The sequence below is a fragment of the Pseudomonas sp. Ag1 genome (genome assembly GCF_000278565.1).
Taxonomy (GTDB): Bacteria; Pseudomonadota; Gammaproteobacteria; order Pseudomonadales; family Pseudomonadaceae; genus Aquipseudomonas.
Genome location: NZ_AKVH01000074.1, coordinates 1 through 53,111, shown reverse-complemented (window position 1 = coordinate 53,111; position 53,111 = coordinate 1). Strand labels below are relative to the sequence as shown.

Here is a 53,111-nt window from a genome sequence, read left to right as displayed (position 1 = left end):
CCCCGCCGCACCCTGCACCGCCTGAACGTGCCGGTGGCCTTGAAGGATGCGAAGAACAACGTGCAGGATCGCCAGACCCTGCTGGAGCAAGGCGGCAAGATCAAGGTGCCATGCCTGCGCATCGAAGAGAACGGCCAGACCACCTGGATGTACGACTCCAAGGTGATCATCGATTACCTCGACAAGCGGTTTGCGGCGGTCTGACAAACAGCGAGGATCCAGTGTGGGAGCGGGCTTGCTCGCGAAGGCGGAGTATCAGTCACAGATGTAGTGGCTGACACTCCGCCTTCGCGAGCAAGCCCGCTCCCACATTAGTTTGGTATTGCCAATTCAAGATCCAGCAATGCTGAGCCCAGGCACTTGCCATGGGCGTCCAGCGCCAGCGACCGCGTCACCCCGCCTCGCAGGATCCCCGGCAACACGAAGTTCAGTGCCTGCACATTGGGCAGTTCATAACGCTGCACCGGTGCGGCACCCGCCTCCAGCAACGGCGCAAAAAACGCCGCTACCACCTCAGCCGTGAGTTGCTCGCAGAGCAGCGGATAGTCCTCGGCCCGATACGCAATGATCGAGACGTTCGAGGTGTCGCCCTTGTCTCCCGTTCGGGAGTGGGCCAGGGTGTGCAGCTTCATGCTTCGATCCTCGGGTTGACCGCGTGACGAGGCAGCAGCAACGATGCCACCGCCACCACCTGGCGCAGGCTCTTGCTGGCGCCACCGCCGCCGGACGGGCCGTTGGTGTAGAGAGTTTCAACTTCATTGCCGACACGCACCGCCTCGCTGCGTTCTGCGCAGCGGGCGGCGATGCGCAGGCGCACTTCCCACGGTTCAACCGTGCTGCGCGGGCCGTGCAGGGAGTCGACGCCGATCAATTCGGCACGCACGTCCTGCATGCGCACGCCGGTCAACTCCAAGCGTTTCAGGACCACATCGCGAGCCAGTTGCGCACGAGCGACCGCGCCCGGGCCACCGTAGGAAATCTGCCCCTCACCGATCCAGCCGTCCAGATAACCGACGCTGACTTTCAACGCTTCGGGACGTGGCCGTCCGCTCGCGCCGTGGGCACGCACCCGGTCCACGGCTTCTTCGGTAAACGCCACCTGGGAAAAATCCGCGCACACGTCCGGTGTGAGGTAGGCCGCCGGGTCGTGCACTTCGTAGATCAATTGTTCGGTGCACGTGGCACGGCTGACCCGCCCACCGGAACCTGCGACCTTGGTGATCAAGGCCTCGCCGTCTGCGTCAATCTCGGCCAGTGGAAAGCCAAGGCGTGCCAGATCGTCCACGTCCTTGAAACCCGGATCGGCAAAGTAGCCACCGCTGACCTGCCCCGCACATTCCAGTAAATGCCCCACCAGCGTGCCGCGCCCCAGCCGTTGCCAATCATCCGCAGCCCAGCCGAATTCGAACATCTGCGGCGCCAGGAACAGCGAAGGGTCTGCCACCCGGCCGGTGATCACCACGTCGGCCTCGGCGCGCAAGGCGTCGATAATGCCGTCGGCGCCCAAATAGGCGTTCGCGGAAATCAATCGCTCGCCCAACGAGCCAAGGGTCTGGCCGTTGTCGAGCAACTGCTCCGGCTGGGCACGCAAGGTCTCAAGCACGTCGTCGCCAACCACCGCCAGCACCTTGAGGTTAAGCCCCAGTTCACTGGCAATCCGCCGCACTTCAACCGCCGCCGCCACCGGATTGGCCGCGCCCATATTGGTGATTACCCGCAGGCGTCGGCGCCCTTCGGGCCGGCCGACAAAGGGCAGCACGCGGCGCATGCGCTCACTCAACAGCGGGTCGTAACCGCCTTGTGGATCGCTGATCCGCGCCTGTTGCGCCAGGGCGATGGTGCGTTCGGCCAGGCATTCGAAGACCAGGTAATCCAGGTCGCCCTGTTCGGCCAATTCCACCGCAGGTTCGATACGGTCGCCGGAGTAGCCGGCACCGGAACCGATGCGCAAGGTTTTCATTTCAAATCACTCCCAGGAGCAAAGCCGTCAGGGTCATCAACACCGACGCGGCAAACAGAAAGGGGATGGTGAAGCGCTGGTGATCGGCCAATTCGATCTTGCACAGGCCCACCAACAGGAAGGTCGCAGGCGTCAACGGGCTGACCGGAAAGCCGGTGGTGTGCACGCCCAGCAACGAGGCCTGGGCCACTTGCAGCGGGTCGACGCCCAAGGCCTTGCCGACTTCGGCGATCACCGGCATCACGCCGAAATAGTAGGAGTCGGGGTCAAACAGCATGCTCAGCGGCATCGACAGGAAGCCCACCACCGCCGGGATCAACTTGCCGTGGCCCGCCGGAATCTGCGCCACCGCCACTTCGGCGATGGCCTTGAGCATGCCGGTGCCTTGCATGATGCCGGTGAACACACCGGCGGCGAGCAGGATGCTGGCCATGGTCAGGGCGGTTTTTGCGTGGGCGTCGATCCGCGCGCGTTGGGCGTCGACGTTCGGGTAGTTGATGCACAGCGCCACCACGGTGCCGAGCATGAACATCACCACCGGGTCGACCCAACCGGCGATCATCACCACCATCACCAGTACCGTCAGGACCAGGTTGACCCAGAACAGCCGCGGGCGACGCAGGGCAATGTCATCGTCGCTGAGCACCCGTTGCGGCACGGCGTCCACGCTGGAACCAGCGCCCAGGCCCAGGCGTTTTTCTTCCCGGTGGCCCAGCCACCAGGCGCAGGCGAATACAAAGACCAGGCCGACGATCTGCACCGGGATCAGCGGCTGGAACAAGTCCGCCACCGGCACGTGCAGCGCCGCCGAGGAACGCAGTACCGGGCCGGTCCACGGCAGGAAGTTGACCCCGGCCGCCATCGCCGCCACACACGCGAGGATGCGTTTATCAATTCCCAGCCGCGTGTACAGCGGCAGCATCGCCGGCACCGTCACCAGGAAGGTCACCGCGCCGGAGCCGTCGAGGTGCACCAGCAGGGCCAGGGTCGCGGTACCGACGACAATCCTTGTAGGACGCGTCCCTACCGTGCGCAGGATGCGATCAATGATTGGATCCAGCATGCCGGCATCGGTCATGATCCCGAAGAACAGGATCGCGAACACAAACATCCCCACCACGGGGGCGACGTTCTTGATGCCGGTGATGATGAAGGCGCTGGTTTGCAGGCCGAAACCGCCCAGCAGCGCGGCGATGATCGGCAAGGCGATCAGGGCCACCAGTGGCGACAGGCGTTTGCTCATGACGGCAGTGAGCAGGCACAGGATGGTGATGACACCCAGGGTAGCGAGCATGGGGTAGCTCCAGAACGGCGTTTTCGGCCGGTTATTGTTTTCCCTGGAGTATTGGAATCGCGTTAGGCTTTGTAAATTGGAATATTCGGCACCCCACATTCGAAAAAACAAAACGCCCGAGCAAAATAAAAATGAAAAATTCGATCCAGCATATCCAGGCGTTTCTCGCCGTTGCCCGCACGGGCAGTTTTACCAAGGCTGCCAACGAACTGCATTTGTCGCCCTCGGCGCTGACCGTGCAGGTGCAGCAACTGGAAGAGTGGCTAGGGGTTGCCCTGCTCGACCGCAGCCCGCGCCACGTCAGCATCACCGCCGCCGGCCTGGATGCTCGCGGGCCGATGGAGAAGCTGTTGCTGGACCTGGACAACATCGTCACCGGCTCCCGTGACCTGGCAGCGCTACGACGAGGCGTGGTGACCATCGCCGCCCTGCCCTCCGTGTGCGCCGGCGCGTTACCTCCCGCCCTGCGCCTGTTTCGCGAACGTTTTGCCGGGATCGAGGTGCGCTTGCATGACCTGGTTGCTCACCGCATTCATGCGCAAGTGCGTTCGGGCGAGGTGGATTTCGGTATTGGTGTGCGGGCGCGGCTGAGCCACGGGTTGGCGTTTGTGCCGGTGCTGAATGATCGGTTATGTGCGTTCGTGCCGCTGGCTCATCCGCTGACTCGTTTTGCAAAGTTGAGCCTGGAGCAACTGGCCGACCAGCCGATCATCCTCACCGGCCGCGACAGCAGCGTGCGGGAACAGGTGGACGCGTTGTTCGATGAAACACGCCTGACGATGCTCGCGGGGATGGAGGCCAACTACATGTCGACCGTGTTGGCGTTGGTGCGGCAGGGCTTGGGGATCAGTGTGTTGCCGGAATCGGCGGCGGACAGTCTGGAGGGGTTGAAGCGGATTACCATTGATCATCCGGGGGTGAACCGGGAGATCGGGTTGATCAGTCGCAGTGGACAGCCGTTGAGCCCAGCGGCGCAGCGCTGTTTTGAGTTGCTCAGTGAAGAATTACCTGGCGCACCGCAAAACTAAATGTGGGAGCGGGCTTGCTCGCGAAGGCGGTGGGTCAGCCAATACATGTGCTGACTGGTACACCGCCTTCGCGAGCAAGCCCGCTCCCACATTTTTGAGCGCATTTCAGCCCAGCATCGGCACATGCTTGGGATGGCTGGCCACGCGCTTCAACCACGCCTGCACGCCTGGATAGGCGCTCAGGTCAAAGCCACCTTCATCCGCCACATGGGTGTAGGCATACAGCGCCACGTCGGCAATCGAGAATTGGTCGCCCACCAGATACGGCGTCAATTGCAACTGGCGCTCCATCACCTTCAGGGCCTTGTATCCGCCCTTGTGCAGCTTCTTGTATTCCTCCAGGCGATCTTCCGGCAGCCCCAGGTAAAACTGGATAAACCGCGCCACCGCGATGTACGGCTCGTGGCTGTACTGCTCGAAAAACTGCCACTGCAGAACCTGGGTGCGCAGGCGCGGTTCGCTGGGCAGGAACTCGCTGCCATCGGCCAGGAAGTTGAGAATCGCATTGGACTCCCACAGGCAGGTGCCGTCTTCCAGCTCCAGCACCGGGATCTTGCCGTTGGGGTTCTTGGCCAGGAACTCCGCGGTCTGGGTGTCGCCCTTCAGGATGTCGACATCGATCCACTCATAGTCGATGCCCAACAGGCTGAGCATGAGTTTGACTTTGTAGCAGTTGCCCGATTTGTAATCGCCGTAGACCTTGTACATGGAGGCTCCCCTATGCCGCTTGCGCGTGCTGTGCTTGACGGACCACCGCAGCGAGACGCTTGAGACCTTCGTCCAAGCGCGCCGGGTCGATATGGCTGAAATTGAGCCGCAGGTGACCGTGATGATTGTCCGGCTCGGAGAAGAACGGTTCACCGGGCATGAACGCGATGTCCTGGTCGAGCGCAGGTGCCAACAAGGTGCGGGTATCGAGCGGCTGTTTCAAGGTCAGCCAGAAGAATAATCCGCCCTGGGGTATTTGCCAGTCGGCCAGGTCGCTGAAATGCCGCGCCAGTGCAGCCTGGAACGCGTCGCGCCGGCCCCGGTAAAAGCTGCGCAACTCTACCAGGTGATGCTGGTATTTCTCGGTGCCGATCCATTGCATCGCCTGCCACTGGCCAACGCGGTTGGTATGCAGGTCGGCTGACTGCTTGAGTTTGAGCAAGTGCGGGAACAGGTCCGGACTGGCGATCAGGTAGCCGACCCGCAGGCCGGGCAACAAGGTCTTGGATACGGTGCCGGTGTAGATCCAGCTGGCCTTTTTCAGCCGGCTGACGATGGGTTGCGCGCTGCCGCCGTCGAAGGTCAGTTCGCGGTAGGGTTCGTCTTCGATCAGGGTTACGCCAAACTCGTCCAGCAACGCGGCGACGGCCTCGCGCTTGGCATCGCTGTAGCGCACCGCCGAAGGGTTCTGGAACGTCGGGATCAGGTAGACGAAGGACGGGCGATGCTGCTCAAGGCTGCTGCGCAAGGCTCTGAGGTCCGGACCGTCCGCCTCAAGCTGTACGGTCAGGCAATCGGCGCCGAACAATTGGAAAATCTGCAATGCCGCAAGGTAAGTCGGGCCTTCCAGGAGGATTTTGGTGCCCTTGTCGATGTACAGCTTGGCCGCCAGGTCCAGGGTTTGCTGGGAGCCGCTGACCACCATGACCTGGCGCGCATCGCAGGCAATACCCAGCACCCGCGCCTCGGCCGCCAGCAATTCACGCAACTGTGGCTCGCCTTCGCTCATGCCGTATTGGCCGATATTCAGCGGCATGCCTTCCCAATCCAGCGTGGGCAGCATCACTTCGGCCGGCAGGCCACCGGCGAAGGACATCACCTGCGGCTTTTGCGCCGCCGCGAGGATCTCACGGATCAGGGAGCTTTTAAGACGCGAAACACGTTCTGAGAAGGCCATAAGGGTCACCGGTAGCAAAGCCTGGGGAAAATACGTCAAACTGCTTGACCGAAATTACGACGACTTGGGCAGATACGTCAATATGCTTGACCTTAAAAACCAGACCAGCCAGCAAACCGCCATGGAAGCCTTCTTCTTCGGCTACCAGGCGTTCACCGCCAAGGCTGACGAAATGCTGGAGCGCCGCGGCTTGAGCCGGGTGCATCAACGCATCGTGTTTTTTATCGCGCGCTACCCGGCCTTGAGCGTCAAGGAGCTGCTGGAACTGCTCGGCGTGAGCAAACAGGCGCTGAACATGCCGTTGCGCCAACTGCAGGAGATGCACCTGGTGGACAGCGTGGCGTCCGAGACCGACAAGCGTAAGCGCCTGCTGGAGTTGACCGAGGAAGGCCGGCGTTTCGAACAATCGCTGCGGCGCGAACAGGTAAAGCTGCTGCAACGGGCGTTTGCCGAGGCAGGCGAGACGGCGGTAGAAGGCTGGCTGGCGGTAAACAAGGCACTCAGTGGCCAATCCTGAATTGCCTTTCATCCCCTTTCGCACACAAAATAGAAAACATTATTTGCTTTATTTGTATACAAAAGCATAATTCGCTTCGTGCGAGTTCCTGACCTATTGGTCAACAAAACCCGCTGGTACCTCAAAGCGCTGCTGCCCACTCATGTGTCCGGCGCTGGAAATAACAATAAAACTCTTGAGGAGTACTTGCTGTGGAAAGCCGCAAATCCGAAGCCCCTACGCTCGACCTCTCGCCAACCCACAACGGTTGGCTGGAACGCCTGTTCAAACTCCGCTTGCATGGCACCACAGTGAAGACCGAGCTGATCGCTGGCCTCACGACCTTTATCACCATGGCCTACATCATCTTCGTCAACCCCAACATCATGGCCGACGCCGGCATCGATCACGGCGCGGCGTTTGTCGCCACCTGCATCTCCGCCGCGCTGGGTTGCCTGCTGATGGGCCTGTACGCCAACTGGCCAGTAGGCCTGGCGCCGGGCATGGGCCTGAACGCGTTTTTCACCTACACCGTGGTCGGGACCATGGGCTACAACTGGGAGACGGCACTGGGTGCGGTGTTTATCTCCGGTGTGTTGTTCATGATCCTGACGCTCTCACGCATTCGCGAGTGGCTGCTCAACAGCATTCCGGTGAGCCTGCGCCATGCCATGGGCGCCGGCGTCGGATTGTTTCTCGGGGTGATCGGCCTGAAAACCGCCGGCATCATCGTGCAAAGCCCGGCCACCCTGATCAAGCTCGGCTCCCTGCATGAACCCGCCCCATTGCTGGCGGCCATCTGCTTCCTGTTGATTGCGATCCTCAGCTACCACCGGGTATTCGGCGCGATCCTGATCAGCATCATCGCCGTGACCCTCGCCGGTTGGGGCCTGGGCCTGGTGGAGTACCACGGCATCCTGGCCACCCCGCCAAGCCTGGCGCCGACCTGGATGGCCATGGACGTGATGGGCGTGTTCAACGTCAGTATGATCAGCGTGGTGTTCGCCTTCCTGTTTGTGCACATGTTCGACACCGCCGGCACCCTGATGGGCGTGGCCCAGCGCGCAGGCCTGGTGAATGCCGACGGCAAGATCGAAAACCTCTCCCGCGCCCTGAAAGCCGACAGCGCCTCCAGCGTGTTCGGCGCCATGGTCGGCGTGCCGCCAGTCACCAGTTACGTGGAAAGCGCTGCCGGGGTTGCCGCCGGTGGCCGCACCGGGCTGACGGCGGTTACGGTTGGCGTGTTGTTTATCGCAGCGATGTTTTTTGCCCCGCTGGCTGGCATGATTCCGGCCTATGCCACCGCCGGCGCGTTGATCTATGTGGCGATGCTGATGATGAGCGGCATGGCCCATATCAATTGGGACGACGCCACCGACAGCATTCCGGCGATCGTCACGGCGATCATGATGCCCCTGACCTTCTCGGTGGCCGACGGCATCGCCCTGGGTTTCATCACCTACGTGGCGCTGAAGGCCGGTACGGGTAAACACAAGGAAATTTCCATCAGCCTGTGGGTGCTTTGCGCGATCTTCATCGCCAAGTTCGCGTTCCTGTAGGCCAACCCGCTTGACCCTGCCTCACCCCGTCGGGTGGGGCTTTTGTACGAATGGAGGAATGCAATGAGTCTGGAAACCTGGCTGCTGTTCAGCGGCGCTGCGCTGGTGGTGATCCTGATCCCCGGCCCCCTGTCCTTGCTGATGATCAGCAACAGCCTGAACTACGGCCTGCGCCGTTCGTACCCGGCCTTTCTCGGCGGGGTGATTGCTTCCATCTGCCTGCTGAGCGCCTCGGCGCTGGGTTTGGGTGCGTTGTTGCTGGCCTCGGAACAGTTGTTCAGCGCCCTGAAGATCGTCGGTGCGCTGTACCTGTTCTACCTCGCCTGGCAGAGCTGGCAGCAATCCCGGCAACCGGCCCACGTCGCCGACGTACCGCAAGTGGCCGCCACCCCGCGTTTTCGTGCGCTGTTTGGCCGGGCCTTTGTGCTGGGCGCCAGCAACCCGAAGGACATCCTGTTTTTCGCCGCCTTCCTGCCGCAATTCCTCAGTGCCCAGCAGGCCTTTTTGCCGCAGTTGCTGATCATGATCGCCACCTGGACCGTGCTCGACCTGCTGTGCAAACTGGCCTACGGCCTCGGCGCCCATGGCGCCGCGCGCTACCTGCGCAGCGGCAGGGGCCAGAGCTGGTTCAACCGGATCAGCGCGGGCTTGTTCACAGGCGCCGGCGCTGCGTCGCTATTGAGCCGCTGAAGATCCAGCCCCGATCGCACTGACGATCGGGGCCGCCTTTATGGTGCAATCAGCAGGCGAAAAAAAGCCCGCAGTGTGAGCGGGCGAAAAACCAACGAAGAGCTTTGGGGGTGTGAAGCGCGGTGACGACTCAGCTACCGCGATAGGTGGAGTAGCTGTAAGGCGAAATCAGCAAAGGCACGTGGTAGTGATCCTGTTCGGCGCTGATGCCGAAGCGCAGCACCACCACATCGAGAAACGCAGGTTCGGGCAGTTGCACACCGCGGGCGCGGTAGTAATCACCGGCGCTGAACTGCAACTGATAGACGCCGCTGCGGTAGTCATCGCCTTGCAGCAGGGGTGCATCGCAGCGGCCGTCGCTGTTGGTCAGGGTGCTGGCGACCAGCTCAAGCTGTGCGCCCTCGACACGGTACAACTCAACCTTGATCGCGCTGCCAGGGCAGCCATGCGCGGCGTCCAATACGTGTGTGGTCAAACGTCCCATAGCGTCTGCGCGCCTCCCGAAGTCAGTAAAAGTGAAAGACCGCACCTTTTCAGGTCACTGAAAAAGCCGGCGATGGCTGATTAAGACACTTTTCAAAAAAATTGTACACAATAAATTCAACAAGCCTGCGTTCCGTTGCTGACGCCGATACTGTAGGAGCGAGCTTGCTCGCGAAGATCGTTAACGATAACGCAGCGCTTCAGGGTTAACGAGGCGCTCTCAGGTTTTTCGCGAGCAAGCTCGCTCCTACAGTGAATGAGGTTTTTTTCAATTTAGCTGACCAGTCAGGCAGGTTTATTGCAGTGCTATTCTGCAAAGACCCTGCGGAAAAAATGCAGAAATACAGGCTTACAAAGTGCACACTAAGTTGTATACAATCAGTCATCGTTGTGACGCCACCCAGTATTTCCGCTGCCCGGCCGCCACACACACCGCTACCACGAACAAGAAGGAAGACTGCAGTGAGCGCTGACTACCCACGCGACCTGATCGGTTACGGCAGTAACCCTCCTCACCCACACTGGCCGGGCAAGGCCCGTATCGCCCTGTCGTTCGTACTCAACTACGAAGAAGGTGGTGAGCGCAACATCCTGCACGGCGACAAAGAGTCGGAAGCCTTCCTGTCCGAGATGGTCTCGGCGCAACCGCTGCAAGGCGAGCGCAACATGAGCATGGAGTCGCTGTACGAATACGGCAGCCGTGCCGGCGTGTGGCGCATCCTCAAGTTGTTCAAGGAATTCGATATCCCGCTGACCATCTTCGCCGTGGCCATGGCCGCCCAGCGCCACCCGGATGTGATCCGCGCGATGGTCGCCGCCGGCCACGAGATCTGCAGCCACGGCTACCGCTGGATCGACTACCAATACATGGATGAGGCCCAGGAACGCGAGCACATGCTCGAAGCGATCCGCATCCTCACCGAACTCACCGGCGAGCGCCCACTGGGCTGGTACACCGGCCGCACCGGCCCCAACACCCGGCGGCTGGTGATGGAGGAAGGCGGCTTCCTCTATGACTGCGACACCTATGACGACGACCTGCCCTACTGGGAACCCAACAACCCGACCGGCAAGCCGCACCTGGTGATCCCCTACACCCTGGACACCAATGACATGCGCTTCACCCAGGTCCAGGGTTTCAACAAGGGCGACGACTTTTTCGAATACCTGAAAGACGCCTTCGACGTGCTGTATGCCGAAGGCGCGGACGCACCGAAAATGCTCTCCATCGGCTTGCACTGCCGCCTGATCGGCCGCCCGGCACGCCTGGCCGCCCTCAAGCGGTTTATCGAATACGCCAAGGGCCATGACCAGGTGTGGTTTACCCGCCGCGTCGACATCGCCCGTCACTGGCATGACGTACACCCTTTCCAGGGAGCCGCCAAATGACCGCGTTCCAAACCCTGAAACCGTCGAGCCTGAGCCGCGACGAATTCGTCGCAGCCTTCGCCGACATCTACGAACATTCGCCATGGGTGGCCGAAAAGGCCTTCGACCTGGGCCAGGACGCTTCGATCGACGAGATCGAAACCCTGCACCAGCGCATGAGCGACATCCTGTTGAGCGCCGATCACACCAGTCAACTGGCCCTGATCAACGCTCACCCGGACCTGGCGGGCAAAGCGGCCGTCCAGGGCCAGTTGACCGAAGCCAGCACTAATGAACAGGCTGGCGCCGGTATTCACCAATGCTCGAGCGACGAGTTTTCGCGCTTCACCGAGCTGAACGATGGCTACAAGGCCAAGTTCAAGTTTCCCTTCATCATGGCGGTAAAAGGCAGCAACCGGCACCAGATCCTTGCCGCGTTTGAAACGCGTATTCACAACTCGGTGGAAGCCGAGTTCAAATGTGCGCTGGCCGAGATCAATAAAATCGCGTTGTTCCGATTACTGACCCTTTAGCAGACCTGGCCCGAGCGGTTCATGAACGCCCAGGGCCTGGCGAGCATCCCAAGCCACTTACTTTAAGGCAGACAAGAAGAATGAAAGCGCAACCCGTACCTTTCGAAAAGTTCGTCAACCTGGCCGACGCCCGCCTGGGCACCAAGATCATCTCTGTCACCGATGACTGGTTCGCCGACGCCAACCGCCTGTTCCAGCCGACCCCGGCCGTGTGGAAGGAGGGCGTTTTCGATGACAACGGCAAGTGGATGGACGGCTGGGAGTCGCGCCGCAAGCGCTTCGAAGGCTACGACAGCGCAGTTATCCGCCTGGGCGTACCGGGCTCGATCAAAGGCGTGGACATCGACACTTCATTCTTCACCGGCAACTTCCCGCCATCGGCGTCCCTGGAAGCCTGCTTCCTCGCGAGCGGCGAGCCGGATGACAACACCCAGTGGGTTGAAGTGCTGTCGGCTGTGGAGCTGCAAGGCAACAGCCATCACTTCCACGAGATCAACAACGACCAGGCCTTCAGCCACCTGCGTTTCAACATCTACCCGGATGGTGGCGTGGCCCGTCTGCGTGTGTACGGCATTCCATTCCGCGACTGGTCGGCGGTGGGCGACAACGAACAGGTGGACCTGGCTGCTGCATTGAACGGCGGCCGCGCACTGGCCTGCTCCGATGAACACTTCGGGCGCATGAGCAACATCCTCAACCCGGGCCGTGGCATCAACATGGGCGACGGCTGGGAAACCGCACGTCGTCGTACGCCGGGCAATGACTGGGTGATCGTCGCACTGGGCCACCCGGGCGAGATCGAGAAGATCGTGGTCGACACCCTGCACTTCAAGGGCAACTACCCGGACACTTGCTCGATCCAGGGCGCGTTCGTGAAGGGCGGCACCGACAGCCAGATCGAAACCCAATCGCTGTTCTGGCGCGAACTGCTGCCGGCGCAGAAACTGGAAATGCACGCTGAACACACGTTTGCCGAGCAGATCAAGGCGCTGGGCCCGATCACCCACATTCGTCTGAATGTGTTCCCGGATGGTGGTGTGAGCCGCCTGCGGGTTCTCGGTAAGGTCTCGAAGTAACACCCGATCATTCCCACGCTCTGCGTGGGAATGCATACCGTGACGCTCTGCGTCACAAGAGCGGACGCAGAGCGTCCAGGGCGGCGTTCCCACGCAGAGCGTGGGAACGATCCATACACAAGATTAAGAAGACAGCCATGCGCACACTGATGATCGAACCCCTGACCAAAGAAGCCTTCGCCCCTTTCGGAGACGTTATCGAAACCGATGGCAGCGATCACTTCATGATCAACAACGGGTCGACCATGCGCTTTCATAAACTGGCGACGGTTGAAACCGCCACGCCAGAAGATAACGCGATCATCAGCATCTTCCGCGCCGACGCGCAGGACATGCCGCTGACCGTGTGCATGCTGGAACGACACCCGCTGGGCAGCCAGGCTTTCATCCCGCTGCTCGGCAACCCCTTTCTGATCGTGGTCGCGCCACTTGGCGATGAACCTGTATCGGGCTTGGTCCGCGCCTTCGTTACCAACGGCAGGCAGGGCATTAATTACCATCGCGGCGTCTGGCACCACCCGGTGCTGACGATCGAAAAGCGGGATGACTTCCTGGTGGTTGATCGCAGTGGCACAGGCAATAACTGCGATGAGCATTTTTTCAAAGAGGATGAGCGGTTGATCCTCGCCCCCCACCAATAAGAGAAGGTCTGATCACTCGACGACAGAGTGACAGGCGAGAGGTAAAGACTGTGGAAGCACATTTGATGGAATGGCTGAACCTGAGCGTGCGCTGGGTTCACATGATCACTGGCGTCGCCTGGATCGGCGCTTCGTTCTACTTCGTCTGGCTGGAAAACAACCTCAACCGCGTGAACCCCAAGGACGGCCTCGCCGGTGACTTGTGGGCGATCCACGGTGGCGGTATCTACCACCTGGAAAAATACAAACTGGCCCCGCCGACCATGCCGGACAACCTGCACTGGTTCAAATGGGAAGCCTACTTCACCTGGATGTCCGGCATCGCGCTGCTGTGCGTGGTGTTCTACGCCAACCCGACCTTGTACCTGCTGGCCCCGGGCAGCAGCCTCAGCGGTCCGGAAGGTGTGTTGCTGGGCCTCGGCTCGCTGCTGGCCGGCTGGTTCATCTACTCCTTTCTCTGCGACTCGGCACTGGGCAAGCGCCCCGCCCTGCTCGGCCTGATCCTGTTCGTGCTGTTGATTGCCGCCGCGTACGGCTTCAGCAAGGTGTTCAGCGGTCGTGGTGCGTACCTGCATGTGGGCGCCGTGATCGGCACCATCATGGTGGGCAACGTGTTCCGCATCATCATGCCGGCCCAACGTGCGCTGGTGGCGGCCATCGCCGAAAACCGCACGCCCGACCCGGCACTGCCGGCCAAGGGTTTGCTGCGTTCGCGCCACAACAACTACTTCACCTTGCCGGTGCTGTTCATCATGATCAGCAACCACTTCCCGAGCACCTACGGCAGCCAATACAACTGGCTGATCCTCGCAGGTATCGCGGTGGCGGCGGTGTTGGTGCGTCACTACTTCAACACCCGTCACAACAGCCAGAAATACGCCTGGACCTTGCCGGTGGGCGCACTGGCAATGATTTGCCTGGCCTACGTGACCGGCCCAAAACCGGTGGCGACTGCACCGGAAGTGGCCAAGGCGCCAGCGGCCATCGAGTACCAGCCGCTGCCGGAAACGGCGTTGGGTGGCGGGCTTAAACCGGCTGCTCCAGCGGCACCTGCACCGGCACCTGCCGAAGCAGCACCGGCCCAGGCCTCGATTGATTTTGACAAGGTCCACGGGGTGATCCAGGAGCGCTGCGCGGTGTGCCATTCGGCCAAGCCGACAAGCCCGCTGTTCAGCACCGCGCCGGCCGGGGTGATGTTTGATACGCCGCAGCAGATCCAGCAAATGGCCCCGCGCATCCAGGCACAGGCCGTGGCCAGCCAGATCATGCCGCTGGGCAATATCACCCAGATGACCCAGCAGGAACGGGACTTGATTGGCACCTGGATCACTCAGGGGGCGCGTACCAACTGACTGATTAACGCAGGACTAGTGTGGGAGCGGGCTTGCTCGCGAATGCGGTGTGTCATTCAACACTTCAGGTGACTGAACCACCGCGTTCGCGAGCAAGCCCGCTCCCACATGGGATCTGCGGTGTGCTTTGACGAATGAGTTCCACCCGGCAATTGAATGCCGAACAACACAACAATAAAAAGATCCGAGGTGTTGCATGTCCCAGCTAGAAACGCAGACTCCTGCCGCGCCCGCCATGGTGCGGCTGCCCCTCTTGCAACTGATTCTGGTAGGCCTGCAACACGTCTTGCTGATGTACGGTGGCGCCGTCGCCGTGCCTTTGATCATCGGCCAGGCCGCGGGCCTGAGCCGTGAAGAAATCGCCTTCCTGATCAACGCCGACCTGCTGGTGGCGGGCATCGCAACCATGGTCCAGTCCTTCGGTATCGGCCCGGTAGGCATTCGTATGCCGGTGATGATGGGCGCCAGTTTCGCCGCTGTCGGCAGCATGGTGGCCATGGCCGGCATGCCCGGCATCGGTCTGCAGGGGATCTTCGGTGCGACCATCGCCGCCGGTTTTTTCGGCATGGTGATCGCGCCGTTCATGTCCAAGGTCGTGCGCTTCTTTCCACCGCTGGTGACCGGTACCGTGATCACCGCCATTGGTCTTTCGCTGTTTCCCGTCGCGGTCAATTGGGCCGGCGGTGGCGCAGCGGCGTCCACGTTTGGCTCACCGATTTACCTGGCGATTGCCGCGCTGGTGCTGGCCACCATCCTGCTGATCAACCGTTTCATGCGCGGCTTCTGGGTGAATATCTCGGTGCTGATCGGCATGGCCCTCGGCTACGGGCTGTGCGGGATGATCGGCATGGTCGACCTCAGCGGCCTGGCGCGCGCCCCGTGGGTGCAAGTGGTGACGCCACTGCATTTCGGCATGCCCAAGTTCGAGTTGGCGCCGATCCTGTCGATGTGCCTGGTGGTGGTGATCATCTTCGTCGAGTCCACCGGGATGTTCCTCGCCCTGGGCAAGATCACCGGCCAGGACGTCACGCCGAAAATGCTCCGCCGTGGCCTGTTGTGTGACGCCGGCGCATCGTTTTTTGCCGGGTTCTTCAACACCTTCACCCACTCCTCGTTCGCGCAGAACATCGGCCTGGTGCAGATGACCGGCGTGCGCTGCCGTTCGGTGACGATCGTGGCCGGCGCGTTCCTGATTGTGCTGAGCCTGCTGCCCAAGGCCGCCTTTTTGGTAGCGTCGATTCCACCCGCAGTGCTGGGCGGCGCGGCGATTGCCATGTTCGGCATGGTGGCAGCCACCGGGATCAAGATCCTCCAGGAAGCCGACATTGCCGACCGTCGTAACCAGTTGCTGGTGGCGGTGAGTATCGGCATGGGATTGATCCCGGTGGTACGTCCCGAATTCTTTGCACAGCTGCCGCTATGGATGAGCCCGATCACTCACAGCGGCATCGCCATGGCCACGATCAGCGCGCTGTCGCTGAACCTGTTATTCAACATCCTGGGTGGCGCCGAACGCGCTGCCCCTAGCGCTCACGCACACCCACATTGATTCCTGCGTCACAACAAAAACAATAACGATCAGGGAACACACCATGTACGCCATTCACCCGGGGCCGGCCACGCGCCGTGCCCCATTCTCGCCCCGCGCGCTCTTTAACGGCGCACTTGAGCACAGGCCTGGGAGTCAGTATTCTCGGCGCCCGCTCAAATCGACTCAAAAAAAAACAGCGAATGTAAAAGCTGACTGCAAGGCCAACTTATCCCGGCCCCACGTCCGCAGCCAATGTGTGCAAAAACTCTCCGAATTCGACTGTGTTCATCACAGCCGACGGGGATTTTTTGGCTTTTTAAACACCTTGGCGCAGCTCTTGCTAAAAGCATCAAAGCTGACCGAACAGACGATTTTTGCGGCAAGCCAAAAGACGCCACACCAGAGCGTCCGCTTAGAAAAAAAACCAGAAACCTTTACCTCGGGAGCAACCGAATGAAACGTACCGTGAACAGCCTGATGCTGGCAGGATCCCTGCTGGCCGGGGGCCAGGCCATGGCCGGTGATCTGCTGCAGTGGCAGAACAACAGCCTGACTTATCTGTGGGGCAAGAACTTCACTGTTAACCCGCAGATCCAGCAAACCGTGACCTTCGAACACGCCGATGCGTGGAAGTACGGCGACAACTTCTTCTTCCTCGACCGCATCTTTTACAACGGCAAGGAAGACGGCAATGTCGGCCCGAGTACTTACTACGGTGAGTTCAGCCCACGCTTGTCGTTCGGCAAGATTTTCGACAAGGACTTGTCGTTCGGTCCGATCAAGGACGTGCTGCTGGCGTTCACTTACGAGTTCGGCGAAGGCGACAACGAGTCGTACTTGCTCGGCCCGGGCTTCGACCTGGCAATCCCTGGTTTCGACTACTTCCAGCTGAACTTCTACCAGCGCCAGACCGAAGGCAATCGCCCGGGTGACGGCGTATGGCAGATCACACCGGTGTGGTCGTACACGATCCCGGTGGGCAACTCCAATGTGCTGATCGACGGCTTCATGGACTGGGTGGTGGATAACGACAAGAACGCCCGCGGCACTTACCACGCCAACCTGCACTTCAACCCGCAGATCAAATATGACCTGGGCAAGGCGTTGCATTGGGGCGAGAAGCAGTTGTATGTCGGTATCGAATACGACTACTGGAAGAACAAGTACGGGATCCAGGACAGCGGCGCGTTCGAGACCAACCAGGACACTGCGAGCCTGTTGGTGAAGTACCACTTCTAACCAACACCGCGCCTCCATATGGGAGCTGGCTTGCCTGCGATAGCATCACTGCGGTGTAACTGAAACTGCGAGGTGCCTGCATCGCAGGCAAGCCCGCTCCCACACAAGCCCGCTCCCACATTCAGTCCGGTGTCAGGCCTAGAAACCGCTGCAACTCTTCGCGCTTGGCCAGCGCATCCCGCCTTCCCAGCTCGATCAATTCGCTGCAATACCCCGCCTCGAACAGCAGGTAGCTGAGCACACCCGCGCCACTGGTTTTGGTCGCCCCCGGCCCGCGCAGAAACAGGCGCAATGCCGCCGGCAATTCCTGGCGGTGACGTGCCGCGATTTCGTCGATTGGCTGACTGGGAGCGATCACCAATACTTCCACTGGTGCCAAACCTTGTATCGCCGCGTTGGCCGGCAACACGTGGCTGAACTGGTTCAGGCGCTCGAGCAATTCGATATCGCTTTCCAGGCTGTCGATGAACGTACTGTTGAGCATGTGCCCGCCGATCTGCGCCAACGTCGGCTCCTGGCCGGTGAAGGTGCGCGCCGGGTTCGATGGATCGTTGCCACGCGGGTTGCCACTGACCCCCACCACCAGCACGCGGCTGGCGCCCAGGTGCAACGCAGGACTGATCGGCGCCGACTGGCGCACCGCTCCGTCACCAAAATATTCCTGGCCGAGTTTGACCGGCGCAAACAGCAACGGAATCGCCGAGCTGGCCAGCAAGTGTTCAACGGTCAATTGGGTGGGAATGCCGATGCGCCGATGCCGCAACCAGGCATCGATGGTGCCGCCGCCCTGATAGAAGGTCACGGCTTGCCCGGACTCGTATCCGAACGCGGTCACCGCCACAGCATGAAGGTGTTTCTCGCGGATCGACTGCGCGATGCCTTCCAGGTGCAGTTTGTCGCGCAACAAGTCCCGCAGCGGCGAACTGTTGAGCAGCGCCACTGGCACCTGCGCCCCCATCCCCAGCAGGCTGTGGACAAGGAATCGACTGGCCTGGCTGATCACCCCGGGCCAGTCGCTGCGCAGCACCAGGTGGCTGCGAAAGCCCTGCCAGAAGGCGGTCAGGCGCTGGATGGCGGCGGTAAAGTCCATGGCGCCACTGGCCAGGCTCACTGCATTGATCGCCCCGGCCGAGGTGCCGACGATCACCGGAAACGGATTGGCCGCGCCCGGCGGCAACAGCTCGGCTATCGCCGCCAGTACCCCCACCTGATAGGCGGCCCGCGCCCCGCCGCCGGAAAGAATCAAGCCTGTGACCGGTTCAGCTGGGCGCATTGCATCACTCCATGGTGCTTGGGGACTTCAGATCAACGGCGGCGTTTTTCATACAGTTTAGGTTCACCTGGCGGCCGGCTCTTGAAGCGGCGGTGCGTCCACAGGTATTGCTCGGGGCATTCGCGCACGGAGGCTTCGACCCACTGGTTGATGCGCAGGCAATCGATCTCGTCGGTTTCACCGGGAAAGTCGGTCAGCGGCGGATGGATCACCAGGCGATAACCGCTGCCGTCGGCCAGGCGTTCCTGGGTGAACGGCACCACCAGAGCCTTGCCCAGGCGGGCGAACTTGCTGGTGGCGGTCACGGTGGCGGCCTGAATGCCGAACAATGGCACGAAGATACTTTGCTTGGCGCCGTAGTCCTGGTCCGGTGCGTACCAGATCGCACGACCGGCCCGCAGCAGCTTGAGCATGCCGCGCACGTCTTCGCGCTCTACGGCCAGGGAGTCGAGGTTGTGCCGCTCGCGGCCACGGCGCTGGACGAAATCGAACAAGGGGTTGCCGTGCTCGCGGTACATGCCGTCGATGGTGTGCTTCTGCCCGAGCAAGGCGGCGCCGATTTCCAGGGTGGTGAAATGCAGGGCCATGAGGATCACGCCCTTGCCTTCCAGTTGCGCCTGCTTGAGGTGCTCCAGCCCTTCGACATGGGCCAGGCGCGCCAGGCGCGGCTTGGACCACCACCAGCTCATGGCCATCTCGAAGAACGCGATGCCGGTGGAGGCAAAGTTTTCCTTGAGCAAATGTTTACGCTCTTTAGCGGACTTTTCCGGGAAGCACAGTTCCAGGTTTCGTGCGGCGATACGTCGACGTTCACCGGCCACCCGGTACATTCCCGCCCCCAAGGCACGGCCAATCCCCAGTAAAGCCCGGTACGGCAACTGCACAATCAGCCACAGCAAACCGAGCCCCAGCCATAACAGCCAGAAGCGCGGATGAAAAAATACAGCTCGAAAACGCGGGCGATCCATTAAAGATTCCGGTAAAGACAACGGCCGAGCATTCTACAACGGTTCGACCCGGCTTGCGGCTAGCGGATGTTCTCGTTATAAGTCTCGACACTTTTCGTGACAAGCCGCTTTGCCGACCATGAGCCAAACCGAACCGCTAGACCAAGATCCCGTGTTCCAGTTGAAAGGCAGCATGCTCGCCATTACCGTGCTGGAACTGGCCCGCAACGACCTTGATGCCCTGGACCGCCAGCTCGCCGCCAAGGTCGCCCTGGCGCCGAACTTCTTCAACAATGCACCGCTGGTGCTGGCCCTGGACAAGCTCCCGGCCGGCCAGGGCGCGGTCGACCTGCCCGGGCTGATGCGCGTGTGCCGCCAGCATGGCCTGCGCACCCTGGCGATCCGTGCCAGCCGGATCGAAGACATCGCCGCGGCAATCGCTATTGAACTGCCAGTACTGCCGCCGTCGGGTGCCCGCGAGCGTCCGCTCGACCCGTTGGTCGGCGAAGAGAAGAAAAAACCGGAGAAACCGCCGGAGCCGACGATCAAGCCGACAAAGATCATCACCTCTCCCGTACGGGGCGGGCAGCAGATTTACGCCCAGGGTGGCGACCTTGTCGTCATCGCCCCGGTCAGCCCGGGGGCGGAACTTCTCGCCGATGGAAACATCCATGTATACGGCCCCATGCGTGGTCGTGCCCTGGCCGGCATAAAAGGTGACACCAAGGCCCGTATTTTTTGCCAGCAGTTGACCGCTGAGCTAGTGTCCATCGCAGGCCAGTACAAGGTTTCGGAAGATTTGCGCCGCGATCCGCTGTGGGGGGCCGGGGTACAAGTCAGCCTGTCGGGCGATGTGTTGAACATCGTTCGTCTTTAACGGATACTGCCGCATTTTCCAAGCATCTCTGGACTCTGATAGCACAGCGAAAACGGCAAAACTTGTGTAGGAATAATTTTAAGGTGGGGTTTGCCCAGGCAAACCGTGCTTTCTCCTACAAGAGCTGCCCGCCTGCAGCGAGTGACAAGAGATGTTTTTCAGGGACTAAAAAGTCCTTTTTCCTTAGGGGTGAAACACCTTGGCCAAGATTCTCGTGGTTACATCCGGCAAGGGTGGTGTGGGTAAGACCACCACCAGCGCCGCTATCGGTACCGGCCTCGCTCTGCGCGGCCACAAGACAGTTATCGTCGACTTCGACGTCGGCTTGCGTAACCTCGACCTGATCATGGGCTGTGAACGCCGCGTGGTTTACGACTTCGTCAACGTCGTCAATGGCGAAGCCAACCTGCAACAGGCACTGATCAAGGACAAGCGCCTTGAGAACCTGTATGTACTGGCCGCCAGCCAGACCCGCGACAAAGACGCGCTGACCAAGGAAGGCGTGGGCAAGGTCCTCGCCGAACTGAAGGAAACCTTCGAATACGTGGTGTGCGATTCCCCGGCGGGTATCGAGACCGGCGCTCACCTGGCGATGTACTTCGCCGACGAAGCCATCGTCGTGACCAACCCTGAAGTCTCCTCGGTACGTGACTCGGACCGCATGCTCGGCCTGCTGGCCAGCAAGTCCCAGCGCGCCGAGAAAGGTGAAGATCCGATCAAGGAACACCTGCTGCTGACCCGCTACAACCCTGAGCGCGTCAGCAATGGCGAAATGCTCGGCGTTGAAGACGTGAAGGAAATCCTCGCCGTGACCCTGCTGGGTGTGATCCCGGAATCCCAGGCCGTCCTGAAGGCATCCAACCAAGGTGTGCCGGTGATTCTTGACGACCAGAGCGACGCCGGCCAGGCGTACAGCGATGCGGTAGATCGCTTGCTGGGCAAGACCGTGGAACATCGCTTCCTCGATGTTAAGAAGAAGGGATTCTTCGAGCGTATCTTTGGAGGCAACTAAACAATGAAATTTCTCGACTTCTTTCGCGCCAACAAAAAGCCAAGTACCGCGTCGGTAGCGAAAGAGCGTCTACAGATCATCGTGGCGCACGAACGCGGCCAACGCAGCACCCCGGATTACCTGCCAGCCCTGCAGAAGGAACTGGTGGAAGTGATCCGCAAGTACGTCAACATCGGTAACGATGACGTGCATGTCGCCCTGGAAAATGACGGCAGCTGCTCGATTCTGGAACTCAATATCACCCTGCCTGATCGTTGATCGAAAAGGCGGTCGCCACGGCGGCTCGGTTACCTGGCTCCCCTCACGGGGCCGGGTGAGCGAGCCGCCGTTGGCGTTTGTTACGAGGCTGTTTTAATGCCGTTGTCCAATGTCCATATCCTTCATCAGGACGCTGCTGTCCTGGTGGTGAACAAGCCTACCCTGCTGCTCTCGGTGCCCGGTCGCGCCGACGACAACAAGGACTGCCTGATCACCCGCCTGCAGGAAAACGGCTACCCCGAAGCCCGCATCGTCCATCGCCTGGACTGGGAAACGTCCGGGATCATCCTGCTGGCCCGAGACGCGGATACCCACCGTGAACTGTCCCGCCAGTTTCATGACCGGGAAACCGAAAAGGCCTACACCGCACTCTGCTGGGGCCAACCGGAACTGGACAGCGGCAGCATCGACTTGCCCTTGCGCTACGACCCGCCGACCAAGCCACGGCACGTGGTGGACCACGAGTTCGGCAAGAACGCGCTGACCTTCTGGAAAGTCCTGGAGCGTTGCGGCGACTGGTGCCGGGTTGAGCTGACGCCGATCACCGGCCGCTCCCATCAACTGCGCGTGCATATGCTGTCCATCGGGCATCCGTTGCTGGGCGATGGCTTGTATGCCCACGAACAGGCCTTGGCTGCCTGGCCACGGCTGTGTCTGCACGCCAGCATGCTGAGCTTCACCCATCCCCAGAGCGGCGAGCGTCTGCGCTTCGAGTGCCCCGCGCCGTTTTAAGCTGTAAACGCAATTAAAATGTGGGAGCGGGCTTGCTCGCGAATGCGGTGGATCAGTTAGCTCATTCGGCGACTGACACACCGCATTCGCGAGCAAGCCCGCTCCCACATTTGTTCTGTGCACTTATCCCGTCGGACGGTAAACTCGCGCCATTGCTGTCTGGAGCTACTTATGCGCGAAGAGTTGAACCAAGGCCTGATCGACTTCCTCAAGGCCTCCCCTACCCCGTTCCATGCCACCGCCGCCCTTGCACAGCGCCTGGAAGCGGCCGGTTTCCAGCGTCTTGACGAGCGCGAGACCTGGACCACCGAGGCCAACGGGCGCTACTACGTGACCCGCAACGACTCCTCGATCATCGCCTTCAAGCTCGGCCGCCACTCGCCCCTGCAAGGCGGCATCCGCCTGGTCGGCGCCCACACCGACAGCCCGTGCCTGCGGGTCAAGCCACAGCCTGAACTGCAACGCCAGGGCTTCTGGCAACTGGGTGTGGAAGTGTACGGCGGCGCGCTGCTGGCGCCGTGGTTCGACCGCGATCTGTCCCTGGCCGGCCGCGTCACTTTCCGCCGCGACGGCAAGGTCGAAAGCCAGCTGATCGACTTCAAGCTGCCCATCGCGATCATCCCCAACCTGGCCATTCACCTGAACCGTGAAGCCAACCAGGGTTGGGCGATCAATGCCCAGACCGAACTGCCGCCGATCCTTGCGCAGTTCGCCGGTGACGAGCGCGTAGACTTCCGCGCAGTGCTGACCGAGCAACTGGCTCGTGAACACGGGTTGAACGCTGACGTGGTGCTCGACTATGAGCTGAGCTTCTACGATACCCAGAGCGCGGCCGTGATCGGCCTCAATGGCGACTTTATCGCCGGTGCCCGCCTCGACAACCTGCTGTCGTGCTACGCCGGCCTGCAAGCCCTGCTCACCGCCGAAACCGATGAAACCTGCGTGCTGGTCTGCAACGACCACGAAGAAGTCGGCTCGTGCTCCGCCTGCGGTGCCGACGGCCCGATGCTGGAGCAGACCCTGCGTCGCCTGCTGCCCGAGGGTGATGAATTCGTACGCACTATCCAGAAGTCGCTGTTGGTGTCTGCCGACAACGCCCACGGCGTGCACCCCAACTACGCCGAGAAGCACGACGCCAACCACGGCCCGAAACTCAATGCCGGCCCGGTGATCAAGGTCAACAGCAACCAGCGCTACGCCACCAACAGCGAAACCGCCGGGTTCTTCCGCCACCTGTGCATGGCCGAAGAAGTGCCGGTGCAAAGCTTTGTGGTACGCAGCGACATGGGTTGCGGCTCGACCATCGGCCCGATCACCGCCAGCCACCTGGGCGTGCGCACCGTGGATATCGGCTTGCCGACGTTTGCGATGCACTCGATTCGCGAGCTGTGCGGCAGCCACGACCTGGCGCACCTGGTGAAGGTGTTGAGTGCGTTTTACGCGAGTCGCGACTTGCCGTAATTGCAGGATGAACACAAATCAAATGTGGGAGCGGGCTTGCTCGCGAATGCAGAGGGTCAGTCAATACATCGGGTGACTGATCCACCGCTTTCGCGAGCAAGCCCGCTCCCACATTTTGATCTTCATTGTTTGATAGATCGGGCTCAGTTCAACACTTCACTCAGCGGAATGAAGTTGACCCGGTCACCGATCTCCAGCGTCGTCCCCTCCAGCACTTCTACCAAACCTTCGGCCCACGCCGCGCTACGCAGCACACCCGAGCTCTGGTTGCGGTAGATGATCGCCTTGCCCTGCTCCAGCCGCCCGCGCAAATACTCGCGGCGATTCCCCGGCTTGGGCCAGACAAACCCCACTGGCACTTCAATGCGCAGCGGCTGCACGTCTTCCACGCCCTGGCGACGCAACAGGTAAGGCCGCGCCAGCAAGGCAAAGGTCACCAGCGTCGACGCCGGATTGCCCGGCAAACCGATCACCGGTACACCACGGAAATGCCCGAACGTCAGCGGCTTGCCCGGCTTGATTGCCAGCTTCCACAGCGCCAGCTTCCCTTCTTCCCGCAGCGCAATCCCGAGAAAATCCGCCTCCCCCACCGACACACCGCCGGTGGACAGAATCAGGTCTACCGAGCCCAATGCGCCCAGGCGTTCGCGGGTTTGTTCCAGGTCGTCCGGCAGGATCCCGGCATCCACCACTTCGCAGCCCAGGCGCTCCAGCCAGCTGCACAGCACCCGGCGATTACTGTTGTAGATCTGCCCGGGGCCCAGCGGCAGACCCGGCTCGATCAACTCGTCGCCGGTGGACAGCACAGCCACGCGGGCGCGTCGTACCACCTCCAGCCGATCACGACCCAGCGAAGCCGCCAGGCCCAACTCGATCGGGCCCAGGCGTGTACCTGCTGGCAACACCCACTCGCCCACCGTGGTTTCCTGGCCTTGGGGACGGATGTTTTGATCCACCTGCAACGCTTCGGTGAAGCTCACCCGCTGATCGGCATGGACCACGGCGTTTTCCTGCATCTCGACGCAGTCCGCGCCCTCCGGTACCGGGGCTCCGGTGAAGATCCGCGCGCAGGTACCGGCAGCCAAGGGCTCGGGTGCCGTGCCCGCAAAAATGCGCTGGCTGACTGCCAGTGGCTCACCGGTCCAGTCCGCCAGGCGCAGGGCGTATCCGTCCATGGCGCTGTTGGGCCAGGGCGGCAAGTCCAGCGTGGAGATCAACGCCTGGGCCAGCACCCGACCATCACACTCGGCCAGCGGCAACGTTTCCGGCTCGCGGATCGGCGCTGCCTCGGCCATCGCCAGCAATTGTTCGAGGGCGTCTTCCACCGGCATCAACGCGCCGGTCTTGCCCGGCTTACCCACGGGATTCACAGGGCTCGGCCTGTTTCAAATGCGGGACGAAGTTGCACGGGCGGTGACGGTTATCCAGTTGCTCGGCGAGAATCCCGTCCCAACCGGTGCGCACCGCGTTGGTGGAGCCCGGCAGGCAGCACACCAGTGTGCCGTTGGCCAGGCCGGCCAGGGCACGGGATTGCACGGTGGAGGTGCCGATATCGGCCACGGAGATTTGCCGGAACAGTTCGCCGAAACCATCCACCTGCTTATCCAGCAGGCAGCTCACCGCTTCCGGGGTGCTGTCGCGGCCGGTGAAGCCGGTGCCGCCGGTGATCAACACCACCTGCACCACGTCTTCGGCAATCCAGTGCGCCACTTGCGCACGGATTTTGTACAGATCATCTTTAAGCAAAACTCGCTCGGCCAGCAGGTGACCGGCGGCGGTCAGGCGGTCGACGAAGACCTGGCCCGAGGTGTCGGTTTCCAGGGTGCGGGTGTCGCTGACCGTCAATACAGCGATATTCAGGGGTACAAAGGGCGCATCAGCCTTGGCTTTCATGGCTCGGTCCGGTTGTCGAAGGAACAGCCCGATGTTATATCACAGCCCCCCATTTCACTGCCCGCAGGAGCCGTCATGCCAAGCCATTCTTCCCCACTGCCCTGCTCGATCCTTTTGCTGGCCGGCGGTCGTGGCCAGCGCATGGGCGGCCTCGACAAGGGCCTGCTGGACTGGCACGGGCAGCCGCTGATCGCGCACCTGCATCGCCTGGTGCGGCCGTTGACCGACGACCTGATCATCTCCTGCAATCGCAACCAGGCGCAGTACGCGGCCTACGCCGATCAATTGGTCGGCGATGACAGCCCCGACTTTCCCGGGCCACTGGCCGGCATTCGCGCAGGACTGGCGGTGGCGCAGCATGGGCATCTGCTGGTATTGCCGTGCGATGTGCCGCAGATCGATGCACGATTGCTCGCCGACCTGCGCAGTACGGCGCAGCAAAGCCCGTTGCTGCCGGTGATGGTGCGCCACGGCGATTTCTGGGAACCGCTGCTCTGCGTGATCCCCACTTCGCTGCGCGAGCCCTTCGAACGGGCCTGGGCAGCCGGCGAGCGCAGCCCGCGCCAGATCATGCAGGCGCTGGGGGCCAAGGCCCTGGATTGCCCCGCCGACGATCCGCGCCTGGCCAACCTCAATACACCGGAGTTGTTGCACCGCCCGCCCAGCGTGTCAGAATGAGCGTCGAACAAGGAACTTTGCCGACGTTGCACACGTCACAAGGTCAGTACTCAACAAAGCATTCTCTCGGAGACAAACTCATGACTCAACGGACCATCGCCGCTCTCATGCTTGCACTGGGCCTCGCTACCCTTGCCGGTTGCGCCTCGCCGACAGTGATCACCCTGAATGACGGTCGCGAAATCCAGGCCGTCGACACTCCTAAATTCGACAAGTCCACCGGCTTCTACGAATTCGAACAGCTGGATGGCAAGCGCACCCAGATCAACAAGGATCAGGTTCGCACCGTTAAAGACCTGTAAGTCTTAACGCCAGATACAAAAAAGCCCGCGTAATGCGGGCTTTTTCGTTGCTGGGGTTTACCAGTCCAGGCTGATCTCGCTGCGAAAGTCGCGCTCAAGGCCGGTGACCGGGTCGATGAAACGCACCCCCTGGGCCAGCAGCTTGAGCGGGTTGGCGTAGTCGTCCTCGGCATCCTTGATAACGTCGGGGTAGAACGGATCGTTGCAGATACTCGCGCCCAGGGCCGTCATGTGCACCCGCAACTGATGCTTCTTGCCGGTCACCGGAAACAGGCCATAGCGCCACAGGTCGCCATTTTTTTCCCGCACCTCGACCGCCGTCTCGGTGTTGCTCGCCCCCGCGCCTTCCTGCATGCGAAAGAACGGCTCGCCATCCACCAGCCGGCTTTTGTGCACCAGCGGAAAGGTCAGCCCAGGCAATGCAGGGGCAATGGCTTCGTAGAACTTGTCGATCTTGCGCGTGGGAAACAGCTGTTGATACGCCGAGCGCGTCTGGGGGTTGGCCGAAAACAGCACCAGCCCCGCGGTATGCCGATCAATGCGATGCAGCGGCACCAGCGCCGGGTTGTCGAGGCGACGGATCAAACGCCGCAACAGGGTCTGCTCGACGTATTCACCGGCAGGCGTGACCGGCAGGAAGTGCGGCTTGTCGGCTACCACCAGGTGTTCATCGGCGTACAGGATCGTCTCCTGCACCGGGATTACTTTCTCGTTCGGTACTTCGCGAAAGTAGTAGATGCACAGGCCTTCGCGGTAGGCGAGGTCCTGATTGATGGGGGTGCCATTGATGTCCAGTACCCGGCCTCGGGCGATGCGGTCCAGCCATTGCTCACGGCTGATGGCCTGGAAGTGCTCACACAGGCAATCCAGCACGGTGGCCCAGGCGCCTGGCGGCAGGTACAAGGTGCTGGCTTGGTGCTGGGCAGCGGAAAAAACGGACATGGGCAGGCTCAAGACGTGGACATACAGGCGCACATTATCCCGCATGCAGCCGGATCAGGCCCAGCACAGATTCAGGCCTTGGCCAATTCCGCGCGCAACACCGGTGACGCACTGGCCGCCTCGGTGAATTCCTTGAGCCAGCGCAGCACATCCACCGCTTCCCAGCGGCCCGGGTCGTAAAGCGCATACAGCAAGCCCTGATAACCCACCACATCCAGCTGCTTGTGATAACCCGCGCGCTGGAACAGCGCCTCGATCTCGGCAAAGCAGGTGTTGAAATGCACTTTGTTAAACGGCGTCTTGCCTTCCGTGACCAGGCCATCGAGGCGCAGCTCGTTCACCGCGTCGCGCACGACGTCGGCGGACATGCGATTGACGCTGCTTTTCAGTTGTTCAACATTCACCACGGGCGTTCCCTCTCATTCAATCGCTGTACAAACATACAGTAACCGAATAATCGGGAACTCGCCATCGCCGAGTGCTAGCTAAGAAAGTTCACTACCTGCGCTTCGTCGAACGGCCACTCCAGCTCCGCGCCCGTGTCTACCCGGCGCAGCACCGGAATCCGCAGGCCGTAGGCTTCATACAGGGCCTCGGAATCGGCGATATCCACCAACTCCACCAGCAGGCCGTGTTCGACCAACGGCATGATTTCGGCTTCGGCAATCTCACACAGATGGCAGCCCAGGGTGCCGAACAACTGACATTCAGGAAGCATGGCAAAGGGTCCGAGAAGAATCAGGCACCTATTCTAACAGCGTCGGGACACTGCAAAAGCCTGACCCAGATCAGCATGGCGTATAACTGATTCAGCGACTCTCGCGACTTTTTTCCCGTAATACCTGCAATGGAGCTGCATGTGTTTGCCAACCTGCTGATTATCCTGGCCTCCTCCCTGGTGGTGATTGCGCTGTTTCGTCGCCTGCAACTGCCGCCGGTGCTGGGCTATCTGTGTGTTGGCCTGGCCGTGGGCCCCACCGCCCTCGACTGGGTCAATGACAGCGAAGAGTTGCCAGATCTTGCCGAACTGGGTGTGGTGTTCCTGCTGTTTTCCCTGGGCCTGGAGTTTTCTCTCAACAAAATGCTCAGCCTGCGCCGGGTGGTGTTTGGCTTGGGCAGCCTGCAGGTACTGTGCTGCGGGTTGCTGCTGGGCGGTTTGCTGGCACTGTTCGGCCTGTCGCCGACGACCGCGCTGTTGCTCGGTGCTGGACTGGCACTGTCGTCCACCGCCATCGTCAGCAAGGAGCTGACCAGCCTCGGCGAAATCTTCAGCAGCCATGGCCAGAATGCGATTGGGGTATTGCTGTTCCAGGATGTAGTGGCCGTATTGCTGCTGACCCTCGTGCCAGTGTTCGCCGGTAACAGCGAGCAAGCCTGGTACTGGGCATTGCCACTGACCCTGGGCAAAACCGTGGTGCTGTTCCTTGGCCTGCTGTTGGCCAGCCGCTGGTTGCTGCCGCGTTTGTTCCGTGAGGTGGCGGCGTCCCATTCGGCCGAATTGTTCGTGCTGCTGGCACTGGTGATCGTACTGCTCACCGCCTGGCTGACCCACTTGCTGGGCCTGTCCCCGGCACTCGGTGCGTTTCTCGCCGGCATGCTGCTGGGGGAAAGCCATTACCGCCATCAGATCGAAGCCGATATCCGGCCGTTTCGCGACATCCTGCTGGGACTGTTTTTTGTCAGCATCGGCATGCTGATCGACCTGCAACTGTTCGTCAGTCATAGCCTGTTGATTCTCGGCCTGACCCTCACGCTGATGTTGATCAAAGGCTGTGTGGTCGCGCTATTGGTGCAACTGCGCGGCAGCGACGGTGAAACCGCCTGGCGCAGCGGGCTGGCGCTGGCCCAGGGCGGCGAGTTCTGTTTCGCCTTGATGGCGCAAATGCAGCAAAGCCGCCTGATGCCCGCCGACATCAGCGGCCTGCTGCTGGCTGCCACCTTCTGCTCGATGCTATTGACTCCGCTGTTGCTCAGGGCTGCACCCGCGATTGCCCTGCGCCTGCACCGCAAGCCCAACCAGCAAGTACAGCTTGAAGAGATTACGGCCCTGAATGCCGAGCTGCGCGACCACGCGGTGATCTGCGGCTACGGCCGGGTTGGCCAGTCCATCGGGCGCTTCCTGCACCGTGAACAACAGGCGTTCATTGCCCTTGATGACGACCCGGAGCGGGTCCAGGAAGCTTCTACCGAAGACAGCGCCGTGCATTACGGCGACTGCCGCCGTGGCGCCCTGCTCAGCGCGGTCGGCCTGGAACGTGCGCGCCTGGTGGTGATCGCGGTGGACAACAGCGACGTCGCCCTGACCGTGCTCAACGAAGCGCGGCGGATCAACCTGACCGTACCGATCCTGGTACGCACCCGCGACGACAGTCAGCTGGCCGAACTGAAAGCCGCCGGCGCCACTGAAGTGGTGCCCGAGTTGCTGGAGTCGAGCCTGATGCTCGCCTCCCATGCGTTGATCCTGCTGGGGTTGTCGGAGCAGCAGGTGCAAGGCCGTGTCGATGAAGTGCGCCAGAGCCGGTACCGCCTGTTACATGGCTGCAACCAGAACGAAGGGGACGCGCCCCTCAATCCTGACTGACCGCGCCAATCTTGTGGATCGACAAATCCGCGCCGTAATACTCCTCTTCCTGGCTCAAGCGCAGCCCGTAAACGCGCTTGATCACCCCATACACCAGGAACCCACCGGCCAGCGCCACCATCACACCCAGTGCGGTGCCGATCAACTGGCTGATCAGACTGACGCCGCCCAAACCGCCCAGGGCGGTCTGGCCGAAGATCCCGCAGGCAATCCCGCCCCACACGCCGCAGAGGCCGTGCAACGGCCATACACCCAGCACATCGTCGATCTTCCAGCGATCCTGGGCGGCAATGAAGAACCAGACGAACAAGCCGCCCGCCACCACGCCGGTCACCAACGCGCCCACCGGGTGCATAAGGTCGGAACCGGCACAGATCGCCACCAACCCGGCCAATGGACCGTTGTGCAAGAAGCCTGGGTCGTTACGGCCGATCACCAATGCCGCTACCGTGCCACCGACCATCGCCATCAACGAATTGACCGCCACCAACCCGCTGACCCCGGACAGGGTTTGCGCACTCATGACGTTGAAGCCGAACCAGCCGACGATCAAGATCCACGAGCCCAACGCGAGGAATGGAATGCTCGACGGCGCGAACGCCACCAGGCGCCCTTCCCGATAACGCCCCTGCCTTGGCCCCAGCAACAACACCGCCGCCAGCGCCAGCCAGCCGCCCATGGCGTGCACCACGACGCTGCCGGCAAAGTCATGGAAGCTGGCGCCGAAGGTGGCCAGCAACCAGGCTTGCAGGCCGTAGTTGCCGTTCCACACCATGCCTTCGAAAAACGGGTAGATGAAGGCTACGATCAACGCAGTGGCACACAGTTGCGGAACAAACCGTGCACGCTCGGCGATTCCCCCGGAAATGATCGCCGGGATCGCCGCCGCGAAGGTCAGCAGGAAGAAGAACTTCACCAGGCCGTAGCCGTGGTCGGCGCTGATCACCGCCGCCGGTTGCATGAAGGTCACCCCGTAGGAGATCCAATAGCCTATAAAGAAATAGGCCAGTGTGGAAATCGCGAAGTCACTGAGGATTTTCGACAGGGCATTGACCTGGTTCTTCTGGCGCACCGTGCCGACTTCCAGGAAGGCAAAGCCGGCGTGCATGGCCAGGACCATGACCGCACCAATCAGAATAAACAGCGTGTTGGAGCTGTGGACGAGGGTGTCCACCGCGCTTTGCAAATTTTCCATGGAGGATGGCAGGCCTGCACATGCAGGAAAAAGCACCAAAGCAGTTCATGACCTTCATGATGCGCACTAAATTGGCACCAGCGGTCCGACCCTCGTTTGAGGCCGTGAACCGCTTTGGCGCAGCGATCATTGAAAAAGGCAGAATCCGACAGGGTTTTTCCGCGAGTTTTAGTTATTTAGGGTAAGGTTTTTCAGGGTTTGAGCCCCAACCGCCCGGATTCAGCGCAAGGCCCCGGGCCCGCGCACCAAGGCAAAGCAAAAGCTGTACCAGACAATTGCAGTGAACCTTCACCGACACCGGTGACTCGAAACCAGAAGTAAACAGACCAGCCACTCACGGAGATAACCATGGCCAGAAAAACGGCAAAGACTGCTCAAGAAATACTGATGGCGGATTTTCAAACCCTGGTCAGCGATACCGAGAAGCTGCTGGACGACACTGCGATCCTCGCCGGTGACCAGGCTGACGAGCTTCGCAGCAAGATTCACGAAAGCCTGCTCAAGGCCCGTGAAACCCTGCAACTGACCGAGGACTCCCTGCGCGAACGCGGCCAGGCGGCGGTCACGGCCACTGAAGACTATGTGCAGGCCAACCCCTGGCAGTCCGTCGGCATTGCGGCCGGCGTGGGCTTTTTGATCGGCCTGCTGGCTACAAGGCGCTAATCATGTCTATCGGCGAATCCGGCTCGTCCACGGGCCCAAGTTCTACTTCACGGCGCCTGGGCGCGGCTGTCCTGGGTTTGCTGCACAGCCATGTCGAGCTGTTCGGCATCGAGTTGCAGGAGCAGAAAGCCCGCACCGTCAGCCTGTTGCTGTTCGCCGGCCTGGCGCTGGTGTTTGCCTTGCTGTTGCTGGTGGGTTTGTCGGCGCTGGTGATGATTCTGGTGTGGGATACCTACCGCCTGACCGGGATTATCAGCCTGTGTGTGTTCTACATACTGGCCGCAGCATTCTGCGGGTTGCGCCTGAAGGCGGCGGTGTTCGATGAGTCCACGCCGTTCCACGCCACCCTCGAAGAGCTGGCCAACGACCGGGAGCGCCTGCTGCCATGAGCATGACTGAATTGCCGCAAAACACTTCCCGGCGAGAAATGCGCAAGGCGTTGATCCGCCTGCGCATGGAAATGCACCGCCAGGAAATCCGTCACGAGTCCCAGCAACTGATGCTGCCGCTGCAAAAGGTCCGCAACATGGGCCAGAGCTGGCAGGACGGTTTTGGCATCAAGCACGCGCCGCTGTGGGGCGTGGGCGTGGTGACGCTGCTGGGGTTTCTCACCGGCAAAGGCGCCAAGGGCGGCGGAATCGGCACCATGACCCGCCTGGTGCGGCTGGGTGCCGGCCTGATCCCGCTGATCAAACTGGCCATGCAAGGTGCTTCGCGCAAAAGTTGAGCGTGCTGGCTGCATTCTTGCAAACAGATCAGGCCCGGCCCTCTCCATTGAGGGCCGGGCCTTTTTTATTTCCGGTCTTTTAAGGAGGCCCCGTGATCGACGGGCAACCGCTCGCCTGCTTCCAGCCATTCATCGACACCGCCACCGGCCGCATCGCCGGCGTAGAAGCCCTGGGCCGCCTACGCCAGGCGAATGGCCAACTGCGCTCGGTGGGTCCGCTGTTCGCCGACCCGCGCACGCCCTCGGTGGCCTTGCGCCGCCTGGACCGGCAGATCCGTGACAATGCCCTGAGCCGCCTGCATGAAGCCCCGCAGGAGTGGTTCCTCAGCCTGAATATCTCGCCACGCTGGATCACCCGCCTGCGCCCGGGCCAGGCGCTGCCGAGCCTGAAGCAATTGCAACTGCATAACGTCGACCCGCGCCGCATCGTGTTCGAGATCACTGAACTGGGCGGCGATATCCTGCGCCTGGCCGAAGTCGTCGAGCGCTACCGCGAGGCCGGCGCGCGGATTGCCATTGATGACTTCGGCGCCGGCTATTCGCAGCTGGACCGGGTGCTGGCCTTGCAGCCGGACATTCTCAAGCTGGACATGCGCCTGTTCCAGGCCGCGGCCCGCGGTGGCCCGAGCGGTGAGGTGGTACGGGCACTGGCGCAAATGGCGGAAAAAACCGGCTGCTGGATCATCGCCGAAGGGGTGGAAACCGAGGCCCAACTGAATTTCGCCCTGGAATGCGGTTCGCGTTATGTCCAGGGCTACCTGTTCGCCCAGGCCCAACTGGACTGGTTCGACACCGACGCATTCGTGCCGCGCTTCGCCCAGTTGCGCACCGGCTATGTCCAACAGAAGCTCGCCGAACGTGGCCGGATCATGCAACTGCGCCAGCAACTGGCGGAGCTGATGCAGATCCTGCAAACCTGGGCCCACACCCGCGCACCGCTGAGCCACCTGCCGCAATTGCCGGCGTTTCCCTGGCTGCTGCGTTTTTACCAGTGCGACCGGCATGGCACGCAACTGACACCCAACTTCGAATGGCACCAGGGCGCCTGGCAAGCCGACAGCCGCTACCTGGGCCACAACTGGTCATGGCGTCCGTATTTTTATCATTTGCTGGCCGAAGGTTGGGAGGAGCGGCGGCTGACCCTCTCCTCAACCTATCGCGATGCCACGACCAACCAGTACTGCCTGACTGCCGGACAATTCTTTGATAATGGTCAGCGCCTGCTGTTAATCGATATCGACGCCGCCGGCCTGTAGTTTTTCGCTTGCGAAGGCCTGGCTGAACCGGGAAGCTGGGAGCCGTCATTCACCGCACGGAGAGTACCCGCCTTGGATTGGCCCACCCTGCTTACCCGCGAACGCCTTGGAAAACCCCTGCACAGCCCGGAAGAACTGGGGCGCAGTCCGTTTCACAAAGACCATGACCGCATCATCTTTTCCGGTGCGTTTCGCCGCCTGGGCCGCAAGACGCAAGTGCACCCGGTGACCAGCAACGATCACATCCACACCCGGCTGACCCACTCCCTGGAAGTCAGTTGCGTGGGACGATCCCTGGGCATGCGCGTAGGCGAGACCATCCGCAGTGCCCTGCCCGACTGGTGCGACCCGAGCGACCTGGGGATGGTGGTGCAGTCGGCCTGCCTGGCCCATGACATCGGCAACCCACCCTTCGGCCATTCCGGCGAGGACGCGATCCGGCACTGGTTCCAGCAAGCTTCAGGCCGTGGCTGGCTGGATGACATGAGCAGCGCCGAACGCAATGACTTCCTCAATTTCGAAGGCAATGCCCAGGGCTTCCGGGTACTCACGCAACTGGAATACCACCAGTTTGATGGTGGCACCCGCCTGACCTACGCCACCTTGGGCACCTACCTGAAATACCCCTGGACCGCCCGCCACGCCGACTCCCTGGGCTACAAGAAACACAAGTTCGGCTGCTACCAGAGCGAACTGCCGATCCTGGAGCAGATCGCCCAGAAGCTCGGCTTGCCGCAGTTGGAAGAACAACGCTGGGCCCGGCACCCGCTGGTGTACCTGATGGAGGCGGCTGACGATATCTGCTACGCGTTGATCGACCTCGAAGACGGCCTGGAAATGGAGCTGCTGGAATACGCCGAGGTCGAGTCACTGCTGCTGGACCTGGTGGGCGACGACTTGCCGCAAACCTATCGGCAACTCGGCCCGCTGGATTCCCGGCGACGCAAGCTGGCGATCCTGCGAGGCAAGGCCATCGAACACCTGACCAACGCCGCGGCCCGGGCGTTCGTCGAACAACAGGACGCGCTGCTGGCCGGCACCCTGCCGGGGGACCTGGTGGAACATATGCACGGCCCGGCCAAGCGCTGCGTGCTGGATGCCAAGGACATGGCCCGCAAGAAGATTTTCCAGGACAAGCGCAAGACCCTGCATGAGATCGGCGCCTACACCACCCTGGAAATCCTCTTGAATGCCTTCTGCGGCGCGGCCCTGGAACAACATGGCGGTCGCACCCCGTCGTTCAAGAACCGACGCATCCTCGACCTGTTGGGCAATAGCGCCCCGGATCCCTCCTGGTCATTGCACGCGTCCTTCCTGCGCATGATCGACTTTATCGCCGGCATGACTGACAGCTACGCCAGCGAGATGGCCCGCGAGATGACCGGCCGCTCCAGCCCGCAATAAATCGGAGCCCTGGCTGATGGCCAGGGCGACTTTTCAAAGAATCGCCCTACGCACGGAACAGAGCGGCCTGATCGAAGTTCTTCCCCGCCGCGATGAATAATCGCGCGCCCTGACCGCAGTCTTTCGACCTGCTCCTGCGCCCGATAGCTGGCGGGCCCATTAACTTCTTACTACACGCCCTGGTGGAGCGTCTTCAGGGCTCTTGTCCATTCCATGGAAAAAACCATGCTCGAACAACTTCGCATCCTGTTGGTGGAGGATCACCCCTTTCAATTGCTGGCCACCCAATGCCTGCTACGAAACTATGGCTACCACGACCTGGCACTGGCCGAGAATGCAGAACAGGCAATGCGGCTGATGACACAAACCGACGTGCCATTCGATATTCTGCTCTGTGATCAATGTTTGCCCGACTTGCCTGGGCTGGAGTTGATTGAAATTGCCAACCGCAGAGGCTTTATAAGGTCCGCGATATTGCTCAGCGGCCTGCCCGTCAATGAACTGGAACACCTGATGGCCCAGGCATCCCGACGCAACTTTCCATTACTTGGCTATTTGTCGAAGCCGTTAAGCCACCTTGAGCTGAATGAACTCATACGCCAATCACGCCTTACTCGCTCAACAGAAAAGTAGGAAGTTAAACACCCGGGCAATCCGAAAACGCCTCTTTATAACGCTGCCCTCTCACGACCAGTTACTTTTAAATTCCACCCACGCAAAACTCTTACACCCAAACAACAAACACCTCACAGAGCGTAATCCCTTGCTTTTTTTGATGTAGGATTATTCTTGTTTTACGTTTGTTCCACATCAAGTTCATCCTCCTTCATTGCCATGTGAGCTAATGTGCCGACTTTATTTGCGCCTGTATGGAATTTGATCATGAACTCAGTTTTTATTATTGACGACCACCCCGTCATCCGACTTGCCATTCGGATGTTGTTAGAACACGAAGGCTATAAAGTAGTGGGAGAAGCCGATAACGGTTGTGATGCGATACAAATGGTCAAGGAGTGTCAGCCTGACCTGATTATCCTTGATATCGGCATTCCGAAACTCGATGGCCTGGAAGTGCTGTGCCGGTTCAACGCAATGAGTACGCCGACCAAGACGTTAATACTCACTGCCCAGACCCCCAAGCTCTTTGCTACCCGGTGCATGCGCTCCGGCGCGGATGGCTATGTGTGCAAGGAAGGTGACTTGAGCGAACTGCTCAGTGCCATCAGGGCGGTCTTGTCAGGTTACAACTACTTCCCGAGCCAGGCCCTTAACGGCAGCACTAACGAAACGGATAACAATGAAGAGCTTGAACTGTTCAAAGTCGTCAACGATCGTGAACTCATGGTATTACAACTTTTTGCCCAAGGCCGGACAAACAAGGAAATCGCCAAGGGCATGTTTCTCAGCAACAAGACCGTCAGCACTTACAAAAAAAGGCTCATGCAAAAACTGAAAGCCAAATCCTTGGTAGAACTTATCGAGATGGCAAAACGTAACGCGCTAGTGTGAGAAATCGGATGCCCAGGCGATTAAAGGACTATCTAATCATATTGAGTATCGGGGTGTGCCTCAGCACTTCCGTGCCTGCCGAACAAACTGTTCCCGAGCAATATGCCCTGCTGGGGCGTGCCGGTGCCGTTCAACTGGACACCCCCCTGAACAAGACACAGCGCCAGTGGCTGCAGAACAAACGGGAACTGATACTGGGCACCTCTGCACCCGACTATCCGCCCTTCGACATCACCTCCAGCGGGCGTGATTATGAAGGGCTGACTGCCGATTACGCCGGGCTGCTGGCCAGGACACTGGCGATACCGCTCACCGTGTTGCGCTACTCCTCCCGTGAAGCCGCGATCCAGGCGCTGGCAAACGGCGAAATCGATTTTCTGGGGTCTGCCAACGGTTTTGAAGCGGCGAATCCCGACATCGTCCTGTCACTGCCCTACGCAGTGGATCAGCCGGTACTGGTGACCCGTGAAGGTGAGAACCGCGACCTTGGCGACGGCCTGGCCGGCCTGCGCCTGAGTCTTGTCTACCATTACCTGCCCATGGACGAAGTGCAGGCGCTGTACCCCAAGGCGACCATCCACGCCTACCCGTCCTATCAAAATGCCTTGAATGCCGTGGCATTCGACCAGGCTGACGTATTCCTGGGCGACACCATTTCCACTCACTACATGATCAACAAGGGCTACCTGAAAAATATCCGCATGGCCAACTTCGGCAAGCACGAGGCCCACGGGTTCAGCTTCGCCTTGCGCAAGGATCAACCCATTCTCCTGAGTATCATCGACTCAGTGCTCGATGGCGTATCAACCTATGAACGTGACAGCATCGCCAAGCGCTGGAGTGCGGGCAGCGACATTCTGCTGACCGACCGCAAGCTGCAACTGAGCCTGCGCGAAGAGCGCTGGCTCAAGGACAACCCCGTGGTGAAGGTGGTGGTCAATGAAACCCTCGCCCCCCTGACGTTCTTTGATACCGACGGCAAGTTCCGGGGCGTCACCGCCGACGTGCTGGAGCTGATCCGCCTGCGAACCGGCCTGCGCTTCGAGATTCAACACGTGCGTGACGTCGCCAACATGATGGAACTGGTGCAGACCGGCGCAGCCGACATCATCGGCGCAATTACTCCCAGTACCGGGCGCGAGTCCCAGTTGAACTTCAGCCGCCCCTACCTGGAAAACTCCTACGTATTACTGACCCGTAAAGAGCCGGGCGCGCCCACAAGCCTTCAAGAACTGGCCGGCAAGCGCCTGGCGATTACCCAGGGCAATCAGCTGGAAAAATTCCTGCAGCAGGCATTTGCCCAGATAAACCTGGTGGAAACCGGGGATACCTTCAAGGCATCGGAATTGCTGGCACAGGGGCAAGTCGACGGCGCAGTGAACCCTTTGGTGATCGCCAACTACCTGCTTTCTTCTCCGGCATTCCAGGACAAACTGCAGATCAGTTCCAGCATCGGCACGTTGCCTGCGACGTTTGCCCTGGCGACGTCCCGACACGCCACGGAGCTGAGTTCGATCCTGGACAAGGCACTGCTGAGTATCGCCCCGGATGAGATGGCGGCGATCAACAGCCGCTGGCGCGGCTACAACGCAGCGTCCGATGGCTACTGGCGCAATTACCATCGCCTGATTGCCCAGATCATCATCGGCACTGGGCTGCTGCTGTTGATTTCCCTGGCCTGGAACGGCTACCTGCAGCGCCAGATCAAGCACCGAAAACTGGCCGAGCGCGCCCTTAACGACCAGTTCGAGTTCATGCGGGCGCTGGTCAATGAAACGCCCCATCCGATCTACGTACGCGACCACAACGGCTATCTGCAGACCTGCAACGACAGCTACCTGCAGACGTTCGACATCAAGCGTGAAGACGTCATCGGCAAAAGCATCACGCAGATGAGCATGGCCCTTGAGACGGAGGCGGCGCAGTACCATGCCGACTACCAGCGGGTAGTGGCCGAGGGTAAACCGTTGATCCTTGATCGCACCCTGCACGTGCACGGGAAGAAACTCACGATCTACCACTGGATCCTCCCCTACCGCGACTCCGTGGGCGAGGTCCAGGGCATCATTGGCGGCTGGATCGATATCAGCGAACGGCGCCAGTTGTTCGACGAACTGCGCGCCGCCAAGGAACGCGCCGACGAGGCCAATCGCGCGAAAAGCACGTTCCTGGCCACCATGAGCCACGAAATCCGCACGCCGATGAACGCCGTCATTGGCATGCTGGAATTGACACTCAAGCGCGCCGATCAGGGTCATCTCGATCGCCCTGCGATCGAGGTCGCCTACAACTCGGCCAAGGACCTGCTGGAGTTGATTGGCGACATTCTGGACATTGCACGTATCGAGTCCGGTCGATTGAGCCTGGCCCCGGAGCGGGTCAACCTGCGCGAAGTCATCGAGTCGGTGGTCCGCGTGTTCGATGGCCTGGCGCGCCAGAAAACCCTGAGCCTGGTGCTGGAGTTCACCCCCGATGTCGAGGATACCGACGTACTGATCGACCCTCTGCGGTTCAAGCAGGTGCTCTCGAACCTGGTGAGCAATGCGATCAAGTTCACTGAACGCGGGCAGGTGAAGATCAAGGTGCAGCTGAAGGCGACCGGACAACCTCAACAGATCGAGATGAAACTGGTAGTGGAGGACACCGGCATCGGGATCAATCGCGAAGACCAGCTACGCCTGTTCGAGCCGTTCGCCCAGGCCGACAACTCCGGGCACCTGGCCAGGAGCGGCGCCGGCCTGGGCCTGGTGATCTGTCGCAGCCTGTGCGCCATGATGGGCGGGCAATTGAGCCTGAGCAGCGTGCCCATGGTAGGCACCCAGGTCCACGTCAGCCTGAAGATGACCAGCCTGCCGCCGGTCAAGGCCGTAGACAAGCTCGAACCGGCCGCAGCCACGCCGGCGCCAGTACTCAACGTGCTGGTGGTGGATGACCATCCGGCCAACCGCTTGCTGATGTGCCAGCAACTGGGTTTCCTGGGGCATCAGTTCACCGCGGCCCATCATGGTGCTGCGGGGTTCCAGGCCTGGCGCCAGGAACACTTCGACCTGGTCATTGCCGACTGCAATATGCCGATCATGAACGGCTACGAATTGAGTCACTCCATTCGCGAGTATGAGGAGCGCGAACAGAAAACCCCGTGCGTGATACTCGGCTTCACCGCCAACGCGCAGCCCGAGGAGAAACAACGCTGCTTTGACGCCGGCATGAATGACTGCCTGTTCAAACCCATCAGTCTTACTGCGCTGGAACAGCACCTGGCGCAGGTCGATCCGCTGCCCACCCGCAACGTGTTTACCCTGCAAAGCCTGGACGCGATGACGGGCGGTGACCCACAGTTGAGCCGGCGTTTGCTCGAGGAGTTGCTCAGCAGCAGCCGGAATGATCGGGTCGAGCTGATGGCCATGCTGGCACGGCAAGCCGCGCCCGGCGACCTGATCGACCAGGCCCACAAGATCAAAGGCGCCGCCCGGATCATCCAGGCCGATACCTTGTCCGGACAATGCGAAGCGTTGGAGCAGGCGTGTGGCGAACGCGAGACACCACACGTTATCGAGGCGGGCATCAAGGCAATAGAGAAATCCATGCTTGAGCTGGAAAGGATGCTGCAGATGCAACTGGACGTGCTGGACTGTCGATAGTCTGCAGGAGCGAGCTTGCTCGCTCCTGCAGGAGACTCACCCCATCAACAATCGGTCAACCGCAGGAAAATCGCCGCCAACTGCTCGATGCCGGCCTGATCCTGCGGGGTAAACCGCGACAGCGATGGGCTGTCCAAATCCAGCACACCAATCAAGCGCCCGTCCTTGACCAACGGGACGACCAACTCGCTGTTGGACGCACTGTCACAGGCGATATGCCCCGGGAATGCATGCACGTCTTCCACCCGCTGGGTTTGCCGCGAGGCCGCTGCCGCGCCGCACACACCGCGACCGAACGGAATGCGCACACAGGCGATCTGCCCCTGGAACGGCCCGAGCACCAGCTCTTCATTGCGGTTGAGGTAGAAGCCTGCCCAGTTCAAATCATCCAGCTGGTTGAACAGGAACGCAGAAAACTGCGCGGCATTGGCAATGAAATCCCGCTCATCCGCCAACAGCGATTCCAGCTGCGCATGCAGCATGGCGTAGCCATCGAGGCCGGTTCCAGCCTGTTGCAAATCAATCATGGTTGACGCTCCAACAACTTGAGGCCCACCCAGTAGCGGGCGAACTGATAGGCACAACGGCCGTTGCGATTACCGCGCCCGGTGGCCCAGCGCACGGCGAGGATGTCCAACTCTTCATCGCGTTGCCACTGCAGACCGGCCTTGCTCGCCAACTCACCGATCCAGTGCTCGACCACATCCAGGAAGTGCTCCTGATTGAACGGGTAAAACGACAGCCACAAACCGAAACGGTCAGACAGGGCAATCTTGTCCTCCACCGCTTCGTTGGGATGCAGCTCGCCGTCTATGGTCTTCCAGTTCTCGTTATCGCTCTGGTTCTCGGGCACCAGGTGACGACGATTGGAGGTGGCATACAACAGGACGTTTTCCGGCGCCTGCTCCAGGGAGCCGTCGAGTACGCTCTTGAGCACACGATAATCGCTCTCGCCGGCTTCGAAAGACAGGTCATCGCAGAACAACACAAAGCGTTGTGGCAATTTGATCAGTTGCTCGACCACCCGCGGCAGGTCCGCCAGGTGATCGCGCTCGATCTCGATCAGGCGCAGCCCGGCCTTGGCGTGCTGGGCCAGCAAGGCGCGCACCATGGACGATTTACCGGTGCCGCGCGAGCCCCAGAGCAGCGCATGGTTGGCCGGCAGGCCGTCGAGAAACTGTTGGGTGTTACGGGCCAATTGTTCGCGCTGTTTATCCACGCCGATCAGGTCGGACAGGCGCATATCCAGGCTGACTTCCAGTGGCAATAAAAAGCCGCTGCGACCTTCGCGCTGCCAACGGGCAGCCAGGCAATGGTTCCAGTCAACGGCTTCACGCAGGGCAGGCAACAAGGGCTCCAGGCGAGCCAGTACCGCGTCGGCACGCTCAAGAAAGGCATTCAATCGAGAATCCACGACTATTCCTCTGGCAAGTTCTTGTAAAAGATGGCGTATTGGCAACCCTGAGGCAGACCGTGCAGGGCTGCACCGAATAAAATCGATTCGTGCCGGGCAAGTTTGAGCCTGTGGATGTTCAGCTATGCTTGCCGGGCGAAAGGAAACGTAAAGTGGTACAGCACCCGATGGATATCAAGTTCGCCCACCGCTTGTCTTATAAACAAGCCAGACTGACAGTGCTGGTCGGATTCGTCTTGGGAACCTTGCTCAGCCTGATACAGATTGGGATTGATTATGCCAGCGAAGACGCTTCCATCAACCGGGAAATACGTGCGCTGATTGAAATCAGCCATAACCCGGCTTCGCGCATCGCCTACAACATCGACGCCGAGCTGGCCCAGGAACTGACGCTGGGCCTGCTGCACTCCCCCGCCATCACCCATGCACAACTGGTCGACAACAACGGTTTGGTCCTGGCCGATGTCCATCGTCCGCGCAAGGAAAGCACCTACCGGCCCATCAGCGACTTCCTGTTTGGCGCCAACCGCCAATTCGAAGACCGGCTGTACCTCACCCACATGCCCAATGATTCCCTCGGTGTACTGCGTCTTGACGTAGACACCTACGCGTTCGGCAGCCGCTTCCTGCACCGCGCCGAGATCACCCTGCTCAACGGCTTCGCCCGCAGCCTGATCCTCACCGGCATTCTGTTGGCGCTTTTCTACGTGATGCTGACCAAGCCGCTGGTGCGCATTATCCGCGAGCTGAGCTCACGCAAGCACGAGCGCCTGGACTGCCCGCCGGGGCACGAGCACGACGAGATCGGCGTACTGGTCAACGTCGCCAACCAACAGTTTGAAAACATGGAGACTGAAATCCAGCAACGCCGGCATGCTGAAAATCGCCTGACCGAATACCTCGGCCAACTGGAAGACATCGTCTCCGCCCGCACCACCGAGCTCAAGGCGATCAATCATCGGCTGACGCTCTCGAACGACGAGCTGGAAGCGGCGAAGATGACGGCCCTGGGCATGGCCCAGGCACGGGCGGCGTTCCTGGCCAACATGAGCCATGAAATCCGTACACCGCTGAACGGCCTGCTGGGGATGATCGCCCTCTCCCTCGACAGCCCGCTGAACGCCGAGCAACGCCAGCAACTGTCGATCGCCCATGACTCCGGCAAAGTACTGGTGGAGCTACTCAACGATATCCTCGACCTGTCGAAGTTCGACGCCGGCCAACTGGAACTGGAAAGCATCCCGTTCGACCTCGGTTCACTGGTGGAAGACACCGCCAACCTGCTCTCGCAAAACGCCGCGCCCAGCGTGGAGCTGACGTGCCTGATCGACCCGCAGTTTCCCGCCCAGGTGCTGGGCGACCCGACGCGGGTACGGCAGATTGTCAGCAATTTGCTGTCCAACGCCCTGAAGTTCACACGTTTCGGCCGGGTGGATGTACGCCTCAGTGCCCAGGCCGGCCGGGTCAGGATCGAGGTGTGCGACACCGGTATCGGGATCGCCCAGGATGCCCAGGTCAAGATTTTCCAGCCGTTCACCCAAGCCGGTGCGGGCATCACCCGCCAGTTCGGCGGGACAGGTCTGGGCCTGGCGCTGACCCACAACCTGTGCGAAGCCATGAAGGGCCGCCTGAGCATCAGCTCGGAAGCTGGCTTTGGCAGCCAGTTCTGTGCCGACCTGCCCTTGCCGACCCACTTGCCGGCGGTGCGCCTGGCGCCTTTGGCTGGAGATGTAATCGCCATCACCAGCACCAGCAGCGGGCTGGCAGAACTCCTCACCAGCCTGCTGCCGAGTTGGGGCCTGGCTCCGCGCTGTTATTCCATCGACGATGACTTGAGCGGGCAGAATCCCGACCTGCTGATCACCGACTGCCCCGAATGCCTGTTCCGCCTGCGCCCGATGATCACCGCCCCGATCCTGGTGGTAACCGCCTACGGCAACTTCATGCCCAGCGAAGAAGTCGCGGCCCTGGCCCCCTTGCAGCAACAGGCCCGCCCCCTGAGCCGCACCGCGCTGTACCAGGTCCTGCAACGCAACTTGCGCACCGATCCGGACCTGGTCCTGGACCTGATCCAGCTGGAAACCGGCCCCCTCGCCCACCGGGCGCGCATCCTGCTGGTGGAGGACAACCCGGTCAATCAACTGGTGGCCAAGGGCATGCTCGGCAAGCTCGGGTGCGAGGTGATCGTCGCCGCCCACGGTGGTGGAGCCCTCAAGCTGCTGGAAGAGCAAGGCTTCGACATGGTGTTGATGGACTGCAATATGCCGGTGATGGATGGCTATGAGGCCAGTCGGCAGATCCGCCGCAGCGGGCGCTGGCCGGACTTGCCGATCGTCGCCTTGACGGCCAACGCCATGTCCGAGGAACGCGAGCGCTGCCGGGCGGCAGGCATGAACGATTACCTGGCCAAGCCGTTTCGCCGGGAAGAACTCAAGGCCTTGCTCGATCTGTGGGTGCCGACTACGACAAGTCTTTGACCTGGCGCAACAGCTGATCCAGGCCGTCACGCAAGGCATCGGCCTGGTTCAGGTCAACGCCGCTGTCACACAACAGGCGGGCCTTCAGCGGCTGCACCCGGTCGCGCAGGTGCCGGCCTTCATCGGTCAGGCTCAGGTGCACTTCACGCTCATCCAGCGCACTGCGCTGACGCCGCACCAGGGCAAGCTGCTCCAGGCGCTTGAGCAGTGGCGTCAGCGTGCCGGAATCCAGCAGCAGGCGCTCGCCCAGGGCCTTGACCGTAGGCTGCGACACAGCTGCAGCCTGCCATTCCCACAGCACCAGCATCACCAGGTATTGCGGATAGGTCAGGCCCAACTGATCGAGCATCGGCTTGTAGGCCCGGGTGACTGCGCGGGAGGCGGCGTAGAGCTTGAAGCACAGTTGGTCGTCGAGGGCCAGGGACAGGTCGGTCATTTGAGCAGGGCTTCGATCTCTTGGGTCAGGTCCTGGGGCTTGGTGGTCGGGGCGAAGCGCTTGACCACCTGGCCGTCGCGACCGATCAGGAACTTGGTGAAGTTCCACTTGATGCCCTTGGAGCCCAGCAATCCCGGGGCCTGCTTTTTAAGCTGTACGAACAATGGGTGGGCATCGCTGCCGTTGACGTCAATCTTCTTGAACAGCGGGAAACTGACACCAAAGTTCAGCTCGCAAAACTCCGAAATGGCGCCTTCGTTGCCCGGCTCCTGCTTGCCGAACTGGTTGCAGGGAAAGCCCAATACCACCAGGCCCTGGTCCTTGTAATGCTGCCAGAGTTCCTCAAGCCCCTTGTATTGCGGGGTGAAGCCGCACTTGCTGGCAGTGTTGACCACCAGAATCGCCTTGCCGGCGAAATCGGCCAAGGTCTTTTGCTCACCCTTGATGGTGGTGCAAGGGATGCTCAGCAGGTTGTCGCTCATGGCAGTGCCTCTACAGAGATAAGAAGGACTGAACGATAGTAGGCAATTCAATTGTGTGCAATTTAATTGGCGGGACTTATGCCTTGATATAACGGCCCCTGCGGGCACGAAGCCCGCAGGAGCCAGACGGCTCAGCGCGGTACCAGGTCCAGGCACACCGAGTTGATGCAGTAACGCAAACCGGTCGGTGGCGGTCCGTCCGGGAACACGTGGCCCAGGTGCGCATCGCACTTGGCGCAGGTGACTTCGGTGCGGATCATGCCGTGGCTGACGTCCCGGATCTCGACCATGGCCTGCTCGGCGATCGGCTCGTAGAAGCTGGGCCAGCCGCAGCCGGAGTCAAACTTGGCCCTGGAATCGAACAGCGGCTCATTGCAGCAGATGCAGTGGTAGACGCCGTCGGTCTTGGTGCCGTTGTACTTGCCGCTGAACGGTCGCTCGGTGCCTTTGAGGCGGCACACGTTGTACTGCTCCGGGTCGAGCATGGCTTTCCATTCTTCAACGGTTTTCTGCAACTTTTCCATCGGTACACCTCGGCAACTGAAAAAGCCTGATCTGTGTCTTTTCCATGGATCAGGCGGCACGTATGATTGCGCCTCTTCAAAGCGCCAGTCTGGCACCCGCGTTACCGGCATTCAAACGTATTTATGGGTCAGGCCAACGCAGGATTCTCAGCACGGTAGTCTTCACACCGTCTGGATCGTTCATTTTCAGGATCACATCGCCATGCAGGTCAGCAAATCGAACAAGCTCGCCAACGTCTGCTACGACATTCGCGGCCCGGTGCTCAAGCACGCCAAACGCCTGGAAGAGGAAGGCCATCGCATCCTCAAGCTGAACATTGGCAACCCGGCACCCTTTGGTTTCGAAGCGCCGGACGAAATCCTCCAGGACGTGATCCGCAACCTGCCTACCGCACAAGGCTACAGCGACTCCAAAGGCCTGTTCAGCGCGCGCAAGGCCGTCATGCAGTACTACCAGCAGAAGCAGGTTGAAGGTGTCGGCATCGAAGACATCTACCTGGGCAACGGCGTGTCCGAGCTGATCGTCATGTCCATGCAGGCCCTGCTCAACAACGGCGACGAAGTGCTGGTTCCGGCTCCCGACTACCCGCTGTGGACCGCCGCCGTAACCCTGGCCGGTGGCCATCCGGTGCATTACCTGTGTGACGAAGGCGCCGACTGGTTCCCGGACCTGGCCGACATCAAGGCCAAGATCACCCCGAACACCAAGGCCCTGGTGATCATCAACCCGAACAACCCCACCGGCGCCGTCTACTCCAGGGAAGTGTTGCTGGGCATGCTCGAACTCGCGCGCCAGCACAACCTGGTGGTGTTTTCCGATGAGATCTACGACAAGATCCTCTACGACGACGCCGTGCACATCTGCACCGCCTCCCTGGCGCCGGACCTGTTGTGCCTGACCTTCAACGGGCTGTCTAAATCCTACCGGGTGGCGGGCTTCCGTTCCGGCTGGATCGCCATTTCCGGCCCCAAGCACAATGCCCAGAGCTACATCGAGGGCATCGACATGCTGGCCAACATGCGCCTGTGTGCCAACGTGCCGAGCCAGCACGCCATCCAGACCGCACTGGGCGGCTACCAGAGCATCAACGACCTGGTGCTGCCACAAGGCCGCCTGCTGGAGCAGCGCAACCGCACCTGGGAACTGCTGAACGCGATTCCCGGCGTCAGTTGCGTCAAGCCGATGGGGGCGCTGTATGCGTTCCCGCGGATCGACCCGAAAGTGTGCCCGATCCTCAACGACGAGAAGTTCGTGCTCGACCTGCTGCTGTCGGAAAAGCTGCTGGTGGTCCAGGGTACGGCGTTCAACTGGCCGTGGCCGGATCACTTCCGGGTGGTCACCCTGCCGCGGGTGGATGACCTGGAGATGGCCATCGGTCGCATCGGCAACTTCCTGAAGTCCTATCGCCAGTAATGGGCATTGCGCTGTACGGCCCACCCGTGGTCGTACAGCGATTATCTGGCAACACTTCTCTGCCCTGCGCGGGCGGTATCGCCTTTTACGCCTGCCGGCTCCACCCTTGCTCGGGCATCACCCTATAATTACAGGGCTGCAAGGTAATGGGGCGAGGCTGCCGAGCCACACCAGGCCTCGGAAATTCCCTTCAAGGCTCTACATTCAGGCTGTAGGACACAGTTTGAAATAGTCCCCCGGTTGAATAGCCCCATGCCGCACCTTATATACCCCGCAGTACGCGACATATTAAGCATGAGGAGAATTCTACAACCATGATGCGCATTCTGCTGTTCTTGGCCACTAACCTGGCGGTCGTGCTGATTGCCAGCATCACGCTGAGCCTTTTCGGCTTCAATGGGATCATGGCGGCCAACGGGGTTGATCTGAACCTCAATCAGCTGCTGATCTTCTGTGCGGTCTTTGGTTTTGCCGGGTCGATTTTCTCGCTGTTCATCTCCAAGTGGATGGCGAAGATGAGCACCAGCACCCAGATCATTACCCAGCCACGCACCCGTCATGAGCAATGGCTGCTGCAGACCGTCGAGCAACTGTCCCGCGAAGCCGGGATCAAGATGCCTGAAGTCGGGATCTTCCCGGCCTATGAAGCGAACGCCTTTGCTACCGGCTGGAACAAGAACGACGCCCTTGTGGCCGTCAGCCAGGGCTTGCTGGAGCGGTTCTCGCCCGACGAAATCAAGGCGGTGCTGGCCCACGAGATCGGCCACGTGGCCAACGGTGACATGGTCACCCTGGCGCTGGTCCAGGGCGTGGTGAACACCTTCGTGATGTTCTTCGCGCGGATCATCGGCAACTTCGTCGACAAGGTGATCTTCAAGAACGAACAGGGCCAGGGCATGGCCTACTACGTGGCGACCATCTTCGCCGAACTGGTACTGGGCTTCCTCGCCAGCTCGATCGTGATGTGGTTCTCGCGCAAACGGGAATTCCGCGCAGACGAAGCCGGCGCACGCCTGGCCGGTACCGGCGCGATGATCAGCGCCCTGCAGCACCTGCGCTCCGAACAGGGCTTGCCGGTGCACATGCCGAACACCCTGACCGCCTTTGGCATCAACGGTGGCATCAAGCAGGGCATGGCTCGCCTGTTCATGAGCCACCCGCCACTGGAAGAGCGAATTGACGCACTGCGTCGTCGCGGCTGATAGCGACAAGAAGAAGGGGCGATTCAATCGCCCCTTTTTTGTGGGCGCTCTTCAGCGCCTGGCCAACCGGTACACCCGCTCGTCCAGGCGCGTGACGCCATCCTTAACAAACTTCCAGCTGTCCCCCAGGATGTCCTGCTCCTGCAGCACATCCAGGCTCCACCGGCCGCCCAGGAGCAATTGCACTTCCTCATCGCTCACCGCGAACGGCGGGCCGGCCTTTTGCGACTGTTCATAATCGAGGGTGATCAACAGGCCACGACTGCCTCCCGCCAGAATCCCATTCAAGTGCGCCGCATACTGCTCGCGCATCAACGGTGGCAGGGCAATCAGCGCCGCCCGGTCGTAAAGCGCTGTGCAACCAACCACGGCACCGGCATCCAGGGCGAAGAAATCCCCGCACCACAGCTCGATGGAACCCGCCTGGAAAACTTTGAAAGCGCCGCGCTGGCTGACCTGCGGCGCCAGCTCCTGCTCGCTGAAAAACTCTTCAACGGCCTTTTCCGACAACTCGACCCCGATCACCCGATGCCCGATGCTCGCCAGCCACACCAGGTCCAGGCTCTTGCCGCACAACGGCACCAGCACCTGCGCCCCGTTCGCCACGCCCAGGCCGGGCCAGTGACGCAGCAGGTAAGGATTCACTTCGGGCAAGTGGAAACCCGTCTGATTGCGCGCCCAACGCTCATGCCAAAATCCAGGTTCCATGATTCACCCTAAAACTTGATCAAATAGCGCTAAAACTTATATTAGATTTAGATCAATGATCTGATTGAAGATGGTCCCATCTTAACCCTCAGGACCCTACTCATGCTGCCCAGCCTGTTTATCTCCCACGGTTCGCCCATGCTTGCCCTGCAACCCGGTGCCAGTGGCCCGGCACTCAAGCGCCTGGCAGCCGAGCTGCCACGCCCCAAGGCCATTGTGGTGGTCTCGGCGCACTGGGAAAGCCAGGGGCTGCTCGTGACTGGCAGCGCCGCACCAGAGACCTGGCACGACTTCGGCGGCTTCCCACGGGAACTGTTCGCGGTGCAGTACCCGGCACCCGGTGACCCGCAGTTAGCCGCCCAAATCGTGCAGTTGCTCAAGGCTGACGGCCTGGAAGCGCGCATTGATAACCAGCGCCCCTTCGACCACGGCACCTGGGTGCCCCTGTCGCTGATGTACCCGGCGGCCGATATCCCGGTGGTGCAGGTATCGCTGCCAAGCCGCATGGGCCCTGCCCTGCAAACCCGTGTCGGCCACGCACTGGCGAGCCTGCGGGAACAGGGCGTGCTGCTGATCGGCTCCGGCAGCATTACCCACAACCTCGGCGAACTGGACTGGCATGCCGGGCCGGAGAGCATCGAGCCTTGGGCGCGGGATTTTCGCGATTGGATGGTCAGCAAACTGGCAGCCAACGATGAAGCCGCGCTGCACGACTATCGTCGCCAGGCACCTCATGCCGTGCGCAGCCACCCCAGCGACGAGCATTTGCTGCCGCTGTATTTCGCCCGGGGCGCCGGCGGTGAATTCAGCGCAGCCCACCAAGGCTTCACCATGGGCGCGCTGGGCATGGACATCTACCGTTTCGCCTGATTGCAGGCAAAAAAAATCCCCGAACCAGTCGGGGATTTTTTATGTTCGATCAATCAGCCCGGGGGCGGATCAATCTTCGCGGTAGCGACGCAGCTTCAACTGCTTACCGGCAACGCGGGTGTCCTTCAGCTTGGTCAGGAGTTTCTCCAGACCATCTTCCGGCAGCTCTACCAAGGAGAAGCTGTCACGCACCTGGATGCGACCGATTGCTTCACGTGCCAGGCCACCCTCGTTGAGGATAGCGCCCAGCAGGTTCTTGGCAGCGATGCCATCACGCGCGCCCAGCGCGGTACGGCAGCGAGCACGGCCTTCAGCCAATGGAACCGGAGCACGACGCTCACGATCACCACGGTCCGGACGGTCGCCAGTACGCTCTGGACGATCACCGCGCGGAGCGTTGTTCGGCACCAGTGGACGTTCTTTCTCGATGGCAGCCAGGGTCAGGGCCTGACCGTTGGTAGCCTTACGCAGCAGGGCTGCAGCCAGGGCACGCGGGGTGCAACCGATATCGGCAGTCAGGCGGTCCAGCAGGTCGCCGTGGGTCGATTCAGCATCAGCCACCAGTGGCGACAGGCTGTTGGTCAGTTTCTTGATGCGCGCATCGAGAACGGCCTGGGCATCCGGCAGGCGGACTTCGGCAACTTTCTGACCGGTTACACGCTCGATCACTTGCAGCATGCGGCGCTCACGTGGAGTCACCAGCAACAATGCACGACCTTCGCGACCAGCACGGCCGGTACGGCCGATACGGTGAACGTAGGACTCTGGATCGTAAGGCATGTCAACGTTGAACACGTGGGTGATACGTGGAACGTCGAGGCCACGGGCAGCAACGTCGGTCGCCACAACGATGTCCAGACGGCCATCCTTGAGGGAGTCGATCACGCGCTCACGCTGGTTCTGGGCAATGTCACCGTTCAGCGCAGCGGCTTTGTAGCCTTTGGCTTCCAGGGCGCTGGCCAGGTCCAGGGTCGCTTGCTTGGTGCGCACGAACATGATCAGGGCGTCGAAGTCTTCGACTTCCAGCAGGCTCAATACAGCCGAGGTCTTCTGGTCAGCGTGAACCAACAGGTGAGCCTGTTCGATCGCGGTAACGGTCTGAGTCTTGGTCTGGATCTTCACGTGTTGCGGATCGCGCAGATGGCGTTCGGCAATGGCACGGATCGACTGTGGCAGGGTAGCCGAGAACAGTACGGTCTGACGGGTTGCTGGCAGTGCCTTGAAGATGACTTCCAGGTCATCCATGAAGCCCAGCTTGAGCATTTCGTCAGCTTCGTCCAGAACCAGGTGGTTCACGGTCGACAGCACTTTTTCGTCGCGACGCAGGTGGTCGCACAGACGGCCCGGAGTGGCGACAACGATCTGTGCGCCGTTACGGATTGCTTTCAGTTGTGGGCCCATAGGCGCGCCGCCGTAAACGGCCACAACGGTAACGCCCGGCATTTGCTTGGCGTAGGTTTCGAAAGCGGTTGCTACTTGCAGCGCCAACTCACGGGTTGGCGCCAGGATCAGGGCTTGCGGCTCGCGCTTGGCAGGATCGATGCAGTGCAGGATTGGCAGGGCGAACGCGGCGGTTTTACCGGTACCGGTTTGCGCTTGGCCAATCATGTCTTGGCCGGCCATGATGATCGGGATCGATTGCTGCTGAATAGCCGAAGGTTCTTCGTAGCCAGTCGCGATGACGGCAGCAAGAATGTTCGGGTTAAGATTAAAAGCGGCGAAGCCGCCGGTTTCCTGGGTCATGGGTCTGCCTCTAAGTGCATCCGCAAAGACCCATGCTCCAAAGCTGCGCATGCCGTGTTGAGACTCAAGAGTCGCCCTGGCTGCTTTGTCGGCGGGGATTTGCGAAAACGAATGAATGAAAAAGATTCGTCAAGGAAGAGTCCGCTGTGCGGACGTGCAGCCGAAGCTGACTTCGGGGAATTGCGCTACCTAAACGCGGCCCGGTTAAAGGCCGGCGCGCACTATACCGGAAATCGCTGAAAAAGGGAGCTTTTTTTATCGCAAACCGCAGGTAAACGCCTCTGCATCAAAGGCTTTGCGCATCCAGGCAGCAGGGTCTATTTTTCAAAGGCCCGGCCCTGTTGGTCATGACGCTTAAACGGTTCACCCTTAACAGCGGGCCCTTCGGTCCGAAACCTCCCTTTGCGCCCGAGGGCACACCCCATGAACCAAGCCACCAACAGCCGCGTCAGCCGTGAACAGCAGGGTCATATCCTGTTGCTGGGGCTGGATCGCGTGGCCAAGCGCAATGCGTTCGACCTGGAATTGCTCAATGATTTGAGCCTGGCGTATGGCGAATTTGATCGCAATGAGGAAGCGCGGGTGGCCATTGTCTTCGGGCATGGCGATCACTTTACCGCCGGATTGGACCTGGCCAATGTGGGGCCCACGATGGCACAAGGCTGGCAACCGCCGTTGGGTGGTTGTGATCCGTGGGGCGTTTTCGCGGGGCCCCGGGTCAGTAAGCCGGTGATTGTTGCGGCTCAGGGGTACTGCCTGACCATTGGTATCGAGTTGATGTTGGCGGCGGATGTCAATCTGTGTGCCAGCAATACCCGGTTTGCGCAGATGGAAGTGCAGCGCGGGATTTTTCCTTTTGGGGGCGCGACGTTGCGCTTTCATCAGATCGCGGGGTGGGGGAATGCCATGCGCTGGTTGCTCACGGGGGATGAGTTTGATGCCCATGAAGCGCTGCGGTTGGGGTTGGTGCAGGAGGTGATGGCCAGCGAGGATTTGTTGCCCCGGGCGGTGGCGCTGGCAAACCGCATTGCCCAGCAGGCGCCGCTGGGGGTGCAGGCCACGCTGATGTCGGCGCGCCAGGCACGGATCGAGGGGGAGACTGCGGCGGCGGCCGGGTTGCCCGTTTTGGTGGAGAAACTGCTGAATAGTGAGGATGCCAAGGAAGGTGTACGGGCGATGATCGAGAAGCGGCCTGGGGTTTTTAAAGGCTGTTGATTGTGGAGGGGGGCTTGGGGCGGGGTACATATCCGTTATTTAGGTAACGGCCACTATTGGTTCCGCTCTTACAGCGGCTCACTTTTGAACAGCGCAAAAGTAAGCAAAACGCTCTTGCCCCACCACTCGGCACCTCGCCT

The 53,111-nt window shown here is 60.9% G+C and carries 55 protein-coding genes; 34 read left to right on the top strand and 21 right to left on the bottom strand.

The window, feature by feature from the left end:
- A partial coding sequence (locus A462_RS26380; RefSeq protein ID WP_008432204.1) for a glutathione S-transferase N-terminal domain-containing protein occupies positions 1-204 on the top strand: 204 nt, incomplete at its 5' end.
- 107 nt (positions 205-311) lie between these two features.
- On the opposite strand, the gene A462_RS26385 is transcribed toward A462_RS26380, so the two are convergent.
- From A462_RS26385 to A462_RS26395, 3 genes are read right to left on the bottom strand one after another with little or no spacing between them, the layout of a single operon-like run.
- A complete protein-coding gene (locus A462_RS26385) occupies positions 312-632 on the bottom strand; it encodes an AtuA-related protein (protein ID WP_008432203.1) in 321 nt (106 codons plus the stop codon).
- Complete coding sequence (locus A462_RS26390; protein WP_008432202.1) at positions 629-1,960, bottom strand: acyclic terpene utilization AtuA family protein; 1,332 nt, start codon at positions 1,958-1,960, stop codon at positions 629-631. Before A462_RS26390 ends, A462_RS26385 begins: the two co-directional genes overlap by 4 nt.
- 1 nt (position 1,961) lies before the next feature.
- Entirely contained in the window at positions 1,962-3,254 is a 1,293-nt protein-coding gene (locus tag A462_RS26395) for a CitMHS family transporter (RefSeq protein WP_003213142.1), read from the bottom strand.
- Between the two features lie 131 nt (positions 3,255-3,385).
- Here A462_RS26395 and A462_RS26400 point away from each other — a divergent pair, with 131 nt between their 5' ends.
- On the top strand, positions 3,386-4,282 hold the full coding sequence (locus A462_RS26400; RefSeq protein ID WP_008432200.1) for a LysR family transcriptional regulator: 897 nt from the start codon (positions 3,386-3,388) through the stop codon (positions 4,280-4,282).
- A 105-nt stretch (positions 4,283-4,387) separates the two neighbouring features.
- Here the strand turns inward: A462_RS26400 and A462_RS26405 are convergent, their stop codons facing one another.
- Both A462_RS26405 and A462_RS26410 read right to left on the bottom strand, forming a co-directional pair.
- Positions 4,388-4,990 carry a glutathione S-transferase family protein gene (locus A462_RS26405; RefSeq protein ID WP_008432197.1) on the bottom strand — a complete coding sequence of 201 codons (603 nt, stop codon included), beginning with the start codon at positions 4,988-4,990 and terminating at the stop codon, positions 4,388-4,390.
- A 10-nt stretch (positions 4,991-5,000) separates the two neighbouring features.
- On the bottom strand, positions 5,001-6,167 hold the full coding sequence (locus A462_RS26410) for an aminotransferase-like domain-containing protein (protein ID WP_003212839.1): 1,167 nt from the start codon (positions 6,165-6,167) through the stop codon (positions 5,001-5,003).
- 82 nt (positions 6,168-6,249) lie between these two features.
- On the opposite strand from A462_RS26410, the gene A462_RS26415 reads away from it, so the two are divergent.
- The 3 genes from A462_RS26415 (at position 6,250) to A462_RS26425 (ending at position 8,912) form a co-directional block, all read left to right on the top strand.
- A complete protein-coding gene (locus A462_RS26415) occupies positions 6,250-6,684 on the top strand; it encodes a MarR family winged helix-turn-helix transcriptional regulator (protein ID WP_003212841.1) in 435 nt (144 codons plus the stop codon).
- 191 nt (positions 6,685-6,875) lie between these two features.
- Positions 6,876-8,222 carry an NCS2 family permease gene (locus A462_RS26420; protein ID WP_008432193.1) on the top strand — a complete coding sequence of 449 codons (1,347 nt, stop codon included), beginning with the start codon at positions 6,876-6,878 and terminating at the stop codon, positions 8,220-8,222.
- 63 nt (positions 8,223-8,285) lie between these two features.
- Positions 8,286-8,912 (top strand): LysE family translocator, encoded by a 627-nt coding sequence (locus tag A462_RS26425; RefSeq protein ID WP_008432192.1) that lies wholly within the window; start codon positions 8,286-8,288, stop codon positions 8,910-8,912.
- Positions 8,913-9,042: 130 nt separating this feature from the next.
- Here the strand turns inward: A462_RS26425 and uraH are convergent, their stop codons facing one another.
- Positions 9,043-9,396: a hydroxyisourate hydrolase gene (gene uraH, locus A462_RS26430; protein ID WP_003209117.1), complete on the bottom strand. Its 354-nt coding sequence runs from the start codon at positions 9,394-9,396 to the stop codon at positions 9,043-9,045.
- Positions 9,397-9,857: 461 nt separating this feature from the next.
- Here uraH and puuE point away from each other — a divergent pair, with 461 nt between their 5' ends.
- The 8 genes from puuE to A462_RS26465 all read left to right on the top strand — a co-directional run bounded on the left by puuE (position 9,858) and on the right by A462_RS26465 (position 17,135).
- Entirely contained in the window at positions 9,858-10,784 is a 927-nt protein-coding gene (puuE, locus tag A462_RS26435; protein ID WP_008432189.1) for an allantoinase PuuE, read from the top strand.
- Positions 10,781-11,296 carry a 2-oxo-4-hydroxy-4-carboxy-5-ureidoimidazoline decarboxylase gene (uraD, locus tag A462_RS26440; protein ID WP_008432188.1) on the top strand — a complete coding sequence of 172 codons (516 nt, stop codon included), beginning with the start codon at positions 10,781-10,783 and terminating at the stop codon, positions 11,294-11,296. Before puuE ends, uraD begins: the two co-directional genes overlap by 4 nt.
- A gap of 80 nt (positions 11,297-11,376) precedes the next feature.
- The gene (gene alc, locus A462_RS26445) at positions 11,377-12,372 is read left to right on the top strand and encodes an allantoicase (protein WP_003209112.1); all 996 of its coding nucleotides are present in this window, start codon (positions 11,377-11,379) and stop codon (positions 12,370-12,372) included.
- Between the two features lie 137 nt (positions 12,373-12,509).
- Positions 12,510-13,013: an ureidoglycolate lyase gene (locus tag A462_RS26450; RefSeq protein ID WP_003209110.1), complete on the top strand. Its 504-nt coding sequence runs from the start codon at positions 12,510-12,512 to the stop codon at positions 13,011-13,013.
- 50 nt (positions 13,014-13,063) lie between these two features.
- Positions 13,064-14,365 carry a urate hydroxylase PuuD gene (locus A462_RS26455; protein ID WP_008432185.1) on the top strand — a complete coding sequence of 434 codons (1,302 nt, stop codon included), beginning with the start codon at positions 13,064-13,066 and terminating at the stop codon, positions 14,363-14,365.
- 196 nt (positions 14,366-14,561) lie between these two features.
- Positions 14,562-15,914, top strand: coding sequence for a nucleobase:cation symporter-2 family protein (locus tag A462_RS26460; protein ID WP_008432182.1), 1,353 nt, complete (start codon positions 14,562-14,564; stop codon positions 15,912-15,914).
- Positions 15,915-15,957: 43 nt separating this feature from the next.
- Entirely contained in the window at positions 15,958-16,353 is a 396-nt protein-coding gene (locus tag A462_RS34200) for a hypothetical protein (protein ID WP_143495519.1), read from the top strand.
- Positions 16,350-17,135, top strand: coding sequence for an outer membrane protein OmpK (locus A462_RS26465; protein ID WP_003209104.1), 786 nt, complete (start codon positions 16,350-16,352; stop codon positions 17,133-17,135). Before A462_RS34200 ends, A462_RS26465 begins: the two co-directional genes overlap by 4 nt.
- Positions 17,136-17,256: 121 nt before the next feature.
- On the opposite strand, the gene A462_RS26470 is transcribed toward A462_RS26465, so the two are convergent.
- Together A462_RS26470 and A462_RS26475 are read right to left on the bottom strand one after the other, a co-directional pair.
- Positions 17,257-18,408, bottom strand: coding sequence for a patatin-like phospholipase family protein (locus tag A462_RS26470; RefSeq protein ID WP_008432180.1), 1,152 nt, complete (start codon positions 18,406-18,408; stop codon positions 17,257-17,259).
- 32 nt (positions 18,409-18,440) lie between these two features.
- Positions 18,441-19,376 carry a lipid A biosynthesis lauroyl acyltransferase gene (locus A462_RS26475; RefSeq protein WP_003209101.1) on the bottom strand — a complete coding sequence of 312 codons (936 nt, stop codon included), beginning with the start codon at positions 19,374-19,376 and terminating at the stop codon, positions 18,441-18,443.
- 118 nt (positions 19,377-19,494) lie between these two features.
- On the opposite strand from A462_RS26475, the gene minC reads away from it, so the two are divergent.
- The 5 genes from minC (at position 19,495) to A462_RS26500 (ending at position 23,695) form a co-directional block, all read left to right on the top strand.
- Positions 19,495-20,232, top strand: a complete 738-nt coding sequence (minC, locus tag A462_RS26480; protein ID WP_003209099.1) for a septum site-determining protein MinC — start codon at positions 19,495-19,497, stop codon at positions 20,230-20,232.
- Positions 20,233-20,431: 199 nt separating this feature from the next.
- Positions 20,432-21,244, top strand: a complete 813-nt coding sequence (minD, locus tag A462_RS26485) for a septum site-determining protein MinD (protein ID WP_003209098.1) — start codon at positions 20,432-20,434, stop codon at positions 21,242-21,244.
- A gap of 3 nt (positions 21,245-21,247) precedes the next feature.
- A complete protein-coding gene (gene minE / locus A462_RS26490; RefSeq protein ID WP_003175252.1) occupies positions 21,248-21,502 on the top strand; it encodes a cell division topological specificity factor MinE in 255 nt (84 codons plus the stop codon).
- Between the two features lie 96 nt (positions 21,503-21,598).
- Entirely contained in the window at positions 21,599-22,234 is a 636-nt protein-coding gene (locus tag A462_RS26495) for an RluA family pseudouridine synthase (RefSeq protein WP_008432172.1), read from the top strand.
- A gap of 171 nt (positions 22,235-22,405) precedes the next feature.
- A complete protein-coding gene (locus A462_RS26500) occupies positions 22,406-23,695 on the top strand; it encodes a M18 family aminopeptidase (RefSeq protein ID WP_003209095.1) in 1,290 nt (429 codons plus the stop codon).
- 143 nt (positions 23,696-23,838) lie between these two features.
- On the opposite strand, the gene A462_RS26505 is transcribed toward A462_RS26500, so the two are convergent.
- On the bottom strand, positions 23,839-25,065 hold the full coding sequence (locus A462_RS26505; protein ID WP_008432170.1) for a molybdopterin molybdotransferase MoeA: 1,227 nt from the start codon (positions 25,063-25,065) through the stop codon (positions 23,839-23,841).
- The gene (gene moaB / locus A462_RS26510; protein ID WP_003209092.1) at positions 25,049-25,588 is read right to left on the bottom strand and encodes a molybdenum cofactor biosynthesis protein B; all 540 of its coding nucleotides are present in this window, start codon (positions 25,586-25,588) and stop codon (positions 25,049-25,051) included. Before moaB ends, A462_RS26505 begins: the two co-directional genes overlap by 17 nt.
- A gap of 75 nt (positions 25,589-25,663) precedes the next feature.
- On the opposite strand from moaB, the gene mobA reads away from it, so the two are divergent.
- The gene (gene mobA, locus A462_RS26515; RefSeq protein ID WP_008432167.1) at positions 25,664-26,266 is read left to right on the top strand and encodes a molybdenum cofactor guanylyltransferase MobA; all 603 of its coding nucleotides are present in this window, start codon (positions 25,664-25,666) and stop codon (positions 26,264-26,266) included.
- Between the two features lie 80 nt (positions 26,267-26,346).
- Positions 26,347-26,568 carry a YgdI/YgdR family lipoprotein gene (locus A462_RS26520; protein WP_003209090.1) on the top strand — a complete coding sequence of 74 codons (222 nt, stop codon included), beginning with the start codon at positions 26,347-26,349 and terminating at the stop codon, positions 26,566-26,568.
- A 57-nt stretch (positions 26,569-26,625) separates the two neighbouring features.
- On the opposite strand, the gene A462_RS26525 is transcribed toward A462_RS26520, so the two are convergent.
- From A462_RS26525 to A462_RS26535, 3 genes are all read right to left on the bottom strand, one after another.
- Positions 26,626-27,516 carry a pseudouridine synthase gene (locus A462_RS26525; RefSeq protein WP_085984630.1) on the bottom strand — a complete coding sequence of 297 codons (891 nt, stop codon included), beginning with the start codon at positions 27,514-27,516 and terminating at the stop codon, positions 26,626-26,628.
- A gap of 65 nt (positions 27,517-27,581) precedes the next feature.
- Positions 27,582-27,917: a hypothetical protein gene (locus tag A462_RS26530; protein WP_003209087.1), complete on the bottom strand. Its 336-nt coding sequence runs from the start codon at positions 27,915-27,917 to the stop codon at positions 27,582-27,584.
- Between the two features lie 74 nt (positions 27,918-27,991).
- Positions 27,992-28,228, bottom strand: coding sequence for a glutaredoxin family protein (locus A462_RS26535; RefSeq protein WP_008432163.1), 237 nt, complete (start codon positions 28,226-28,228; stop codon positions 27,992-27,994).
- A gap of 141 nt (positions 28,229-28,369) precedes the next feature.
- Here A462_RS26535 and A462_RS26540 point away from each other — a divergent pair, with 141 nt between their 5' ends.
- Positions 28,370-30,091: a cation:proton antiporter gene (locus tag A462_RS26540; protein WP_032898912.1), complete on the top strand. Its 1,722-nt coding sequence runs from the start codon at positions 28,370-28,372 to the stop codon at positions 30,089-30,091.
- On the opposite strand, the gene A462_RS26545 is transcribed toward A462_RS26540, so the two are convergent.
- Positions 30,078-31,286 carry an ammonium transporter gene (locus tag A462_RS26545; protein ID WP_008432160.1) on the bottom strand — a complete coding sequence of 403 codons (1,209 nt, stop codon included), beginning with the start codon at positions 31,284-31,286 and terminating at the stop codon, positions 30,078-30,080. The two genes, A462_RS26540 and A462_RS26545, sit on opposite strands and share 14 nt — an antisense overlap.
- A gap of 348 nt (positions 31,287-31,634) precedes the next feature.
- Between A462_RS26545 and A462_RS26550 the strand changes: the two genes are divergently transcribed.
- The 8 genes from A462_RS26550 (at position 31,635) to A462_RS26585 (ending at position 40,486) form a co-directional block, all read left to right on the top strand.
- A complete protein-coding gene (locus A462_RS26550) occupies positions 31,635-31,949 on the top strand; it encodes a DUF883 family protein (RefSeq protein WP_003209080.1) in 315 nt (104 codons plus the stop codon).
- Positions 31,950-31,951: 2 nt separating this feature from the next.
- Positions 31,952-32,338, top strand: coding sequence for a phage holin family protein (locus tag A462_RS26555; protein ID WP_003209078.1), 387 nt, complete (start codon positions 31,952-31,954; stop codon positions 32,336-32,338).
- Positions 32,335-32,676, top strand: a complete 342-nt coding sequence (locus A462_RS26560; protein ID WP_008432159.1) for a hypothetical protein — start codon at positions 32,335-32,337, stop codon at positions 32,674-32,676. The genes A462_RS26555 and A462_RS26560 overlap by 4 nt, the downstream gene beginning before the upstream one ends.
- A gap of 92 nt (positions 32,677-32,768) precedes the next feature.
- The gene (locus tag A462_RS26565; protein WP_008432158.1) at positions 32,769-33,932 is read left to right on the top strand and encodes an EAL domain-containing protein; all 1,164 of its coding nucleotides are present in this window, start codon (positions 32,769-32,771) and stop codon (positions 33,930-33,932) included.
- 72 nt (positions 33,933-34,004) lie between these two features.
- Positions 34,005-35,336, top strand: coding sequence for a deoxyguanosinetriphosphate triphosphohydrolase (locus A462_RS26570; RefSeq protein WP_003209075.1), 1,332 nt, complete (start codon positions 34,005-34,007; stop codon positions 35,334-35,336).
- 225 nt (positions 35,337-35,561) lie between these two features.
- Positions 35,562-35,969 (top strand): response regulator, encoded by a 408-nt coding sequence (locus tag A462_RS26575; protein WP_003209073.1) that lies wholly within the window; start codon positions 35,562-35,564, stop codon positions 35,967-35,969.
- Between the two features lie 249 nt (positions 35,970-36,218).
- On the top strand, positions 36,219-36,845 hold the full coding sequence (locus A462_RS26580; RefSeq protein ID WP_003209072.1) for a response regulator transcription factor: 627 nt from the start codon (positions 36,219-36,221) through the stop codon (positions 36,843-36,845).
- A gap of 8 nt (positions 36,846-36,853) precedes the next feature.
- Complete coding sequence (locus A462_RS26585) at positions 36,854-40,486, top strand: transporter substrate-binding domain-containing protein (protein WP_032898907.1); 3,633 nt, start codon at positions 36,854-36,856, stop codon at positions 40,484-40,486.
- Between the two features lie 44 nt (positions 40,487-40,530).
- On the opposite strand, the gene A462_RS26590 is transcribed toward A462_RS26585, so the two are convergent.
- Both A462_RS26590 and A462_RS26595 read right to left on the bottom strand, forming a co-directional pair.
- The gene (locus A462_RS26590; RefSeq protein WP_003209067.1) at positions 40,531-41,013 is read right to left on the bottom strand and encodes a GAF domain-containing protein; all 483 of its coding nucleotides are present in this window, start codon (positions 41,011-41,013) and stop codon (positions 40,531-40,533) included.
- Positions 41,010-41,900, bottom strand: a complete 891-nt coding sequence (locus tag A462_RS26595) for an ATP-binding protein (RefSeq protein WP_008432155.1) — start codon at positions 41,898-41,900, stop codon at positions 41,010-41,012. Before A462_RS26595 ends, A462_RS26590 begins: the two co-directional genes overlap by 4 nt.
- A gap of 167 nt (positions 41,901-42,067) precedes the next feature.
- On the opposite strand from A462_RS26595, the gene A462_RS26600 reads away from it, so the two are divergent.
- Positions 42,068-44,377, top strand: a complete 2,310-nt coding sequence (locus A462_RS26600) for a hybrid sensor histidine kinase/response regulator (protein ID WP_032898904.1) — start codon at positions 42,068-42,070, stop codon at positions 44,375-44,377.
- Here A462_RS26600 and A462_RS26605 read toward each other — a convergent pair.
- The 3 genes from A462_RS26605 to msrB form a co-directional block, all read right to left on the bottom strand.
- Positions 44,361-44,813 (bottom strand): MarR family winged helix-turn-helix transcriptional regulator, encoded by a 453-nt coding sequence (locus A462_RS26605; RefSeq protein WP_008432153.1) that lies wholly within the window; start codon positions 44,811-44,813, stop codon positions 44,361-44,363. The two genes, A462_RS26600 and A462_RS26605, sit on opposite strands and share 17 nt — an antisense overlap.
- Complete coding sequence (locus A462_RS26610; protein WP_003209061.1) at positions 44,810-45,295, bottom strand: glutathione peroxidase; 486 nt, start codon at positions 45,293-45,295, stop codon at positions 44,810-44,812. The genes A462_RS26605 and A462_RS26610 overlap by 4 nt, the downstream gene beginning before the upstream one ends.
- Positions 45,296-45,426: 131 nt before the next feature.
- Positions 45,427-45,819 carry a peptide-methionine (R)-S-oxide reductase MsrB gene (gene msrB, locus A462_RS26615; protein ID WP_003209059.1) on the bottom strand — a complete coding sequence of 131 codons (393 nt, stop codon included), beginning with the start codon at positions 45,817-45,819 and terminating at the stop codon, positions 45,427-45,429.
- Between the two features lie 202 nt (positions 45,820-46,021).
- Between msrB and A462_RS26620 the strand changes: the two genes are divergently transcribed.
- Both A462_RS26620 and htpX read left to right on the top strand, forming a co-directional pair.
- Positions 46,022-47,233 (top strand): pyridoxal phosphate-dependent aminotransferase, encoded by a 1,212-nt coding sequence (locus tag A462_RS26620; protein ID WP_003209058.1) that lies wholly within the window; start codon positions 46,022-46,024, stop codon positions 47,231-47,233.
- Between the two features lie 314 nt (positions 47,234-47,547).
- On the top strand, positions 47,548-48,435 hold the full coding sequence (htpX, locus tag A462_RS26625; RefSeq protein ID WP_003209055.1) for a protease HtpX: 888 nt from the start codon (positions 47,548-47,550) through the stop codon (positions 48,433-48,435).
- A 51-nt stretch (positions 48,436-48,486) separates the two neighbouring features.
- Here htpX and A462_RS26630 read toward each other — a convergent pair whose 3' ends face one another.
- Positions 48,487-49,143, bottom strand: a complete 657-nt coding sequence (locus A462_RS26630) for a thiopurine S-methyltransferase (RefSeq protein WP_008432150.1) — start codon at positions 49,141-49,143, stop codon at positions 48,487-48,489.
- Between the two features lie 102 nt (positions 49,144-49,245).
- Between A462_RS26630 and A462_RS26635 the strand changes: the two genes are divergently transcribed.
- Entirely contained in the window at positions 49,246-50,013 is a 768-nt protein-coding gene (locus A462_RS26635; protein WP_008432148.1) for a DODA-type extradiol aromatic ring-opening family dioxygenase, read from the top strand.
- Positions 50,014-50,082: 69 nt separating this feature from the next.
- On the opposite strand, the gene A462_RS26640 is transcribed toward A462_RS26635, so the two are convergent.
- Positions 50,083-51,756, bottom strand: coding sequence for a DEAD/DEAH box helicase (locus tag A462_RS26640; protein WP_003209050.1), 1,674 nt, complete (start codon positions 51,754-51,756; stop codon positions 50,083-50,085).
- Between the two features lie 423 nt (positions 51,757-52,179).
- On the opposite strand from A462_RS26640, the gene A462_RS26645 reads away from it, so the two are divergent.
- Positions 52,180-52,971: a crotonase/enoyl-CoA hydratase family protein gene (locus tag A462_RS26645; protein ID WP_008432145.1), complete on the top strand. Its 792-nt coding sequence runs from the start codon at positions 52,180-52,182 to the stop codon at positions 52,969-52,971.
- The last annotated feature ends 140 nt before the right edge of the window (positions 52,972-53,111 follow it).

Bases quoted from the DNA above. Each gene is read 5' to 3' on its own strand.
- A462_RS26385 (WP_008432203.1), bottom strand. From the start codon at position 632: ATGAAGCTGCACACCCTGGCCCACTCCCGAACGGGAGACAAGGGCGAC.
- A462_RS26495 (WP_008432172.1), top strand. From the start codon at position 21,599: ATGCCGTTGTCCAATGTCCATATCCTTCATCAGGACGCTGCTGTCCTG.
- A462_RS26415 (WP_003212841.1), top strand. From the start codon at position 6,250: ATGCTTGACCTTAAAAACCAGACCAGCCAGCAAACCGCCATGGAAGCC.
- uraD (WP_008432188.1), top strand. From the start codon at position 10,781: ATGACCGCGTTCCAAACCCTGAAACCGTCGAGCCTGAGCCGCGACGAA.
- A462_RS26475 (WP_003209101.1), bottom strand. From the start codon at position 19,376: ATGGATCGCCCGCGTTTTCGAGCTGTATTTTTTCATCCGCGCTTCTGG.
- A462_RS26520 (WP_003209090.1), top strand. From the start codon at position 26,347: ATGACTCAACGGACCATCGCCGCTCTCATGCTTGCACTGGGCCTCGCT.
- A462_RS26550 (WP_003209080.1), top strand. From the start codon at position 31,635: ATGGCCAGAAAAACGGCAAAGACTGCTCAAGAAATACTGATGGCGGAT.
- A462_RS26460 (WP_008432182.1), top strand. From the start codon at position 14,562: ATGTCCCAGCTAGAAACGCAGACTCCTGCCGCGCCCGCCATGGTGCGG.
- A462_RS26590 (WP_003209067.1), bottom strand. From the start codon at position 41,013: ATGATTGATTTGCAACAGGCTGGAACCGGCCTCGATGGCTACGCCATG.
- A462_RS34200 (WP_143495519.1), top strand. From the start codon at position 15,958: ATGTACGCCATTCACCCGGGGCCGGCCACGCGCCGTGCCCCATTCTCG.
- moaB (WP_003209092.1), bottom strand. From the start codon at position 25,588: ATGAAAGCCAAGGCTGATGCGCCCTTTGTACCCCTGAATATCGCTGTA.
- alc (WP_003209112.1), top strand. From the start codon at position 11,377: ATGAAAGCGCAACCCGTACCTTTCGAAAAGTTCGTCAACCTGGCCGAC.
- htpX (WP_003209055.1), top strand. From the start codon at position 47,548: ATGATGCGCATTCTGCTGTTCTTGGCCACTAACCTGGCGGTCGTGCTG.
- A462_RS26555 (WP_003209078.1), top strand. From the start codon at position 31,952: ATGTCTATCGGCGAATCCGGCTCGTCCACGGGCCCAAGTTCTACTTCA.
- minC (WP_003209099.1), top strand. From the start codon at position 19,495: ATGAGCCAAACCGAACCGCTAGACCAAGATCCCGTGTTCCAGTTGAAA.
- A462_RS26585 (WP_032898907.1), top strand. From the start codon at position 36,854: ATGCCCAGGCGATTAAAGGACTATCTAATCATATTGAGTATCGGGGTG.
- A462_RS26465 (WP_003209104.1), top strand. From the start codon at position 16,350: ATGAAACGTACCGTGAACAGCCTGATGCTGGCAGGATCCCTGCTGGCC.
- A462_RS26405 (WP_008432197.1), bottom strand. From the start codon at position 4,990: ATGTACAAGGTCTACGGCGATTACAAATCGGGCAACTGCTACAAAGTC.
- A462_RS26645 (WP_008432145.1), top strand. From the start codon at position 52,180: ATGAACCAAGCCACCAACAGCCGCGTCAGCCGTGAACAGCAGGGTCAT.
- minE (WP_003175252.1), top strand. From the start codon at position 21,248: ATGAAATTTCTCGACTTCTTTCGCGCCAACAAAAAGCCAAGTACCGCG.
- msrB (WP_003209059.1), bottom strand. From the start codon at position 45,819: ATGGAAAAGTTGCAGAAAACCGTTGAAGAATGGAAAGCCATGCTCGAC.
- A462_RS26390 (WP_008432202.1), bottom strand. From the start codon at position 1,960: ATGAAAACCTTGCGCATCGGTTCCGGTGCCGGCTACTCCGGCGACCGT.
- A462_RS26560 (WP_008432159.1), top strand. From the start codon at position 32,335: ATGAGCATGACTGAATTGCCGCAAAACACTTCCCGGCGAGAAATGCGC.
- A462_RS26470 (WP_008432180.1), bottom strand. From the start codon at position 18,408: ATGCGCCCAGCTGAACCGGTCACAGGCTTGATTCTTTCCGGCGGCGGG.
- A462_RS26610 (WP_003209061.1), bottom strand. From the start codon at position 45,295: ATGAGCGACAACCTGCTGAGCATCCCTTGCACCACCATCAAGGGTGAG.
- A462_RS26500 (WP_003209095.1), top strand. From the start codon at position 22,406: ATGCGCGAAGAGTTGAACCAAGGCCTGATCGACTTCCTCAAGGCCTCC.
- A462_RS26630 (WP_008432150.1), bottom strand. From the start codon at position 49,143: ATGGAACCTGGATTTTGGCATGAGCGTTGGGCGCGCAATCAGACGGGT.
- A462_RS26575 (WP_003209073.1), top strand. From the start codon at position 35,562: ATGCTCGAACAACTTCGCATCCTGTTGGTGGAGGATCACCCCTTTCAA.
- A462_RS26450 (WP_003209110.1), top strand. From the start codon at position 12,510: ATGCGCACACTGATGATCGAACCCCTGACCAAAGAAGCCTTCGCCCCT.
- A462_RS26600 (WP_032898904.1), top strand. From the start codon at position 42,068: ATGGATATCAAGTTCGCCCACCGCTTGTCTTATAAACAAGCCAGACTG.
- uraH (WP_003209117.1), bottom strand. From the start codon at position 9,396: ATGGGACGTTTGACCACACACGTATTGGACGCCGCGCATGGCTGCCCT.
- A462_RS26620 (WP_003209058.1), top strand. From the start codon at position 46,022: ATGCAGGTCAGCAAATCGAACAAGCTCGCCAACGTCTGCTACGACATT.
- A462_RS26535 (WP_008432163.1), bottom strand. From the start codon at position 28,228: ATGCTTCCTGAATGTCAGTTGTTCGGCACCCTGGGCTGCCATCTGTGT.
- A462_RS26605 (WP_008432153.1), bottom strand. From the start codon at position 44,813: ATGACCGACCTGTCCCTGGCCCTCGACGACCAACTGTGCTTCAAGCTC.
- A462_RS26395 (WP_003213142.1), bottom strand. From the start codon at position 3,254: ATGCTCGCTACCCTGGGTGTCATCACCATCCTGTGCCTGCTCACTGCC.
- A462_RS26640 (WP_003209050.1), bottom strand. From the start codon at position 51,756: ATGACCCAGGAAACCGGCGGCTTCGCCGCTTTTAATCTTAACCCGAAC.
- mobA (WP_008432167.1), top strand. From the start codon at position 25,664: ATGCCAAGCCATTCTTCCCCACTGCCCTGCTCGATCCTTTTGCTGGCC.
- A462_RS26580 (WP_003209072.1), top strand. From the start codon at position 36,219: ATGAACTCAGTTTTTATTATTGACGACCACCCCGTCATCCGACTTGCC.
- A462_RS26635 (WP_008432148.1), top strand. From the start codon at position 49,246: ATGCTGCCCAGCCTGTTTATCTCCCACGGTTCGCCCATGCTTGCCCTG.
- A462_RS26425 (WP_008432192.1), top strand. From the start codon at position 8,286: ATGAGTCTGGAAACCTGGCTGCTGTTCAGCGGCGCTGCGCTGGTGGTG.
- A462_RS26545 (WP_008432160.1), bottom strand. From the start codon at position 31,286: ATGGAAAATTTGCAAAGCGCGGTGGACACCCTCGTCCACAGCTCCAAC.
- A462_RS26400 (WP_008432200.1), top strand. From the start codon at position 3,386: ATGAAAAATTCGATCCAGCATATCCAGGCGTTTCTCGCCGTTGCCCGC.
- A462_RS26410 (WP_003212839.1), bottom strand. From the start codon at position 6,167: ATGGCCTTCTCAGAACGTGTTTCGCGTCTTAAAAGCTCCCTGATCCGT.